Source organism: Halodurantibacterium daqingense, assembly GCF_042666235.1.
Classification (GTDB): Bacteria; Pseudomonadota; Alphaproteobacteria; order Rhodobacterales; family Rhodobacteraceae; genus Halodurantibacterium; species Halodurantibacterium daqingensis.
The window spans coordinates 1-47328 of the sequence record NZ_JBHTFQ010000017.1; the positions used below are offsets into that span (position 1 = coordinate 1).

The window sequence follows — 47328 nt, forward strand, 5'->3', positions numbered from 1 at the left end:
CGCTCGCGCACCTCAGGGGAATACTTGTTCGTGGTCTTGCTCATGATGCTCCATCCTACTCAAGAGTTGGAGCCTCCGGCAAACCCGGCGCGGTTCAGCTCGTCGAGAAGCTCTCACCTTGCTTCCCGAGATTGAAGCTTCATTGGGTTCTGAAGAACCACTTGCCATTGGCACGCGATCGATCGCCCTTGGAAAGCGCAGTCGTGTCGGCGCTAAGACTTCACACGTAACGAAATACGGGTCGTTTGCGGTTCAGGACCAAGGTAACATCAATGCCCCGGCTCGGATCGAAAACAAAGGTATGCGTCTTGAGCCAATCGGACCAAGCCGAAACGACCCGTGTCCATGCGGATCCGGGAAAAAATTCAAGCACTGTCACGGCCGCTTAGCCTGATTTTTCGGCCTTGCCGAGGCGCTGATTGGCTGGCCAACGGGTGGATTGGCTTCGGCTTTGTGGCAACGGAGTGGTCCCGCGGGTCGCGGCGCATGCGCTCCGAAGTCTCGCAGTTGAACTGCGGGCCGATGGTTGAGGGTGGGCGATGAAGCAGAGCCGGGCCATGTCGCTGGTCGAGGCCGTTGTCAATGTCGCGATAGGCTACGGCTTCGCTGTCGTTACGCAGATCCTCGTCTTCCCAATCTTCGGGCTGCACACGACGCTGGCGCAGAACCTGAAAATGGGCGCGGTGTTCACGGTGGTCAGCATTGCGCGGTCTTACGTCCTGCGGCGGCTGTTCGAGGCAATACGGGTGCGATAGCCCCGAACATCGACCGCGCGGACTGCGATGATGAACGACGCGTCAGTCCATTCGCAGCGGCCCGAACATGCCGGACTCCACCATAGCCATGTAGACGCGCTTCATCGCCATCGCCGTCTCCTGATTGACGAACAGCGATGAGCGCGACCCATGGGGATCACCGAGCAGGTAGGGACGCATCGTATCCCACCGCTCGCCGACTTCAGCGCGGTGCCACATGCGCATCTCTTGCTGAATCATCAGCGGCACGGCGAGCTTCTTGGGCACCATGTGGCGCTCGGGAAAAGCTTCGTGCCAGTCGCAGCGAACGAGGATCGGCTTAGTACCCGAATTGTAAAAGGGAACGTCCAGCCGCTCGGCGGTAATCGTGGCGCAGGGATGGGGCTCCATCGCTTCGACAGACTCGATGATCTTTGAGCCATCTCCGTAGGGGCACGAAACGAACGCGTGTGCGAAATAGATCGTGTGGTCCAGACCTTGATAACCGCAACGGTCGCTGGGGTCCGTCACCGGCATCTGGGGATTTTCCTGAGGCACCAAGGGATGCCACGTTGGATACCCGCGCACAACCGGACCATGCGCGTCGATCAGGTCCTGCAGCGCGCCGTCCGCCTTCTCTCGCTGGTCGGCTTCGACCCCGGGCGTCAGGACCAAGATCCGTCGCGCCCGCTCGAAGCCGTCCTGTGCCGCCTCGTCTGCTCGAAATGCCATAGGTGTCTGCCTTTCATCCCGCTTCACACGAAAGATAGGGGCGGCGCATGAAAATGCAATATCGTGCGTGAAGTATGATTATCACGCGAGAGATATGACTATCGTGCGTGAAGCCCGTCGTTTCACGCTGGCCGGAGGCGACGCTACACAAAGAAGCCGCCGCCCCACGCGGGACGGCGGCATAGAGACCGGCGTTCGGCGCTGCGTCAGTTGCCCAGCAAGCTATAGACCCGCCCGCGCCCCTCGACCTTCTCCGAGGTCACTTCGAGCCCGAGTTTCTTCTTCAGCGCCCCGGCCATCGCGCCGCGCACCGTGTGCGGTCTCCAGTCCAAGGCCGCGACGATCTCCTCGATGGTCGCGCCGTCCGGCGCGCGCAGCATTGCAATCAGCGTGGCCTGCTTCGTTCCCTCGCGCGGTGTGCGCGTCTTGGGCGCGGCCTTCGGTTCGGTGGGGGTGTCCGGCGCGGGCTCCTTGGTCGGCGCGTCGGTCGCGCCCGCAGGCGCGGTGTTCGCGTCCTCGGGCTCGATCCCGATGGCGGAGAGGCCTGCGTCGGTGGCGACCAGCGTGACGCCGTGGCCGTCGCCCGTCTCGCGCCAGAAGGGCTCGCCCTTGCGCGTGTCGGCGTCGACCTCTTCGAGGAAGCCCTTGGCGAGCATCGCGCCGACCACCTTGGCGGCGGCGCCGCCGCGCAGGCTTTCAGGCAGCGGCAGGGCGATGCGGTTCTCGCGCTGTGCGGCGGCGCTGAGAATGATGGCTTGGGTGTCGGAAAGCTTGGTCATGGGGTCGTCTCCGTATTCGGGCCCGCGTCGTGCGGCGCCTTCTACGACCCCGAGCCGCGCAGGGCGCGCGGCAGGAGTTCCGGCTGGGCCGGAGATCAGCGGGCGTGTTCGCCTTCGCCGAAAGCGCTGTCGGTGATGCGCTTCAGGAGGCTGGCGTAGTGTTCGAGAGTGCCGACCATGGCCCAGCCCGCCTCGTCGGGGGCGCAGTTGAAATGGTCGTCGCTGAGCGCCTGCAGGCGCGCGAGCATCTCGTCGATCTCGGCCTTCTTGCCGATAAAAGCGGCGAGCGCGGCTTCCTTGTTTCGGCGCGCCTTCTCGGCGCGGAGTTCGTGGCGCGGGGTGGTGATCGGGTTCAGGCGGGTGGTCATCGTGGTGGCTCCTTGGTGAGTTGCATCGCTTCGTTGAAGTGACGTTCCCTCTGTCCGCCGCGCTTATCAACTCTATAAGCACATGATTTCGAATGATAATCGGAGCCGTCGATGCGGGGCATGAGCGAGCGCCAGTACGCCGCGCATGTCGGGCTGTCGCGGGGCGCGATCCAGAAGGCGAAGACCGCCGGCCGGCTCGTCCTGCACGAAGACGGCAGCATCGACGCCGCAGCCTCCGACAAGCGGCGGGCCGAGACGACGGACCCGTCGAAGAGCAGACCGAAGTCGGCGAGCCGCCCAGCCGGCATGAAGCCGGTCCCGGCGGCGGCCATCGCAGCCGTCGGCGAGACGCTTCGCGAGAACGGCGTCACCGTCCCGGATGTCGGCGACGGCGCAACGTTCATGAAGGCGAAAACCGCCAACGAGGTGATGAAAGCTCAGGAGCGCAAGCTGCGGCTCCAGAAACAGAAGGGCGAGCTCGTCGATCGCAATCGTGCCGAGATGCTCGTGTTCCGCCTCGCGCGCGAGGAACGCGACGCATGGGTGACCTGGCCTGCGCGCGTAGCCGCGCAGATGGCGTCGGAACTCAATACCGCGCTCGAACACCAGGATACCGCCAAGAGCGGCGCCTCAGAACCGGCGGTGACGACCGCGCTGATCCAGAGACTGCTCGAAACCCATGTCCGCGCCCAGCTCGACAGCCTCGCCGATGTCCGGCCGAGGCTCGGATGAGAGTGCGGTCGACTTCGACGGAGCGGAGGGACTTCTTCGGGCATGGCGCAGCGGCATCCGTCCCGATCCGGACCTGACGGTTTCGCAATGGGCGGACCGGCATCGGCGGCTGGGTTCGCGGGCCTCGGCGGAACCCGGCCGCTATCGCTCTGCGCGCACGCCCTACATGCGGGAGATCATGGACCGGCTGAGCCCGGGCGACCCGGCCCAGCGGGTCGTGTTCATGAAAGCCGCGCAGGTCGGCGCGCCGCTCGCGCTCGACACCCCGGTGCCGACGCCCTTCGGCTGGACGACCATGGGCGAGATCGCCGAGGGCGATCTGCTCTACGACGAGCGCGGGCGCATCTGCCGAGTCACCGGCCTGTCGCCGGTGTTCGACGATCGGCCCTGCTTCGAGGTGGCATTCGACGACGGGGAACATATCGTCGCGGACGGCGAGCATCGCTGGCCGGTCTGGGACTTCACGAACGACCGGCCCGCCGCGCGCACGCTCACCACGGCGGAGATGGCCGGGCGGGCGATCATCGGCGCAGGGGCCAGGCGGAGGCGCTATGCCATCGACTGCTGCGATCCGGTCGACATGCCGGACCAGGACCTGATCCTGCACCCCTACGTCCTCGGGCTCTGGCTCGGAGACGGCTCGTCGATCATGAACCACATCTCGCTGCACGAGGAGGACGCCGAGATCGTCGGTCACCTCCGCGCCTGCGGCGTCGAGGCCGAGTTCCGGCTGCCGCACTGGCGCAAGGGCAGGCTTGCCAATGTGGTGATCGACCCGACGTTCCGGATGCGCCGAGAGGACGGCGCCTCGCTCGCGGACTGCTTCCGGTCGCGCTTCGTGACGCGGCTGAGGCAGCTGGACGTGCTCGACAACAAGCACGTGCCGCTCGCCTACATGCGGGCGAGCCGATGGCAGCGGCTCGAACTCGTGCGCGGGCTGATGGACTCCGACGGCACGATCACACCTGACGGCAAGCGCTGCGAGTTCTCGAACGCCGACCGGGGGCTCGTCGATGCGATGGTCGATCTGCTCCGCGGGCTCGGCTACAAGCCCGCGATCTATCATGGGCGGTCGCGCCGGAAGGTCTTCGGGCGGGACGGCCGCGCGACGACGTCCGCCGAGTACTGGCGCGTGTCGTGGACGGCCTATGCCGAGGAGCCGATGTTCCGGCTCTCGCGCAAGCGGGCCCGGATGCGCTCGATCGAGTCCGGGCGGCCGTGGAAAAGCCGTCGCCGGCGTATCGTCGCGATCCGGCCTGTGCCGAGCGTGCCGGTGCGCTGCATCGAAGTGGACTCGCCGAGCCACCTTTTTCTGTGCGGGAAGGGCTGGATCCCGACGCACAACACCGAGGCGGGCAACAACTGGATCGGCTTCGTCATCCACCAGGCGCCGGGGCCGATGCTCGCGGTCCAGCCGACGGTGGAACTGGCCAAGCGGAACTCGCGCCAGCGCATCGACCCGCTGATCGACGAGAGCCCCGAGCTGCGGGAGCGGGTCAAACCGGCCCGGTCCCGCGACGCGGGCAACACGATGCTTTCGAAGGAGTTCGCGGGCGGCATCCTGATCATGACCGGGGCGAACTCGGCGGTGGGGCTGCGGTCCACCCCGGCGCGTTACATCTTCCTCGACGAGGTCGACGCGTATCCCGCGTCTGCCGACGAGGAAGGCGATCCGGTGACGCTGGCCGAGGCCCGGTCGCTGACCTTCGCCCACCGGCGCAAGGTGCTGCTGGTCTCGACGCCCACCATCCGGGGGCTGAGCCGGATCGAACGGGAATACGAGGCCAGCGACCAGCGTCGGTTCCACGTGCCCTGCCCGCAGTGCGGGGAGATGCAATGGCTCAAGTTCGAGCGGCTGCGCTGGGAGAAGGGCCGGCCGGAGACGGCGGAATACCACTGTGAGGGCTGCGAGCGGTCCATCGCCGAGCACCACAAGACGCGGATGCTCGAGCGCGGCGAGTGGCGCGCGACGGCAACGGCTACCGATCCCACGACGGTCGGCTACCACCTCTCGGCGCTCTACTCGCCGGTGGGCTGGCTCAGCTGGCAGCGGATTGCGCGGGCGCATGAGGCGGCACGGGGCAGCGACGAGGCGATGCGGGCGTTCCGAAACACCATCCTTGGCGAGACGTGGATGGAAACCGGTGAGGCGCCCGACTGGCAGCGGCTGGCGGACCGGCGCGAGGCATGGCCCCCGGGCACGGTGCCCGAGCGAGGGCTGTTCCTGACCGCGGGCGCCGACGTGCAGAAGGACCGGATCGAGGTCGACCTCTGGGCCTGGGGTCGGGGTCTGGAAAGCTGGCTTGTCGATCACCTCTTACTCGAGGGCGGCCCCGGCGATCCGGCCTGCTGGCAGCGGCTGACCGATTTGCTCGGGCGGACATGGACGCATGCTTCGGGTCAGCGGATGACGCTCGCCCGGCTCGCGATCGACACGGGCTACGAGACGAGCGCGGTCTACGCGTGGTCGCGCCAGGTGGGGTTCGCGCAGGTGGCGCCGGTGAAGGGCGTCGAAGGGTTCACCCGCACGAGCCCGGTGACTGGGCCGACCTATGTCGATGCCACCGTCGCCGGCAAGCGGCTCCGGCGCGGGGCCCGGCTCTGGACCGTGGCCACCTCGACCTTCAAGGCCGAGACCTATCGCTTCCTGCGGCAGGACCGGCCGACGAAGGAAGAACAGGCGGCGGGCGCGCTGTGCCCGCCCGGCACGATCCACCTGCCGGACTGGGCGGACGGCGAATGGCTGAAGCAGCTGACTGCCGAGCAGCTGGTGACGGTCCGCACGAAACGCGGCTTCGCGCGGCTCGAATGGCAGAAGCTCCGCGAGCGCAACGAGGCGCTGGACACACGGGTCTATGCCCGCGCGGCGGCGTGGATCGCGGGCGCCGATCGCTGGCCCGAGGCGCGATGGGCCGATCTGGAGGCCCAGCTCGGGGTGGCGAAGCAGGACGGGCCAACGGACGGCGCGGCAACGCCGCCGTCCGTCCCGACACGAACGATGCCGCGCCGGCGCACGGTGCGCTCAAGCTACATGAGGTGATCCATGGCCACGGCCGCTGAACTCCGCGACCGCCGCGACGCGCTGACCGCGCAGCGATCCTCGGGCGTCGCGCGGGTCAGCTATGACGGCAAGACCGTGGACTATCGCAGCGTCGCCGAGATCGATCGGGCCATCGAGGCACTGGACCGCGAGATCGCCGCGGCCGAGGGGCGTCGGATTGTCCGGCAAGTGCGCGTAACGACGGCGAAGGCTCTCTGAACCCATGCGCCTCTTCGACCGTTTCCGCCGCCGCTCGACCGGCGGCCCCGCTGCCGTGCGCGCCCGTCTCGAAGGCGCCATGGCGAAACGCCGGCTCCGTGGCTGGAACCCGCCCTTAGAGAACATCAACACGCTGGTCGCCTCCGGCGGTCCGCGGCTGCTCGCGCGGTCCCGCGAACTGGTCGTGACGAACGGCTATGCCGCCAACGCCTGCGAAGCCTTCGCGGCCAACCTTGTCGGCGATGGCATCAAGCCCTCGTCGCTCATCGGAGACGCCGGCCTGCGCGACCGGGTGCAGCGGCTCTGGCTCGCCTGGACCGACGAGGCGGATGCGGACGGGCTGACCGACTTCTACGGCCTGCAGGCCATGGTCGCGCGGGAGATGTTCGTCGCGGGCGAGTGCTTCGTCCGGCTGCGCCCGCGCCGGACCGAGGACGGTCTGCTGGTCCCGCTCCAGCTGCAGCTTCTCCAGTCGGAAATGCTGCCCTTCGAGAAGACGGAGACCGCGGGAAACGGCAACCGCATCCGCTGCGGGATCGAGTTCGACGGGATCGGACGGCGCGTGGCCTATCACTTCCGCCGACGCCACCCCGGTGACAGCACCGACCAGGGGGCGGTCATCCCGGAGACGGTGCGCTTGCCGGCGGCCGACGTGCTGCACATCTACCGCCCCATCGACGCGGGCCAGATCCGGGGCCTGCCGCACATCGCACCGGCGATGGTGCGGCTGTTCCTGCTCGACCAGTACGACGACGCCGAGCTCGACAGGAAAAAGACCGCGGCGATGTTCGCGGGCTTCATCACCAAGACCGCGCCAGAAGAGCCCATGATGGGAGAGGCCGAGGCGGATCTCGACGGCGCCGCCATCGCGAGCCTCGAGCCCGGCACGATGCAGGTGCTGCTGCCGGGCGAGGACGTGAAGTTCTCGTCTCCTGCCGATGTCGGCGGCGGCTACGAGGCGTTCCAGTACCGCACGCTGCTGGCGGTCTCAGCCTCGCTGGGGCTGCCGTATCACCTCGTCACCGGCGATGTGCGGCAGGCGAACTACTCGTCCCTGCGCGCCGAACTCGTCGAGTTCCGCCGCCGCATCGGCCAACTGCAGCACGGCGTGATCGTGCACCAGCTCTGCCGGGCGGTCTGGCGGCGCTGGCTGGAGACGGCGGTACTGTCGGGCGCGCTCGATGCCGATCATGCGGCGGTGCGGCCGGTGCAATGGATCCCGCCGCGCTGGGACTGGGTCGATCCGCTGAAGGACATCCAGGCGCAGGTGCTGGCGATGGAGGCCGGCATCACCTCGCGGCGCAAGGTGGTCGAGGCGACCGGTTACGACGTCGAGGAAGTGGACCGCGAGAACGCCGCCGACGCCGCGCGCGCGACAGGTCTCGGCCTGCGCTACCGCACCAGCCCGGGCGAGACGCAAGGCGCGCGGGCGACGCCGGCGACGCGGCCCGACGCCGGCGAGGGCGCTGGCAACGACACGGACGACGGCGCCGTGGCGACCGATCCGGCCACCGAACAGGAGTGACGACATGGCAAGCTGGTATGCGATCCGCGCCCAGGGGACGGGTGCGGAAGTGGCGATCTATGACGAGATCGGCGCCTACGGGGTCTCTGCGAAGGGCTTTCTGGCCGAACTCGGCGCGCTGCCCGAGGGCACGCCCGTCGATCTGCGGCTGAACAGCCCGGGCGGCTCGGTCTTCGAGGCGGTCGCGATCCACAACGCGATCAAGCGCCACGAGGGCACGGTCACGGTCTGGATCGACGGCATCGCCGCCTCGGCTGCCTCCTACATTGCCATGGCGGGCGACGAGATCGTCATGCCCGAGAACGCCTTCCTGATGATCCACGATCCGTCCGGTCTCGTGATGGGCACGGCCGAGGACATGCGGTCCATGGCCGAGGCGCTCGACAAGGTGAAGGGCAGCCTCGTCTCCGGCTACGCCGCGAAATCCGGCCGGACGCCGGAGGAGGTCTCCGCGCTCATGGCCGCCGAGACATGGTTCGACGCGTCGGACGCCGTGGCGCAGGGCTTCGCCGACCGGCTGATCGAGCCCGTCCGCATCGCCGCACGCTTCGACATCGGGCGCTTCCGCAACGCGCCGCCTGTCCTGGTCGAAGCGGTCGGGGTCGAGCCGGAGCCCGACAACGAGACCGACGGTGCCGGCACTGAGGTCACCGACGAAACGGATCAGGTCGAGGACGCCGAAGACGAGCAGGCCGCCGCCGCCGACACCGCTCAGCCGCCGGCCGAGACGCCGCCGCCCAGCGGTGCGCCGCCGGACCCCGCCGCGATCCGGGCAGAGGCCTTCGGCCACGCCCGGGCCGTGGTCGATCTCTGCCGCCTCGCGGGTCAGCCGCAGATGGCCGGCCGCTTCCTCGAAGAGGACGCGAGCCTCGACGCGGTGCGCGCGGCACTCCTGGCCGCGAAGGCCGAAGCCGAGGCCGAGATCGCGCCCCATCACCCGCAGCCCGGCCGGTCCTCGGCCGCGCGCCCCTGGGGCGAGATCGTCGCCCGCACCTTCAAGCTGAAAGGATGACACCATGACCACGCTCGTCGAAGGCACGCACCCCGGCGGCTTCCTCGTCTGGGAAGCCTTCCGCGACTACACCCGCGAGACGATCACCGTCGCCGCCGGCACGCTCGAGCCCGGCACCGTGCTGGGCAAGATCACCGCGTCGGGCAAGTACGCCGCCCACGACCCGGCCGCCGTCGACGGCACCGAGACCGCCGTCGCGGTGCTCTGGGGCAAGGCGGATGCGAGCACCGGCGACGCGCCCGCCGTCGCGGTCGTCCGCGGTCCCGCCATCGTCAATCGCCACGACCTCGTCTTCGCAGGCACGCCCAGCGAGGGCGAGATCGCGGCTGCGCACGCCGCGCTCCTCGCCGCCGGCATCCTCGTCCGCTGACCCAATCCCGACAGGAGGCATCCTCATGGCCACCATGGACATCTTCGAAGGCGATGCCTTCACCATCGTCGAACTCACCCGCGCGCTCGAGAACATCCCCTTCAAGCCCGCGCTGCTCTCGGGCTCGGCCCTCTTCAGCCCGCGTGGCGTGCGCTCCCGTACCGTGGTGATCGAGAGTCGCGACGGGACCCTGTCGCTGATCCCGTTCTCCGAGCGCGGTTCGGCCTACGAGCAGCAGGTGCCCGACCGCCGCGAGATGCGCGCCTTCGTCTGCCGCCAGTTCAAGAAGCAGGACGTGCTCTGGGCCTCCGAGATCCAGTCCGTCCGCGACTTCGGCTCGGAGAGCGCGACCCAGCAAGTGCAGACCGAAGTCGCGTACCGGCTGCGTAAGCTCCGCCAGGACGCCGAGACCACCTTCGAATACCACCTCCTGAACGGCATCCAGGGGCTGGTGAAGGACCCGAAGGACCACGCGACGGTGGTGAACTACTTCACCGAGTTCGGCATCACGCCGGCGGCCGAGATCGACTTCGACCTCGACAATGCGAGCCCGGCCTCCGGGGCGTTGCGGAAGCGCTGCCAGGCGCTGATCGAGAGCGTCGAGGACTCCATGGGCGGGCTCTCGGCCGGCGCCGTGCAGGTGCGTGCCGAATGCGGCTCGGCCTTCTTCGCCGATCTCGTGGCCCACAAGGAGGTACGGGAGACCTACCTCAACACTGCCGCCGCGGCCGATCTGCGCGGTCGCGTGGCGGATGAGGTCAGCTTCGGCGGGATCACCTTCCGCCGCTACCGGGGCGGTGTCGGCTTCACGGTCCCGACCGACAAGGCGTTCTTCTATCCCGAAGGCATCGAGGGGCTGTTCGAGATCTACTACGCCCCCGCCGACACCTTCGAGACGGTCAACACGCTGGGCCAGCCGCTCTATGCCCGGACGATCCCCGACCGGGATCGCGACGAATGGGTGCGGCTCGAGATCGAGAGCAACCCGCTGCCGATCTGCACCCGACCGCAGGTGCTGCGCTCGGCGCGGCGGACCTGATGACCGGCCTCAAAGCCGCCCTCGATGCGCTCTTCGCCGATGCGCATCTCGCGCGGGACGTCGTCTACACCGCCGAAGGCGGCGCACCCGCGCCGGTCCGCGCGATCCTGCGCCGGCCCGACGACGTCACCAACTTCGGCGACGCGCGCATCTGGTCGGAGACCACCCGGCTGGATCTGCGCCTCGCCGAGGTGCCGACCCCGCGGCCCGGCGACCGCATCGAGATCGACGGCGAGCCCTTCCTCATCCAGGGCGAGCCCGTCCGCGATCGCGAGCGGCTGGTCTGGACCGTGGACCTGCGCCCGGCCTGACACCGATGAAGCTGAAGCTCGACATCACCCCGGACCTCGTCGCCGCCATGGCCGCCGAGGTGAAGGCCGGTGAGAAGGCCGTCACCGCCGCCATGCGCGAGGCCGGGACGGGATTGAAGGCCGCATGGCGCGGCCAGATCACCGGCGCGGGGCTCGGCCGGCGGCTCGCGAACTCGATCCGGAGCCAGACCTATCCGAAGGCTGGCGAGAGCCTGAACGCCGCTGCGCTCGTCTGGTCCAAGGCGCCGGTCATCGTGGGCGCGCATGACACCGGTCCGCTGATCCGCTCCAAGGACGGGTTCTGGCTCGCGATCCCGACGGCAGCCGCCGGCCGCGGCCTGCGCGGCGGCAAGATCACCCCCGGCGAATGGGAGCGCCGCCGGGGGCTGCGGCTCCGCTTCGTCTATCGCCGCAGCGGGCCGAGCCTGCTGGTGGCGGAGGGTCGGCTGAACACGAAGGGCCAGGCGGTAGTGTCGCGCTCGAAGACCGGGCGCGGCAAGGTCACCGTGCCGATCTTCCTGCTGGTGCCGCAAGTGAAGCTGCCGAAGCGGCTGGACCTCGCGCGGGATGCAGACCGTGCGCTGGACGGTGTGCCGGGGCTGATTGTGGCGAACTGGGTGGGCGGGAGAATGACTTGATCTGTCGATCAGGACGCACCCATCCAAGCACCGAACGCCCATCCCGACAGCATCGAACCAACGACGGCCAAAGCCAGGTAGAGGACAAATGGCCGCAAACGCAGCACCGGCGCGATGGCCATGGCGCCCCAGATGCTGACCACGCCGCCGGAGACAAGAAAGGCCATGGCGGCGCCTGGCGCCATGCCGGCATCCATGAGCGCGCGGGTGAGCGGCAGGGCGGCGTAGCCGTCGATATAGGCTGGCGCACCGACGAGCACGGCGAGCGGCACGGCAAATACGCTTTCAGCTCCGACATAGGCCGTCAGCGCGTCGGGCGCGAGCGCAGCGTTGAGCGCATACTCTGCCGCGAAAGCAGGGATCAGCACGACCAGCATGAGCCGGGTGACCGACCATGCTTCGCGCCCGAAACGGGCGCGGCGGGCAGGTTCCACCCAGATCGCCGCTCGGAAGTTGACGTTTTCCATCCCGCAGGCCCGCCCGAGCGACCCAGTGATACGGTTCTGGCGCAGCGGGCTCGTCGTCCAGCTCGAGCCGTCCAGGATTGCCGTGGTGAAGCCGCCGAGGAGACCCAGCCCTACCGCCGCGATTGTCTTTCCGACGGCAAACGCCCAACCGAGGGTCGCAGCAGTGAGGGACAGCATCGCCGGATCGGTGACAGGCGAGGACAACCAGAACGCCATTACGGGCGCCAGTGGCACACCCGCGGCGAGCAGCCCTGCCATCAGCGGAAGAACGGTCACACCACAAACAGGCGTAACTGCGCCGACTGCTGCCGCGAAGACGACTGTAAGCACCGTGCGGCCTCGCATGACTTCCGCCACGCGATCACTCGCCCCGCTCGCGGTAACCCATGCGGCGAGCAGTATTCCGGGAATTACGATCGGAGTGACATCGATGAGCCCAAAGACAACGAAACGGGCTGCAGCCAGGGCATGACCCGGCACAGCCACAAGGACGGCAACAATGACCGCGACGAGGGCGAGGTATACGAGCCGCAGCCAGAGCGGCGTGATGCGATAGGCATCGATCAAGGTCATGCGCGCTCCTCCAGTCGGGTACTGCGAGCAGAATGGGAACTGGCAAGGAATTTGAGAAACGGGTAGTTTTGAATTCAGCCATCGGAAAAGCATATGCCCCATCTCGACAGCGATCTTCTGAGAACCTTTCTGGCCATAGTGGAGGCCGGCAGCGTCACGCGCGGGGCGGAACGTATCCATCGCTCCCAATCGGCGACGAGCCTCCAGCTCAAGCAGCTCGAGGTCGTGGTCGGCGAGCCCCTCGTCTCTAGACATGGTCGAGGCGTCGTGCCGACGCCGGCCGGAGAGCGGCTCATTCCCGTTGCGCGGCAGGTAACGGGCATGCTCGACGCGGCATTGGCGGGCTTTCGCACTGATGAACTCGCCGGTCGGCTTCGCATCGGGATCTCGGAAGACGTGGCGAGAGAGGCTCTCGCCGACGTCCTCGCCGCCTTCTGTCGCGACCATCCACGGATGGAGCTGGACGTGCACTGTGCGCTCGGGGATGGCTTCGGCATCGCACTTAAGCGGGGCCAGCTCGATCTGGCCGTCTACGAGATGCCGGAGATCGGCCCCGGTCAGGAGCGTATGCGCACGGATCGTCTCGTCTGGATGGCGTCACGCAAACATGACGTGGCTGCTCGTGACCCACTGCCTGTCGCCGTCTTCGACAGATCCTGCTGGTGGCGTGATGTGGCGCTCAGCGATCTTTCGGCTGCAGGTCGTGCGTATCGCACGGTGTTCACAAGCGAGAACGCATCGGGCGTGCGCGCCGCCGTGGCGTCCGGCATGGCTGTCGCGCTCTTGAGCGAGGGTGACCGGGACACGGACCTGATCGCACTGAAGGACATTGCACCGCCGCGGCCTTCCTACCTGGTTCTCGACAAGGCACCGCAGTCGCGCGGTCCAGCCGTGGAGGCGCTTTCCAACGCAATCCGGCGCACCCTGAACGAAAAGCCGAAGAACGCTCATTCCTGAACAGGTGCCCACCTCTCGCGAAACCGCCCTCGCTGCGCGGCACGCAAGGTTTTCGGCGCTGACACCAACTGCAACCGGTTACCATTCCAAGCAAGCTGTTGGTCCCGCAGGTCGAACGTCGAAACGGCCAGACCTCGACCGGGACGCCAAACGGGGGCTCGACAGCGTGTCCGGGCTCTTCGTGGCGAACTGGGTGCCAAAGCGCCGGCGACGGGCGGCGGCACCGTATCGGGATTTGGTAGGTCAATGCGACAGTCCGAGATCGGCCCTTTGCAGCTTCCGATATGTCCCAGTATGTGTTTCGAGTGGAGACGGCAGAGAGGATAATAACTCCATGGAGACAATAACCTTCGAAGAGATGCGCTCAGGCGAGGAACAAGCTGTTTGTGAAGTCGTGGAACTTGTCTTCAATCAACTTGTAGCCCCGGATTACGAGCCGGAGGGAGTTGAGGAGTTCTTCAAATTTGCAAACGCAACCGCGATGGCGGATCGGGTCCGTTCCGGTGGCTTCGTGATTGTCGCCAAACAGTCGGGGAAGCTAGTAGGCATACTCGAATTCGTGCCGCCGGACCGAATAGCGTTGCTGTTCGTCACGCTGCGCGGTCAAGGAATTGGCTAGGAGTTGCTGGCTCGTGCCATCAAGAAGGCTCAATCTGTCAACCCCGGATTGTCAAGAGTTACCGTCCACTCGTCACCTTACGCAGAGTCAGCCTACGAGAAGATGGGATTCCGTCGGACCGGTAACGCGACGACAGAGCATGGAATCCGATACACGCCTATGGAGCTTTGGCTCCGAGACTGGCGAAAGGAATAGGTGCTGAGGTCGCGCTGCATTCCGTTCTGGTAGGAAGCCGAAAAGGCAAATCCCCCAGTGCTGTCATCTGCCACGCAATGACCAGTGGGTGAGAGCTTCGACAACTGTGTCGCGCAATGGCCAACGAACCGTCATGCCCACCCCTCGCGAAACCATCCTCGCCGCGCTGCACGCGCGGCTCTTGACGCTGCCCGCCACCGCCCTGCGCGGCGAGGTGCTGCCCGAGCGCGTCCCGGCCGAAGGCCTGCTGATCCTGCGCGACGGCGAGCCAGGCGACCCGGAGGTCACGCTCTCGCCGCTACGCTATCACTACCAGCACCGCGCCGAGATCGAGGCTGTCGTTCAGGGCGCTGCACGTGACGCCGCCTTCGACACGCTGACCGCCAGCATCGGTACGGCGCTCGCCGCCGACCGGACGCTGGGCGGGCTTTGCGACTGGGTCGAGGCCGAAGCCCCGCGCCCGGTCGATCTGCCCGTCGAGGGCGCGGCGAGCTTGAAGGGCGCCGTGATCCCGGTCGTCCTGCACTATTCCACGGCCGACCCGCTTCTGTGGTTGCCGCCCGAGATGCAAGGAGGAAGTTGAACAGACGAACAGGTGATCGAGCGCGGTCTTCTGTCAGGCCTCTTCATTGCGGCCTTTCCTTCTGCCGCGGGCCGGTATGGTGATCTGCGGACAGGGTCCAAATCTCGGCTAAGAACTCTGTCGGCCCCGAGCGGATCGCTGGTTTTCCCCATCCAGATCTCATCGATCATGTTGCCCATGCTGGTCGTCGCCTTCTCGCACCTCCTTCGTACCGGTTCCGATCCGCGTGCCGCCTGAAATTCTCAGGCGACAGCGGTCGACACCGGATCCCTGTAGTCCTCGCCACGGGTTAGCATGGCCCAGATTGCGCGAGCCATCTTGTTCGCCAACGCGATGGCCACAAGCATCTTCGGCTTTCGCTGTAGCATCCGCGCCAGCCACGATCCCTCCCGGATCGATTTCCGGCCAAGCCAAGTCAAGCGTGACATTGCCCCGACGATCAGGAGGCGCCGGATATCGGCCTGGCCGGCCTTCGTGACTCGTCCGAGGCGCTGCTTACCGCCAGTCGAGTTCTGCCGGGGCACCAGGCCAAGCCACGCAGCGAAGTCCCGCCCGCACCTGAAGCTCTCCAAGGGCGGAGCAAAGGCTTCGACGGCCAAAGCAGTGACGGGGCCGACGCCGGGCATCGTCTGCAGCCGCCGCGCAGTTTCCGTATCCTCAGCCGTGGATTTGATGCGCTTCATGAGCGCGTCGATGCGTGAGGTCTTCTCAACGATCTGCTGGAGTAGGTCGCCGCAGATATCACGGACGAGATCCGGCAGATCACTGTCCGGGTCCGCGATGATCGCCTCGATGCGCCGGAGGCTGGCTATACCGATCGGCAAGACGTGGCCGTATTCGTAGAGGTAGGACCGCAGGGCGTTCACCAGTTCTGTGCGCTGATGGACAAGTTGCTCCCGTGTCCGGAACAGGAGCGCGCGGGCCTGTTTCTCGGCGCTCTTGGGCTCGACGAACCGCATCTCCGGACGTTGTGCCGCTTCGACGATGGCTTCGGCGTCGGCCGCGTCGTTCTTCTGCCGCTTTACGAACGGTTTGACATATACCGGGGCGATCAGGCGGACGTCGTGGCCGAGCGGGGCAAGTTCCCGCGCCCAGTGATGGGCACCACCACAGGCCTCCATCACCACGACGGCCGGCGGCTGCGCGGCCATGAAGGAGAGGAATTGCGGGCGAGTGAGCTTCCGGCGGAACTTCACCTCGCCATTCATTGTCGCCGCGTGAATCTGGAAACTGTTCTTTGCCAGATCGACTCCGATCATTGTATTTCTTGTCACGGTTGCCGTCCTTTCTGCTTCGTGGCTGTAAACACCACCAATCTGGCACATTGCGATGCCGTCGAGAGGGGGCGGCAACCACCCCATCTCGGCTGATCCCGACAACCCGAGGAGAACACCATGGCACGAGCCCAGGGGGCGCGGGCGCTGATGGCGCTTGCGTTCGAGACGACCTATGGAACGCCGCCCGCCAGCGGCTTCACCCGCATGCCCTTCGCCAGCACGTCGCTCGGCGCGGAGCAACCGCTGCTAAACTCGGAGCTGCTGGGGTACGGCCGCGATCCTCTGGCGCCGATCAAGGATGCGGTGACCGTCGATGGCGATGTCGTGGTGCCGCTCGACGCCGAGGCCTTCGGGTTCTGGCTGAAGGCGGCGTTCGGGACACCCACGACCACGGGCGCAGAGGCCCCGTACAGCCACGAGTTCCAGTCGGGATCCTGGACGCTGCCCAGCATGTCGATCGAGACCGGCATGCCGGAGGTCCCGCGCTACGCGATGTATTCCGGCTGCGTGCTCGACCAGATCACCTGGCAGATGCAGCGATCAGGGCTGCTGACCGCCACGGCGCGGTTGGTGGCGCAGGGCGAGGCGGTGGGCGCGACCACCAGCGCCGGGACACCCGCTGCGCTGGAGCTGAAGCGCTTCGGCCATTTCAACGGAGCGATCACCCGGAACGGGACGGCGCTCGGCAACGTGGTCTCGGCCGAGATCACCTACGCCAACAACCTCGACCGCATCGAGACCATCCGCTCGGACGGGCGCATCGACGGCGCCGACCCGTCCATCGCGGCGCTGACCGGCCGGATCGAGGTGCGCTTCGCCGACCAGACGCTGGTGACGCAGGCCATCAACGGCGAGGCCTGCGAGATGGAATTCGCCTACGTTCTGCCCTCTGGCGAGAGCTTCACATTCACCGTGCACGCCGTCTACCTGCCGCGCCCGCGCATCGAGATTTCGGGGCCACAGGGCGTTCAGGCCACCTTCGACTGGCAGGCGGCGCGCGACAGCGTGGTCGGCCGGATGTGCACCGCAACCCTCGTGAATGACGTGGAGACGTATTGATGCTCACGCTCGACCTGACCAATGCCCCGCGCTGGCATGACCTCGTGCCGGGTGTTCGGGTGCAGCTGCGCCCGCTGACCACGGCGCTGATGGTGGCGACGCGCAGCGACCCCGTAGTGGAGGCCGTGCCCGAGGAGGCATCCGACGAGGAGCGTGCGGTCGCCTTCGCCAAGGCGCTGGCGCGCCGTGCGGTGCTCGCCTGGGAGGGCATCGGCGACGCGGACGGCACCTCAATCGACCCGAGCCCGGAGGCCATCGATGCGCTGCTCGATGTCTGGCCGATCTTCGAAGCCTTCCAGCTGACATACGTCTCGAAGGGCCTGCTGCTGGAACAGGAAAAAAACGCCTCCGCGCTCTCGCTGAATGGTCCTTCGGCGGGGGCGACCGATACTGCCAAACCTGCCCACCCTACAAGGGCCGCGAGCAAGCCTGCCCGGACTGCCCGGCGCGGCTGAACCGTCCGGAAACGCCGGAGTGTTGGCAGGTCTGGGACCTGGTCGGCCGTCTCGGCGGTCAGCTTCGGGTGTTGCCGGGCGCGGTGATCGGCTGGGACATGTCGGCGGCGCTGGCCCTCGGTGATGCCCTCGGCGTGCCACCTCTCGCGATGGCCGAACTGTTGCCGGTCATCGAGGCGGTGATGGTGGCCAAGCTCAACGAACAGATGGATCACTCCCATGGCTGAGAAGAGGGTCAGCGTCCGCCTCGCAGCCGTGGGTGGACGGCAGGTGCGCGCCGAACTGGAAGGTGTGGGCGAAGCTGGGTCGCGCGGTTTCGGGCGGCTCAGCCGGGAGATGGAAGCGGCGAACGCTCGGCTCGCCGCCTTCTCGCGGCGTGTCCGGGTCGCAGCTGCTGCCGCCGTAGCTGCGGCGACCGCTGCGGGCGTGGCCATGATCCGCTCTGGGCTGCAAACGGTCGATGCGCAGGCCAAGCTCGCAGCCTCCCTCGACACCACCGTCGCCAGCATTCAGGTGCTCGAGCGTGCGGGCGATCTGGCAGGCGTGTCGATGGGTCAGGTCGAGCAGGCGACCGTCCAGCTGGCGCGACGGCTCAGCCAGGCGGCATCCGGGACCGGCCCGGCGGTGGAGGCGCTGCGTCGCCTGCGGCTGTCGGCCGAGGACCTGCAGCGCCTGCCGCTCGACGCACGCATCGCCGCGATCCAGCAGGCGCTGGGACAATATGTGCCGGAGGCCGAGCGCGCGGCCGTCGCCTCGCAGCTCTTCGGCGACCGGGCGGCTCTGGTGTTCACCCGCATCGACACGGCGACGCTGCGGCAGGCGACAGAGGATGTGCGGGATTTCGGGGTGGTGGTATCCGATCAGGACGCCCGGCAGATCGAGCGTACCAACGATGCCATTTCGCGCCTAGGTCTGATCTGGCGCGGGCTTTCGAACCAGCTTGCGGTCGCCGCTGCCCCGGCGCTGGAAGCGGTCGCGAATGCCATGGCGGCAGTCGCGCGCACGACCGGGCCGCTCGGCATCGCCATCCGCACGCTCTTCGACAATATCGGCCGCCTGACCACCTATGCCGCCACCTTCGCAGCCCTGATGGCCGGGCGCTGGGTCGCCGGACTGGTCGCCGCGGCCGTGTCGGTGCGCGGGCTCGCCACCGCGCTCGTCCTTCTGCGCGGCGCGCTGATCCGCACCGGCATAGGCGCGCTGATCGTCGGCGCGGGCGAACTCGTCTACCAGTTCTCCCGCCTCGTCACCGGCGCGGGCGGGTTCGGCAATGCGCTGGAGCTGATGGGCAACGTGGCCAACGCCGTCTGGGACGGCATCAAGACCACGATGTCGTCCTTCATCGACGACTTCCGCGCGCTGCGGGCCGACGTCGAGAGCATCTGGACGCGGCTCATGGCGTTTCTGTCCGGCAAATGGGCCGAGTTTCTGGGCATAATCGGCCCGACCTTCAACGCCGTCGCCGACCGGATCGGGGCGGATTTCCAGATCGACTGGTTCGGCGCGCAATCCTACGCGTCGATGCTGGATCATGCCGCCAGCAACGCCGGGATCATGGCCGAGCGCTTCCGCCAGCGCGCGGCCGAGACGCGGGCCACGGCCTTCGACGGCGTGCGCGAGGCAATGGCGGAGCTGGTGGACGCGATGCGCGGCGCCAGTGAGGACACCGAAGGCGCGCTGGATGCGGCTGCGGCTGGCGCGCAGCGCGTGACCGAAGCGCTCGATCAGGCCGAAGCGGCTGCGGGCCGCGCGGGCTCGGCCGGGCGGCAAGCAGGGACGGACACTGCCACAGGCTCCGAGGAAGCCTTGACTGGCTGGCAGGCGGTCACGGCGGCCCTCAGCGACTACGCGAGCAAGGCGCGTGAAATCGGCGCCGACATCAGTCAGGCGCTGGTCGGCGCGTTCACCAGCGCCGAGAACGCGGTGGCCGAGTTCGTGAAGACCGGCAAGCTGAACTTCCGCGATCTCGTCACCTCCATGATCGCCGATCTGGCGAGGCTCGCGGCGCGGCGGTTCATCCTCGGGCCGATCGCCAACGCGCTCTCCGGCGCGCTCGGCGGCGCAGGCGGCATCTTCGCCAACATTCTGCATTCGGGCGGCATGGTCGGGTCGGCTGGCCCCTCGCGCATGGTCCCGGCCATGGCCTTCGCCGCTGCGCCCCGGATGCATGGCGGCGGCGTGGCCGGACTTCGCCACGACGAGGTTCCGGCGATCCTGCAACGGGGGGAACGCGTGCTGTCGCGGCGCGAGGCGCAGAGCTACGGCGCGGGCGGCACCGTCAACGTCACCATCATGGCCCGCGATGCCGAGAGCTTCCGGCAGTCCCGCACGCAGGTCGCGGCCGACATCGCCCGTGCGGTCTCGCTCGGGCGGAGGGGCATGTGATGGCGTTTCACGAGGTCCGGTTTCCCGACAATATCAGCCGGGGCGCCCGCGGCGGGCCGGAGCGGCGGACGCAGATCGTCGAGCTCGCTTCGGGCGACGAGGAGCGCAACGCCAGCTGGGCGAACAGCCGCCGCCGCTACGATGTCGCCTACGGCATCCGCCGAGCCGACGATCTGGCGGCGGTGGTCGCGTTCTTCGAGGCGCGGAACGGTCGGCTGCATGGCTTCCGCTTCAAGGACTGGGGCGACCACAAGTCCTGCCTGCCTTCGGGCTCGCCATCGTCCACCGATCAGGTCATCGGCACCGGCGACGGCGCGACGACCGCCTTCCAGCTGGCCAAGCGCTACGCCTCGGGCGCGCAATCCTGGTCGCGCGCCATTGCCAAACCAGTGACCGGAACCGTGCGCATCGCACTGTCGGGCGTCGAGCAGCCCTCCGGCTGGTCCGTCGACACGACAACCGGCGTCGTCACCTTCAGCGCCGCGCCGGGCGCTGGCGTCTCCATCACCGCAGGGTTCGAGTTCGACGTGCCCGTTCGTTTCGATACCGACGTGCTCGACGTGACGCTCGACCTCGAGCGGCTCGGCTCGATCACCTCCATTCCGCTTCTGGAACTGCGCCGATGAAGACCCTCGCTCCCGCCCTGCAGGCCCATCTCGACGAGGGCACGACGACGCTCGCCTGGTGCTGGCGCATCACCCGCGCCGATGACGCGAGTTTTGGCTTTACCGACCACGACCGGACGCTGAGTTTCGACGGCACGGATTTCGAGCCGGAGAGCGGGCTGACCGCCTCCGAGGTGCGCTCGGGGTCGGACCTCTCGGTCGATGCGCAGGACGCCGAGGGCGTGCTGACCTCGGACCGCATCACCGAGACCGACATCCTCGACGGCCGCTGGGACAACGCCGAGGTCGAGGTCTGGCGGGTGAACTGGGCCGACACCGGCCAGCGCGTGCTGATGCGCCGGGGCGTCATCGGCCAGATCCGGCGCGGGCGGCTCGCCTTCGTCGCGGAGGTCCGCTCGCTCGCCCATGTGCTGGGCCAGACGGTCGGGCGGACCTTTCAGGCGACCTGCGATGCCGGGCTCGGCGATGCGCGCTGCGGCGTCGATCTGGAGGACCCCGCCTACAAGGGGACGGGTGCCGTGATCGATCTCCTGCGCGACCGGGCCTTCACTGCTTCGGGGTTGGGCGCATTCACGTCCGGCTGGTTCACCTTCGGCACGCTGGAATTTACGAGCGGCGCGAACGCAGGACGGCGCACCGAGGTGCTGGGCCATGACGTCACGGACGGCATCGCCGTGCTGACCCTGCTGGAGGCGCCTGTACGAATGATCGCGGGAGGTGACGGTTTCATCGTCCGCGCGGGCTGCGACAAGCGCATGGAGACCTGCGGGAGGAAGTTCGCCAACACCGTCAACTTCAGAGGCTTTCCGCATATCCCTGGGCAGGATGCCGTTCTCCGGTACGCGACCAAGGACGGCGGGCACGACGGGAGCGTGCTGTGATCCCGGCCGATCCGGACAGGGTGATCGCGACGGCGCGATCCTGGCTCGGCACGCCCTATCACGACCAGGCCAGCCTGCGCGGCGTCGGCTGCGACTGCCTCGGCCTCGCCCGCGGCGTCTGGCGCGAACTCGTCGGTCCGGAGCCGTTCCCGATCCCGCCCTACAGCCGCGACTGGGGCGAGACCGGCCCGCGCGAGGTGCTGGGCGAAGGCGCGCGGCGCATGATGATCGAGGTGCCTCTCGCCGAGGCCGGTCCCGGCGCTCTGGTCCTCTTCCGCATGAAGCCCCGCGCCATCGCCAAGCATGTCGGGATCCTCACCGGGCCCGCCACCTTTCTCCACGCCTACGAGCGGCTCGGCGTGATCGAGGAGCCGCTCACCTCTGTCTGGCGGCGGCGCATCGCCTTCGCCTTCCTGTTCCCGCGACGCTGAGCATCTGTCATGGCCACCCTCGTTCTCGGCGTCGCCGGCGCCGCTATCGGCGGCAGTATCGGCGGCGCGATCCTCGGTGTCAGCGCCGCGACGATCGGCGGCTTCATCGGCTCCAGCATCGGTTCGGTCGTCGACAGCTGGATCATCTCGTCACTCGCGCCCAGCCAGCGTATCGAGGGCGCGCGTCTCGACACGCTGCGCATCACCTCCTCGACGGAGGGCGCCGTCATCCCGCGCCTCTATGGCCGCATGCGGATGGGCGGCAACATCATCTGGGCGACCGATTTCCGCGAGGAGACCAGGACCACCACGCAGGGCGGCGGCAAGGGGGGCGGAGGTGGCAAGGTCAGGACCACGGAATATCTCTACTATGGGAGCTTCGCGGTCGCGCTCTGCGAGGGGCCGATCACCGGCATCGGCCGCATCTGGGCCGACGGCAAGCCGATGGACCTCTCCGGGGTCACCTGGCGCTGGTATCCGGGCGACGAGGCGCAGACCGCCGATCCCTTCATCGCGGCGAAGATGGGGGCAGCGAACACGCCCGCCTATCGCGGCACGGCCTATGTCGTCTTCGAGGAACTGCCGCTCTCCAGCTATGGCAACCGCCTGCCGCAGCTCTCGTTCGAGGTGTTCCGGCCGCTCGCCGATGCAGATACCGCCGAAGGACTGACCCGCGCGGTCACGATGATCCCGGCATCGGGCGAGTTTACCTATGCCACGCAGGCCATCCGCAAGACAGATGGCGGCGCTACGCAGGTAGAGAACCTGAACGCACTGCCGGACGCCACCGACATGGTGGTGGCACTGGACCGGCTGCAGGCGATGGCGCCTGCCGTCGAGAGCGTCAGCCTCGTCGTGGCGTGGTTCGGCGACGATCTGCGCGCGGGATCCTGCAAGGTGCGGCCCGGCGTCGAGGTGTCGGCCAAGTCGACCACGCCCGCCAACTGGTCGGTCAACGGCGTGAGCCGCGCCAATGCCTTCCTCGTCAGCCGCGACGATCAGGATCGGCCCGTCTATGGCGGTACGCCCTCCGACTTCGCCGTGGTGCAAGCGATCCAGGAGATGAGGGCGCGCGGGCTGCGCGTGACGTTCTATCCTTTCATCCTGATGGACGTGCCGCCCGGCAACACGCTACCGAACCCCTATTCCGACAACGCCGCCGAGACGGGCCAGCCCGCTTTTCCCTGGCGCGGCCGGATCACCTGTTCGCCTGCCGCAGGTTTCGCCGGAACCGTGGACAAGACCGCCACGGCCGCCACGCAGATCGCGGCGCTGTTCGGCGCGGCCACGCCCGCGAGCTTCAGCGTCTCGGGTCAGTCGGTCTCCTGGACCGGGCCCTCCGGCGACTGGGGCCTGCGGCGGATGGTGCTGCACTACGCCCATCTCTGCGCGGCCGCAGGCGGGGTGGACGCCTTCCTGATCGGGACCGAGATGCCGGGGCTGACCACCATCCGCTCGGGCGCATCCACCTATCCGGCGGTGCAGGCCTACCGAGACCTGCTCGGCGATGTGCGCTCGATCCTCGGGTCGGGGACGAAGATCGGCTATGCTGCCGACTGGTCGGAGTATTTCGGGCATCAGCCGGTCGATGGAAGCGGCGACGTGTTCTTTCACCTCGACCCGCTCTGGGCCGATCCGGAGATCGATTTCGTTGGGATCGACAACTACATGCCACTGTCGGACTGGCGGGACGGCTTCGAGCATCTCGACGCGGCCGAGGGCTGGCCCGCGATCTACGACCGGCCCTACCTGCAGGGGAACATCGCGGGCGGCGAAGGCTTCGACTGGTTCTATGCCAGCGCGGCCGACCGAACCGCGCAGGTGCGGACCGCGATCACAGACGGCGCGGCGGGCAAGCCGTGGGTCTTCCGCTACAAGGATCTGCGCGCCTGGTGGTCGAACGCGCACTATGACCGCCCGGGCGGGGTGGAGAGCGGGACGCCGACGGCTTGGGCGGCCGAGTCCAAGCCGATCTGGTTCACCGAGCTGGGTTGTCCCGCCATCGACCGGGGCACCAACCAGCCCAACGTGTTCTTCGACCCAAAGTCGTCGGAGAGCTTCACGCCGCATTTCTCGCGGGGCTGGCGCGACGACGCCATCCAGCGCGCCTATCTCGAGGCGAGCTATCTCTGGTGGGGCGAGGCTGCGAACAATCCGGTGTCCTCAGTCTATGGCGACCGGATGGTTCATGTCCCGGAATGCGCCGCCTGGACCTGGGACGCGCGGCCGTATCCGTTCTTTCCGGCGCTGACCGACGTCTGGACGGACGGGGCGAACTGGCGGCTCGGGCACTGGCTGACGGGGCGGCTCGGGGCGGTGTCGCTGGCCGCGCTGGTTCGGCATCTTTGCCTGCGCGCCGGGCTGCCCGAGGATCGCATCGACGTCACCGGGCTCTGGGGCGCGGTCGAAGGCTACGCCATCACCGCGCTGGAAAGCCCGCGCGCTTCGATCACCACGCTGTCGCGCCATTTCGGCTTCGATGCCGTGGAGACCGAGGGCGTGATCCGGTTCGTCATGCGCGGCCGGGCCTCCGTCGCCACCCTCGCGCCCGACGATCTGGTGGCACCCCGCGAAAGCGACGTGCTGGAACTGACGCGCGGCCAGGAGACGGAACTTCCGCAGGCGCTGAAATGGCAGGTCGCCCGTGCCGACGAAGATTACGACGCGGCCCTCGTCGAGGCGCGGCGCATCACCGTGGACACCACGCGCATCGCGTCCGAGTCCTTCCCCATGGCCGTGCCGCCCGAGGAAGCCGAGAGGCGCTGCCGCCGCGCGTTGATGGAGGCGTGGGTGGGGCGCGAGACGGCGGCGTTCCGTCTGCCGCCCTCGCGCCTCGCCCTCGATCCGGCCGACGCGATCCAGCTCGCCCATGACGGGCGGCTGGTCGATCTGCGGCTTGTCTCCATCGCCGACGCCGAGGCGCGCGGGATCGAGGCGGTCCGCCAGGACCGGGCGACCTATGACCTGCCGCCCGGCGATCCGCGCGCGGCATCGCTGACGCGGGCCGTGGTGTTCGGCGCGCCGGATGCGGTGCCGCTGGACCTGCCGCAGCTGACCGAGGACCAGCCGGCGCATCGACCGTTTGTGGCGGCACACGCTCTTCCCTGGCCGGGCGAGATGGCCGTGTTCCGCAGCCCCTCGACCGATGGCTTCGAGTTGCTGACCACCTTCGGCAGTCGCGCCCGGATCGGGACGCTGGTCTCGGACCTCTACGCGGGGCCGACGTCGCGCTTTGATCTCGGCAATGCGCTGGTCGTCGATCTGCTGACCGGGACGCTGGAGAGCGTCACCGACCTGACCCTGTTCGGCGGGGCGAACGCGCTGGCCATCGAGAGCGCGCCCGGCACCTGGGAAATCGTGCAGGCGGGCGCGGCGGAGCTGCTGGCGCCCGGTCGGTATCGGCTGACCCGGCTCCTGCGCGGACAGCGCGGCACTGAGGGCGCCATGGGCAATCCGGCGCCCGCCGGCGCGCGCGTCGTTGTGCTCGATGACAGCCTCGCATCGCTGCCGATCGCCGAGGCCGATCTCGGGCTTCCGTGGAACTGGCGCACCGGTCCGGCGAGCCGCCCAGTCAGCGACGAGACCTATGTGGCGCAGGCCTTCATGCCGGTGGGCGTCGGGCTGCGGCCGTTCTCCGTCGCGCATGTCCAGCAGCCATGGCGCGCGCCGCGCTCGCCCGGCGATCTCACCATCCGCTGGACGCGCCGGTCCCGGGCACTCGCGGCCGACAGCTGGGGCGGGCTCGAGGTGCCTCTGACCGAGGAACTGGAAGCCTACGAGGTGGAGATCCTCGACGGTCCTACTGTGAAGCGCGTGTTGAGCGCGTCCACGACCAGCGCAGTTTACACCGCCGCTCAGCAGACCGCCGACTGGGGCGCGCTGCTCGGCCCCGGCGGCACACTCGACATCCGCATCTTCCAGCTCTCCGCCCTCGTCGGGCGGGGCGCGCCGAAAACCGTCACGCTCACGTTCTGAAGGCCATCCGATGTCCGACGCCACGACCCACCTCCTGCTGCCCTACATCCTGGCGGCGCAGGCCCAGAAGCACGTCACCCACAACGAGGCGCTGAGGATCCTCGACGGACTCGTGCAGCTCTCCGTCCTCGACCGGGACCTGACCGCGCCACCCGGAAGCCCCGCCGACGGCGACCGATACATCGTCGCCTCCGGCGCAACGGGCGACTGGGCAGGCTGGGACCTGAACGTCGCGCTCTGGACCGATGGTGCCTGGCTCCGACTGCCGCCGCGCAACGGCTGGCGGGCATGGGTCGAGGACGAGGACCTGCTGCTGATCTACGACGGCGCAGGCTGGGTCGGGACCACGCCGGACGCGCTGCAGAACCTCGCACTGCTGGGGCTCGGGACCACCGCGGATGCGTCGAACCCGTTCTCGGCCAAGCTGAACGCCGCGCTCTGGACGGCGAAGACCGTCGCCGAGGGCGGCACCGGCGATCTGTTCTATACCATGAACAAGGAGGCCGCCGGAGACGACCTCGGCCTGACCCTGCAGACCGGCTTCGTCACCAAGGCGCTGGTGGGGCTGTTCGGTTCCGACCGCTTCCGCCTAGCGGTCTCCGCCGACGGCAGCACCTTCTTCGACGGGCTCAGCGTCGACAACGCGAACGGCATCGTCGATCAGCCCCGGCTCCCACGGTTCAAGGCGTACACGAACTACGACAACTACGTGGGCATCGGAACCTGGACGACGATCGGCCTTAACAACACCGACTACAACGACCAGGGGGCCTTCGACACCGTGAACAACCACTTCGTGGCGCCCGTGGACGGCACCTACCTCCTCGGCGCAACGCTGCTCTACAAGATCAACGCCAGCGCCACGGCGCGGATGCGCGGGCGGCTGGTCCTGAACGGCACGACGGAAATCCGCGGCTCCCTCGGCGAAATCTCCGCCACCCACGTCTCGCTCGCCACCGCGATCTGGCTGCAGACCATGGTGCCGCTCACCGCGGGCGATACCGTGGAGCTGCAGGGATATTTCCGGGTCGCGGACGGGTATTTCGCCGCCGACCACACGTCCTTCTGGGGCTGCAAGGTCGGATAGCGCGCGGTGGAGAAGGGCGGCTATTTCAGGGATTGACCTAGTCGCACGCTGGGCGCGCGTAACTCTGCCTACATGGCGAGTGGCGGGAGAAGCCGGTGCCTGGGACAGGCGCGCGTAGCGCTTTATCGCCTCATCACCGAACCGGGTCCATCTCGCGCGTGCGCTGGCCGACGCAGACCCGGAGCAACCGGTTGCCGGGACCCCCAGGCGAAATCATATAATTCATTTGACAGGGCTTCGCCGGTCTCGTAACTTCCTCGCGGATGGACCGGCTGCTAGCTACCATGGCCAATGCACCCGCCGCTGATCGAGACATCCGGCGGGTTTCGACTGACGTTACACTGCAAGAAATATTGGAAGTTACCGTCGGAGAATCCTCGGCTAAGGTGTGACGGAAGGTGCCCGATCAGCATTTTGAGCAATGCGGGGAACGGTAATGAGGCTAGATCGGACCGAACTGTTGTCGGGCTTACTCATCCTCGGAGTGGGCACCTACTTCTTCCTTGGCGCGCAGGAGTACCGGATGGGTACAATGCAAAGGATGGGGCCGGGATTCATTCCGTACTGGCTCGGCCTCATTGAGATGACGCTTGGCGCCCTGATCCTAATCTCAGGCGTCAATCGCTCTTCCGAACTACCGCGCGTTGATCCTCGGGTTGTCATTGCCGTTCTTGGAGCGATTGCCGCGTTCGCGTTACTGTTGCCCCGCGTTGGGCTCGTTGCCGCCACCTTCGTCGTCAGTATCACGGCAATGCTAGGCGACAGGCAGGCCCGCTGGCCCCTCATGCTTATAACCGCCGCAACGATCTCCTTGATCTGCTGGGTGCTCTTCATCCTGCTTCTCGGCCTGCCGATTCCCGACTTCCGCTTGAGGTTCTGATGGACATCTGGTCGAACATCCTACTGGGCTTCGAGACGGCGCTCGATCCGACAAACTTGATCTACTGCTTCTTTGGAGTGCTCCTCGGGACCTTCTTTGGGGTGCTGCCGGGGATAGGTTCACTTGCCGCTGTCTCCATGCTCCTGCCTCTCAGCTACTACCTCGATCCCACCACAGCGCTGGTGATGCTTGCAGGGGTTTATTACGGAGCGGAATACGGCGGCTCCACCGCCTCGATCCTGCTGAATCTCCCTGGAACGCCGTCTAATGCCGTCACCTGCATCGACGGTTACCCCATGACGCAGCAGGGAAGAGCCGGTGTCGCGCTCTTTTCGACAACCATCGCTTCTTTCCTCGGGGGAACGATCGGCATCCTCGCCCTCTACGCCTTCGCGCCGCTTATCGTGCAATGGGCGCTGGCGTTCGGCGCCGGGGAGTACTTCGCGATCTTGTTGCTCGGCCTCGTGGCGGCCGCTACGGTAACGCAGGATGCACCTGCCAAGGGATTGGCGATGGTGGTGCTGGGTGTGCTTCTGGGCAGCATCGGGCCGGACATTCAAAGCGGCGTACCACGGTTCACCCTAGGATATATGGAGCTTTGGGACGGCATCAGCATGATTGCCCTCGCAATGGGCCTATTTGGGGTGTCTGAGATCATGCTTTCGATCACGGGCGCATCGCGCCGAGGGTTCATTCAGAAGGTGACCCTCCGCTCCATGATCCCTACGCGCGATGAAACCTTGCGCTCCGGAATGCCGATCGCTCGCGGGGCGGGGATAGGCTTGTTCTTCGGCGCCCTGCCGGGCACCGGCCCAAGCATTGCGACCTTCATCGGCTATGCGGTGGAGAAGCGCCTCGCAAAGGATCCCTCGCGTTTCGGCAAGGGTGCGATCGAGGGCATCACCTCGCCTGAGTCCGCAAATAATGCAGCGGTGCAAGCAGCCTTTATCCCCACGCTTACCCTAGGCATTCCCGGCAGCGCCACCATGGCCGTGATGATGGGGGCGCTGCTGATCCACGGCATAACGCCCGGACCGCAATTGATGAACAACGAGCCCGAGATCTTTTGGGGCTTTGCGGCGAGCTTCTGGATCGGCAACGTGCTGCTGCTAATCCTGAACATTCCGTTGATCGGCTTGTGGGTCCGGCTGCTGAAGGTCCCCTACGGCATTCTCTACCCGGCCGTCCTCTGCTTTATCTGCATTGGCGTATATACCATCCGGACCAGCGTGTTCGACGTGTCCCTGGTGCTGCTGTTCGGGCTCATGGGATACGTGCTCCGCCTCCTACGCTTTGAGCTGGCCCCTATCTTGATTGGGTTCATCCTCGGGCCGATGGTCGAGGAGAACTTCAAGCGTGCAATGGTGCTCGCTGAGGGTGATTTCCTGCGTATAATCCAACAACCTATCACGGGCACCTTGCTCGGGTTGACCCTGCTTCTGCTTCTCTGGACCGTCTGGCAAGCGTTCAGAGCGAAGGCTCGAGCAAGCGCGCTCGTCAGGAATCCTCCAGGATGACAAGAGGAGGCTGGTCGACGTCACATCAGAGAAATCGCCGAACCGTACTCGTTGCCTGCAGGAGCAGGTGCTGGCTGGAGGCTGCCGACCATCAAGTTACGGATGGCATGTTCTTCGGCGCAATCTCAGGGAGGAGACCCAATGAAGGCTACCTATAAGCTCGCACTTGCGACAATAGCACTGGCGGTCCCAGGGGCCGTGTCAGCGCAAAATTTTCCGTCCGACACGGTCCACGTCGTGATCCCGTTCACTCCGGGTGGGTCTAATGACACGATCGGCCGATATCTTGCGGACGGCCTCTCCAGGCACTGGGAAAACCCTGTGATCGTCGAGAACAGACCCGGAGCGGGTTCGTCAATTGGTGCCGCCTACGTTGCCCGGTCGGAGCCGGACGGCCACACCCTGCTTTTCGTTTCCGGCACTTACACCACAAACGCCGTGACCCAGCCCGACCTGCCCTTCGATCCCGTGGAGGATCTGCAGCCGGTGGGCATGGGCGCGCTCGGCCAGTTCGTTGTGGTGACGGGCAATCACATGGAGGTGGACACGATCGAGGAGCTGTTCGAGAAGGCCAGGAACGAAACGGTCTTCTATGGGACCACCGGCGTTGGCAGCTCCACGCACTTCGCTGCGGCGCTGCTGAGTAGTGTCGCCGACGTCGAGATGGAGCCGGTGCACTATCCAGGTGGCACTGATGCACTACTGGATATAGCGGGAGGCCGCCTCGGGCTCTACGTCGGGTCCGTGCCGCAGGTGCTCTCCACCGTCGAGGCCGGCAATGCAAAGCCGCTCGTCGTCACCAGTGCGAACCGCTCGCAGGCTCTCCCAGACGTTCCCACCATCGTGGAAGAGGGATACGAGGATGCAGTTTTCGACATCTGGTGGGGCGTTTTCGCTCCCGGGGGTACTCCGGACGAGATCATCGAGGAGATCAACGGTGCCATCAACGAGGTGATGGGATCCCCTGAGGCTGCGGCGTTTCTCGAGCAGCAAGGAGCCGCTCCTAGCCCCATGAGCGTGGAGGAATTCACTAATCGCGTGCACAGCGAGGTTGCTATGTGGCGGGAGCTGGCTGAGCAGCACAACATCCAGGCCGAATGACCTGTTCTTCCACCGTACCGAAACGGTCGCCGGCAGCTCGCCGGCGGCTCATTTCATGGCGCAGACTCGTTTATTGATATAGCGCGGAGCCTGCAAAGAGGAGCCTTACGGCTGCCAACAGAACTCGCTTCGCGCGCCCCGTCAGCGTCATGCGCCGATCGTATCGGCGCGGGCGCCGGCCTCAAGGGCTCCTAGCGTCGCGGCGGCTAGGGTCACGTCGCCGAGGGCGTCCACACATAGCTCCGGCGGCACCAGCCCCGGATCGACGACGATCTTCCCAGTCTTAGCTGTTGCGTAGATCCTGTCGGTGCCCCGCAACACGAAGTCGACGCGGTCGAGCGTTGTGCAGCAGCGACGCACAAAGGCCATGGCCTCATAGTCCGACGGCTGCCGCGCGATCACCTGCGTCTCATCCGATGCCTCCACATTGACGTGGCGGAACCGCTCGATGTCGCAGAATGTCCGGATGTCCTGGATGACCAGCCTTCCGTCTCGGCCGAACGCAATCGTTCGCGGCGTCTGCCCGCGGGCGACCGAGTTGTCGAGAAACTCGTAGTGCACGGATTTCCGCCTCCTTAGTGCCCAATAGAAGAACAATCCCGGCATGCCTGAGTACGCCTCAATATTGTGGAACAGCAGATCGTCGACAGCCTTGAAGCGACCAGTTTCAAGCCCCCGCCTCCAAGCTCGGACGACGGTTTCCTGGGGCGGGGTCACTAAGAAGAACAGGTAGACGCGCGAGCCGAACCGGGCCAGCAACTTGCCCGCGCTCTGGTGCCGCGGATCCGACTGAAAGCTATCGAAGCGAAAACGGTCCACCAGCAGGTGCGGAAAATCGCCTCTTGCTGCGTTCTCGGCCAGCAACCTGTCGAGCTTCTGGTCGATGATCTCGAGCTCCTGCCCCGTAAGCATGGCGGCATACTTGCAATCTTTCCCAAGGCTAAAATAGTCTATTAGTTTCTTTCGCCAGTAGTCAGGACTTATAATTGCGAAGTCTCTCCAGTCTAGACCCAGATTTTTAGCGATCCGGCGCTGTTGGGGGCGGATCGAGCTCTTGCCCGCCGCCGAGGCTCCCTTGGTGTTCAGCACCACCGGATCGTCTTGTGGGGGCAGGCGGTGATAGCCGAGCGCCGCGGCGCCCTGATCGAAGAGAGGCGCGACGAGGCGGCCGACAAGATCGGAGCCGGCCGAATTGGCGACAAGGTTCGTCGCCACCCGGATGATGATGTCCTCGTCGACCAGAAGCGCGCCGCGCCGGGACAGGATTGCGCCCAGAGTGCGGGCGAGCGCGTGGCGGCACTGCGAGTGCAGATCGTCGGCCGTGTCCTCGCCGGACCAGCGGCCGGCGTAATCGACCGCTTGCTCGTTACGCGACCTTCCGGGGCGTTCTGACGATTTTCCGACCAACCACTCCAGAAGCCGACTGCGCTGCGCGCGACCAGCGGAGCGGGCCAGCACAATGTCGCGCAGCTCGCCCGTGATTATCGCTTCGGCCTCTCGGCATAGCCGCGCATGGGCGGCCGCGATGGCGTCGAGGGCCGGGGCAACGTAGCCGGAATCGATCGCGGTAACCATGTTGCGCAGGTTGATCCCGAGGTCGGAATAGCTGGGGCCGTCGGGCACGTGCAATCCGCCCGTTACCCGGATCAGAAGGTGGTGCAGCACCAGCCGACTTGGCTTGAAGGTCGCCAGCAACTGCGGCGGAAGACCAACTACCTCCGAAAGACCGCGCGCATCTTCCCAGCCGAGCGAACCGTTCCGCGGGTCGAAAAGCGTCGCGCGTGGCATCAGGCGGTCGGGAATGGTCGACGTCAGCCCCGGATTCCATGGACCTTCCGCGGCCGCCATTGCTTCAGACAGCCTCACTGTCGGGGCGAGTCAAGGGTCAGAACATCCCTGTTCCCAGAAAACCATCATGCGGGAAGTCCGCCATGATCTTCTTGCCCACCAGCTCCTTCAGGGTCTCGGTGGTACCACCGCCAAGCGTCCCGTACCGTGCACCGCGATAGAAGCGCGAGACCGGGTACTCATCCGTAAATCCGTAGCCGCCGTGAACCTGAATCGCTTCGGAAGTCACGCGAATCGCCATCTCGTTGCAATACATCTTTGCAAGCGCCGCGAGCTGCGGATTCGGATAAGGGTTCGCCGATGCGGCAGCCCGGTAGAGCATCGACCTGCCAACTTCGATGTCCCGATACATCTCCGCCAGCTTCCAGCGCATGCCTTGGAAGTTGCCGATCGGTCGATTGAACGCCGTGCGGTCCCGACAGTAGTTCACCGACTCCTCGAAGGCACCTTCCGCAAGCCCCAGCGAAATCGAAGGATTGAGGCACCGCTGGGTGTTGAAGGCGTTCATCAGCTTCTTGAGGCCGTCGCCCTTGATCACGAGGTTCTCGAGCGGCACCTCCACGTTCTCGAAGCTGACTTCGTAGAGGTACTCGCCGCCCATCGTGTGGAAGCGGCCGGTGCGCATCATCCCGGGCGTGTCACGCTCAATCAGGACGCAGCCGATGCCCTCGCGGCCGGGAACCTTGTTGACCCGGGTGAAGACGACGAAGAGCTGCGCCTCGTCGACCTTGGAGATCAGCGTCTTGGTGCCATTGATGACGACGCGGTCGTCCTTGATCTCAGCGTTCGTCCGGATGGCGGCGACGTCGGTGCCGGCGTGGGGCTCGGTCATGCAGACCGAGAGGACATACTCGCCCCTGATGACGCCATCGAAGGTCCGGCGCTTGATGTCCTCGGGTGCGTATTGCGCCAGGATTCGGGTCTGTACGCCGAGTTGCGGCATCAAGGACATCGCGGTGGTGTAGCAACCCTTGGCAACCTCCTCGACCACCAGGGCGGTATCGAGAACGCTCAGACCCAGCCCGCCGTACTCTTCCGGAATTGCCATGCCGGTGATGCCGATGTCGGCGAGATCCTTCAGGTTCTCCCAAGGGAAAGTGCCGTCGAGATACTTCATCGCGCGCGGCTTGATCCGCTCTTGGGTGACGGCGCGTACGGTTGCGACCATCTCCTTCTGTTCCTGGCTTAGCTCGAAGTCCATTTGATGCTCCTGGTGGATTGCGGGCTCCGCCGAAGGGACCGCCCGCGATTAAGAGGTGCCTTGCAGGGCGGTTGGTCCTTATCGTCTGAAGGCGTCCAGGATGCTCGCTGCGCGCGGCGCGGACTCGAGCCCCTCGACCTTCGCTCGGAACGCGGCGACGGTGCCGTCGGGCCAGTCGAGGCCGCTCGCCTCGAGGCACCCCGCCATCTTGGCGTCGAAATCGGCGCTGCTCATCGGGTTCTCGTGATTGCCCTTGGGAGCGTCGACTCGCCGCGAGAAGGTGCCGCGCGCGGTGACGATGTCGACCTGCGCCGGCGTGACCGTCCGGCCCCATTCCGCCTCGATGCCGGCGTCGACCGCGCACTCCGTCCTGCCGGCAATCGCCAGGACGTCTGGGCGCGACAGGGCATCGTCGGAGAGGTCGGTCAGGCGGACGCCGCCGGTGACGAGCGCGCAGGCGACCGTGTAGGGGATCGAGAACTGTGCCTGCACGATCGTCTTCGGCGCCCGGCGCATTGCCGGCGGAGTGCAGACCGCCTCGTAGGCCTGGTTGTTCACGCCGACGCGGATGGCCTGGATGTCGGCGAGATCGCCGCCGAGCTCGTCGCGCAATGCGAGGGCGGCGTCGATGGCGGTGTGATTGAACCGGCAGCAGGGATAGGGCTTGTAGCTGAGCTCGGTGAAGTCGAAGGTCCGGCCGAGGCCCTGCCTCAGCCGTTCCGGGTCGTAGCGGTTGTGCAGGTAGGTCCGGAACAGGCCGTCGACGCCTTCGAAGCTGTTCTGCGCCCCGCGGATACCGAGCTTGCTCATCGCGACCGAGATGAGGCCGGTCTTGGCGGCGAACCCCGGCTGGATCCGCTTGGTGAGCGCCGCGTCGCGGGTGACCTGGTGGTTGCCCGCCGCCTGGCTGTAGGCGATGCCGAGGGCGTTCTGCGTCTGTGCCGCGTCCAGCCGCATCACCCGAGCGGCAGTGGCGGTGGCGGCGAAATGGCCGAAGAGCGAGGTGTACATGTAGCCGCTCTCGATGATCCCTACCGTGGTGGCGAGGCCGAGGCGCGAGATCAGCTCCAGCCCGACGACGACGCCGGCGAGGAGATCCGCGCCGGTCGCTTCGGGGGTCGCCTCGGCGGCGGCGACGGCTGCCGGGATCACCGAAACGCCGGCATGGAGGACGGCCGCGTCGTGGGTGTCGTCGAAGTCACGAGCATGGGACATCATGCCGTTGACCCAGGCCGCCATCGGCGCGGGAACGCGGATCTCTGTGCACCAGACGGAAGCCTCGGGTTTGCCGCCCCAGTCGGCGACGAGGCCGGCAAGATCCCGGACGCCGACGGCGGAGATCCCGGCCGTCGCGCAGGCCATCGTGTCGAAGATGTTCGCCTTGGCTGCGTCGAGCACCTCCGGAGCGAGATCCTTCATGTCCAGCCCGGCCGCGAAAGCGGAGAACTCCGCGGCGAAATCCGCGCGGGTGTCGGTGTCCGCGGTCGTGTCCTTGGCAGCCATGGCGTTCTCCTCTCAAACCTCGGTTCTTTGTGCGCCGCCCGAGGGGCGCGATCAGGCGACCTTCATCCAGACGCCGGTCGCCGTGGCGACCAGCTTGTCGGCGACCCAGGCTTCGGCATCCGCGAAGTAGGCCTTGCGGCCCTTCTTCCGAAGCCGGCAGCGGAACTCGATGAAGTCGCCGACGCGGACCTGCCGCATCAGGTTGATGGTGATGGTAGCGGTCGCCATCCGCTCGTTCGGGCTGGCGTCGCGGCAGTTCACGCCTATCGCCCGATCGAAGAGCGCCATGACGACGCCGCCATGGACGACGCCGCTGAGGTTCTTGTGCCGCTCCGTTGTGGGCAGGGCTATCTCGACCAGGCCGTCGCGACGCCGCTCCAGCACCTCGCCCATGCCGCCGATGAAGGTATCGTCGGCGAGCGGCTGCCAGCCGTCCTTCTCGAATGACTGCACGTCCACCCCCATGATCAGCGTCCGAGCGCGGCAGCTCGGGTCAGCAGCCGCTCGGCGATGCGCTTGTGCGCGAGGTCAACCATCTTGCTCCCGATCCGCGCCACGGCCCGGTCTTGCAGCAGCGTCGTGACCTGCCTTGCCCAGTCGAGCTGTTCCGGCGTCGGGGTCATCACCTCGTTGATCATCTCGACCTGGGCCGGATGGATCGCTGCCTTGGCGCTGAAGCCGTCGCGCAGGCCCTGGCGGGTCTCGGCCGCCAGCCCTTCGGGGTCGCGAAAATCGACGTAGACCGAGTCGACCGCCACCACGCCCAAGGCGTTGGCGGCGAAAAGGCACTGCGATCGCGCGAACTGGTAGGGAAAAGTGTAGCTGCCGGCGTCGTCGCGGTTGGTCTGCGCGCCGAGGGTCGCAGACAGGTCCTCGCCTCCCCAGAGCATGCCCCAGAGCCGCCCCGTCGGGTCCGCCTCCGCCGCGCCGAGGCGCAGGGTGGCTGCCGCCGTCTCGGTCGCGACAGTCATGATCCGGGTGGCGCCGGTCTCTGCGCCCTCGCGCGCCTCGAGCGCCTCGAGCTGGTGCGACAGCCGGGCGATCTCGGCCATGCTCTCGCACTTGGGCAGCACGACTCCCCAGGGCGACACGCCGACCACCGCCGCCAGGTCGTGGCAGGTCATCCCGGTATCAAAGGCATTCACTCGGACGAAGACCGGCTTGCCCCCGGGTTCGCGCCCGCCGAGGACCTCGGCCGTCACGTCGCGGGCGCGCCCCTTGTTCTCGGGCGCGACCGAGTCCTCCAGGTCGACGATGACGGCGTCCGCCTGCGAGGCGAGCGCCTTGGCTATCAGCTTCTCGCTGTCACCCGGCACGAACAGCAGCGACCTGATCGCAGGTTCCGTCATCACATCAACCCGAAGCTGAGGAAGCCGTCGGCCGGGAAGTGCTCGTAGACCCGTCGGCCCACCAGATCCTTGAGCGTCTCGGTCGCGCCGCCACCGAGCGTGCCGTAGCGCGCGCCGCGGTAGAAATGCGACACTGGGTACTCGTCGGTGAAGCCGTAGCCGCCATGCACCTGCAGCGCGTCGCTCGTCACCCTGATCGCCATCTCGTTCACCTGCATCTTGGCGATCGCCGCGAGGTAGGGGTCGGGGAAGGGGTCGGCCGAGGCCGCCGCGCGGTAGAGCATCGAGCGGCTGACCTCGATCTCGCGCGCCATGTCGGCGAGCTTCCAGCGGATGCCCTGCATGGTGCCGGTCGGGCGGCCGAAGATCTCGCGCTCGCGCACGTACTTGACCGCCTCCTCGTAGGCGCCCTCGGCGAGGCCGAGCGAAACGGAGGGGTTCATGCAGCGCTGGGTGTTGAAGGCGGTCAGGAGCTTCTTCATCCCGTCGCCCTCGATGATCAGGTTCTCGCGGGGGAGCTCCATGTCCTTGAACTGGATCTCGGCCAGGTTCTCGCCGCCCATCGTGTGATAGCGGGCGGTCACCTCGAAGCCGGCAACCGCCGGATCGACGAGAACGCAGCCGATCCCCTCGCGGCCGGGTCGCCCGTCGACGCGGGTGAAGACGATGAAACAGTGCGCCTCGTCGGCCCGCGAGATCAGCGTCTTGGTGCCGTTCAGCACCACAGTATCGCCCTTGATGACCGTGTTGGTCTTGTAGTTGGCAACGTCGGTGCCGGCATGCGGCTCGGTCATGCAGATCGCGAGGATCACCTCGCCGGTGGCCACGCCGGGCAGGAACTTCTCCTGGATGTGCTTGGGCGCGTAGTTGGCGATGATCCGGTTCTGGGCGCCCATCGCGGCCATCGCGGCCATCGAGGTCACGTAGCAGACCTTGGCCACCTCCTCGAGCACCAGCACACAGTCGAGGACCGGCAGCCCGAGGCCGCCGAACTCCTCGGGCACCGCCATGCCGAGCACGCCAATGTCGGCGAGCTCCTTGAGGTTCTCGTGCGGGAAGGTGCCGTCCTGCCAGCGGTGGACGCGGCCCTTGAATTTCTCCTGGGCGAGCTGGCGGACGCTATCCACCATGGCCCGTTGTTCGTCGGTGAGCGCAAGCTTCATGAACGTCCCCTCCTTAGCTGAAGACCGGCTGGCGACGTTCGGCAAAGGCGGCGAGCCCTTCCCTATAGTCGTCAGATGCGAGAATCTCGGCGATGGCCGCCCGCTCGATCTCGAGACCGTCCTGAAGCGGACGCTCGACCCCGCGGTAGACCGCGTCCTTGAGCAGCGCGCCGCTGCGGCGCGAACGGCTGGCCGCGACGGTGGCGAAGGTCATCACGTGGTCCATCAACTCCGCCGACGCGACCGCGGCGTTGACGAGGCCCCATTCGGCCGCCCGTTCCGACGTGATGGGCTCGCCGGTGATCATCATCTCGAGGGCCCGGGCGGTGCCGATCAGCCGCGGCAGGCGCTGGGTGCCGCCCGCCCCCGGGATCGCGCCGATGCGCGCCTCGGTAAGGCCGATCTTGATGCCGGCGGCGGCGAAGCGCAGGTCGCAAGCCAGGGAAATCTCCATGCCGCCGCCGAGCGCCGTTCCCTGGATCGCCACGACCGTGGGAATCGGCAGCGCGGCGATCTCGTTGGCGAGCGCGTTGATGGCGCGGTTGTGCGCATACTTCTCGGAGTCGCTCATGCCTTTGCGCTCCTTGAGGTCGGCGCCGGCGCAGAAACCGGGACCGTTGGCGGCGAGGATCATGACCCGCGCCTCTGTGGCCGTAAGGCCCGCGACCGCCTCGCGCAACGCGTCGGTCAGCGCCCGGCTGAGCGCGTTGTAGACCCCGGGACGGTTCAGCCGCAGGACGCAAACCTTCTTGGTCGGCCATTCGACAATCAGTTGGTCAATCATCCCACCACTCCGGTATTTCGATCTGTCTTGGCCACATCGCCGGCGGCCCCGCGCTCGAGATCCTCGCGGAAGTCGGGGTGCGCGATCGCAATCAGAGCCTCGACGCGGGCGCGCAGGTCGAGCCCCCAGAGGTCCGCCACTCCGTACTCCGTTACCACCAGATCGACGTCGGACCGTGCGGTCGTGACCGGCCTGTCGCCGAGGCTGACGACGATCTTCGAGTGGCGTCCATCGGGGGTGGTCGAGGCCATAGCGATGATCGAGCGCCCACCGGGGGAGAGCCGACCCCCGCGCACATAGTCGATCTGCCCGCCGACTGCTCCGACGTAGCGGCCTCCAGCCATTTCGGAGTTGACCTGCCCGCTGAGGTCGATCTCGATCGAGGAATTTATCGTGTACAGCCGTTCGAGGCCGGCCATCGTCCTCGGCGAATGGGTGTATGTCGCCCGGCGGAGCGCGATCGCGTCGTTCTCGTGGGCAAAGGCGTTAAGGCGCGTGGCTCCGAACAGGCCTCCGGTCACGGTCACGCCGGGGTCGAGCCCCTTGTGCGCGTTGGTGACGACGCCGGCCTCGATCAGGTCCAGGGCGCATTCGGGTATGACCCCGCTGTGCAGCCCGAGGTCCTTGTGGTCCTTGAGCGCCGCACAGACCGCGACCGGCAGGCCGCCGACCCCGAACTGCACGGTCGCGCGGTCGGGGATCAGCGCGGCGACCCGGCGGGCGACCGCGATGTCGGTCGGCGAGGGCTCGGGATCGGGCAGCAGCGGCTCAACGCCGTCGGCGGTAGTGAAATGGGTGATCCTCGACGCCTCGATCAGGGCGTCGGCGCGCGTGAGCGGCATCCGCTCGTCGATCTCGGCTACGACGACCCGCGCCGCCTCCACCATCTCGTGGACGAAATCAGCCATCACGCCGAGCGAAAGGACGTGGGGGTTAGCTGTGGGACGCACGCGGATCAGCACCACGTCGACGGGGATCCGCCGCGACAGGATCAGTCCCGGCAGGGAGGAAACGTGCGCCGGCACGACCCGCCCGCCGCTCAGGGCCACCGCCTTGCGCGCACCGCCGGCACCGTTCAGGCAGAGAAAGCTCGGGTTCTTTCCATCCGCATCAGCCAGGGTCTGGGTCGTCACCATCCCGACCACGAGCGTGAACGGCGGCAGGCCGGCAGCGCCGGCGATCAGCTTGCCCGAGAGCCCGGTTGGCTCGCCGGTGCCCTGCGGCCAGATGACGCTGTCCCCGGCGCGAATGACCTGAGCGAAATCAAACTCTGACGACGGTGGTGGCAACGGCTTCAGCTCCCGTCCTGCGCAAGGGTTGGAACGCATAACGCTAGATGACGCCTTCGCCCTCCAGGCGCTCGAGATCCTCCCGAGAATGCCCGAGCCACTTGACGAAGACCTCCTCGTTGGCGTCCCCGAGCGGCCGGCTCGGCTCGATCGGGATGCGCGGCACGCCCCTGATGTTCAGCGGCGTGTGCGGAAGGTTCACGTGACCGAGATCGGGGTGATCGATCGCCTGCAGCGCGCCGCGGGCGAGCATGTTGCGGTCGTTCATCACCTCGCCGAGGTTGCGCACGGGCGCGCAGGGAACCGACTGCTCCAGCATGGCGGCGGCCGCATCGTCCTTGGTGCGGGTCCGGATCCAGGTCTCGAGCAACTCGTCGACCTGCTCGTGGTTGATGACGCGGGCGGCCCTAGTCTTCAGCCGCTCATCGTCCTTCAGGTCCTCGCGCCCGATGACCCTGAGGATGGACTGCCAGTGGTGGTCCGCCGGCGCGTTGACGACGACGTAGCCGTCCCTGGCCGGGTAGGCGTTGTAGGGCGCCACGCCCAGCCCACCATGCCGATTGCCCGTGCGTTCGGGCGCGGCATCTCCCAGCGCATGATACATTCCATAGTTCGACGCCAGGGAACAGTAGGTGGCGTCCTGCATGCTGACCTCGACGATCTTTCCGGTACCAGTTCGCTCGCGGTGGTAAAGCGCCATCATGATGGCTGAGTGCAGGTGGATGCCCGCGAAAAAGTCGCAGAGAGCGGCACCGGACTTCACGGGCGGGCCATCCTGAAACCCCGTGGAGTTGATCACCCCGCACATCGCCTGCATCACCAGATCCATAGCGGGGTAGTTCCGATAGGGACCGTCGCTACCATAGCCGGAGCTAGACCCGTAGATCAGCCGCGGATTGATCTTGAGCAGCGACTCTGCCCCAAGTCCGAGCCGCTCCATCACCCCAGGGGAGAAGTTTTCTACCAGCACGTCGGCCTTGCTCGCCATCTGCCGGAGCAAGTCCTTGCCGCGCTCAGACTTCAGGTTTAGCGTCACCGGCTTCTTGTTCGAGTTCAGCATTGCGAAGGGATAGGCAACCCCGCCCAGATCACCCCGGCTGCGCAGATTTTCTCCGGCTCTTGGCTCGACCTTGATCACCTTGGCTCCACCCAGCGCCATCAAGAAGGTTGCGTAGGGCCCGTTGTAAATTTGCGTGAGGTCGAGAACCGTCAGCCCCTCAAGTGGATAGCCCTGCGCCGCCTCTTGCTCTGCGTGTTCCAATGCGCGCTCCAGCATCCTTACCTCCGCGGGCAGTTCAAAACTGCCACGACCCAGCGATCATCCTCGTCCGATAAATCATATAGATTATTACGCGGGATCGTCAACCCCCCTGTGCGATTCTCGCGGCCGTGGTGACGTCGCTGGCCACAATCGACTTGCCTCTCTAAACAGTTATATCATATGGTTCGATGTGGCACTGCAGAAGGGCATTGACGGGAGAGGCCGCTTACGTTGGCTGAGTAATCGAGGTGGAGAATGAATGAGATTTTTTCGCCAGTTTCATTGAATAAGACGGAACAGGTAGCGCGGATGCTGCTTAGCCGCATAATTAACAGCGATCTCAGGCCCGGCAGCTCATTCGGCACGGAGGCCGAACTTCTAGCGCAGATGAACGTTTCGCGCCCAACACTACGCGAAGGTCTGCGTATACTGGAATCCCAAGGCGTCCTGACCCTGCGCCCCGGACCTGGCGGGGGAATTATCGTGACAAGACCTAAGGTGGACGTAATTGCTCATGCGATGTCCGTCTACCTTCGGCTCAACAACGTCCCGTTCGCTGAGGTCCTCAAGGCTCGGATAGCAATCGAACCCGCGTTGGTTCGTGATGCCGCATCGAATGGGACTGAAGCGCATTTCAGTGAGATGGAGCAGACAATTCTCGCGATGGAATCAACTGATTGCTCGGATCAGACGATCTACAACGAGAACAGAAAGTTCCATTCGGCCATCGCGAAAGCATCCCTCAATCCAGTTCTTGAAGCTTTTTGGCTGACCATAAGCATCATGGCGAGTGGAGAAACTGCGAATATTAGGTATAGCAGGAGAAATCGGTCCCACATCATCCAGGCTCACAGGCGCATCCTTGAGGCATGCCGGCAGCGGGATCCCGATGCCGCACAACGGGCCATGTCTGATCACCTGGGTGAGTTGGACGATCTACTGCGAGCGCGCTTTGGAGCGCGCTTGGCCGAGCCTACGCGCATCACCTACAAGGCCGCAAACTCTATCGAGTGAGTTGAGGACTCTGCCGGCGACGCGGCATCAGCTCGCCGACCGTTTGGTCTCCCCGGGTCCTCCTCAGAGATCGCTCCACATAGTCGACCACTGGTCCAACTGCGCACGACAGAGATGCCGATCGCGCTAGCGTGAGGCTGCTATGGCTAGGTCCGCTCTCGCTCCCGCAAGGGCATCTGGACTGCGACCCTGAACAGTCTCCCGCTCGCGTCATCCAGAGAGGCGCCAAACGATCTAATCCAGCATGCGGTACGACGGCTAGGTCACAGCTTCTTCTCGAGCTCGGGCACGATCTGGAACAGGTCGCCGACGAGGCCGTAGTCGGCGACCTGGAAGATAGGCGCCTCTTCGTCCTTGTTGATCGCGACGATGATCTTGCTGTCCTTCATGCCCGCGAGATGCTGGATCGCGCCCGAGATGCCGATGGCGATGTAGAGATCCGGCGCCACCACCTTGCCGGTCTGGCCGACCTGCCAGTCGTTGGGGGCGTAGCCGGAGTCGACGGCCGCGCGCGAGGCGCCCACCGCGGCGCCGAGCTTGTCGGCGAGGTTCTCGACGATGCGGAAGTTCTCCTCGGAGCCAATGCCGCGGCCGCCCGAGACCACGATCTTCGCCGAGGCGAGCTCGGGCCGGTCCGAGGCCGCGACCTTGTCCTCGACCCAGGTCGAGAGCGCAGGGTCATCGGCCGCCTCTGCGACTTCAATGGGAGCGGGCGGCTGGCTGCCTGTCGCAGCGAAGGCCGAGCCGCGCACCGTGATCACCTTCTTCGCGTCGGCCGACTGCACCGTCTGGAGAGCATTGCCGGCGTAGATCGGCCGCACGAAGGTGTCCGGCGCCTCGATCGCCACCACGTCCGAGATCACCATCACGTCGAGGAGCGCCGCAACGCGGGGTGCGACGTTCTTGCCGGTGGTCGTCGCCGGAAACACGATGTGTTCGTAGGGCGGGGCGAGGCGCTCCACGAGCACGGCGAGCGGCTCGGCGAGGCGGTGGGCATATTGCGCCCCCTCGACGTGGAGCACCTTCGTCACGCCGTCGAGTGCGGCCGCGGCCTCGGCGACGCCGGCGCAGTTCTCGCCCGCGACGAGCAGGTGCACCTCGCCGAGCGTGCGCGCCGCGGTCACGGTCTTCGGCACGACGTCGTTCAGGGCGTGGTTGTCGTGCTTGGCGTAGACGAGCACTGTCATCAGAGCACCCCCGCTTCGTTCTTGAGCCGGTCGACGAGCTCGTCAACCGAGGCGACCTTGACCCCCGCCTTGCGCGTGGGCGGCTCGACGGTCTTCAGCACCTTCAGCCGCGGCGCGACGTCGACGCCGTAGTCGGCGGCGGTCTTCTCCTCAAGCGGCTTCTTCTTCGCCTTCATGATGTTCGGCAGGCTCGCGTAGCGCGGCTCGTTGAGGCGCAGGTCGGTGGTCACGATGGCGGGGAGCCTGACGCGGATCGTCTGGAGCCCGCCGTCGACCTCGCGGGTCACGACGGCCTCCTCGCCCTCGACCGCGACCTCAGAGGCGAAGGTCGCCTGCGGCCAGCCGAGCAGGGCGGCGAGCATCTGGCCCGTCGCGTTCATGTCGTTGTCGATTGCCTGCTTGCCCGCGATCACGAGGCCGGGCTGCTCGGCCTCGACGACGGCGCGGAGCAGCTTGGCGACCGCGAGCGGTTCGATGTCGGTCGAGACGTCCTCGGCGGCCTGGATCAGAATGGCACGGTCGGCGCCCATGGCGAGCGCGGTCCGGAGCGTCTCCTGGGCCTGCTTCACGCCGATCGAGACCGCTACGATCTCGGAGGCGGCGCCCTTCTCCCTGAGCCGGATCGCCTCCTCGACGGCGATCTCGTCGAACGGGTTCATCGACATCTTGACGTTGGCGAGGTCGACGCCCGAGCCGTCGCCCCGCACCCGCACCTTGACGTTGTAGTCGATCACCCGCTTGACAGTTACCAAAATCTTCATCGTGCCTCTCTAGATTGCGTCATTAGCCTTGAGACCGTGAGCAGCGCCGGTCTCGGCAGCTTGTTCGATCAGCTACTTCAAGAGCTGGTCACAACAGCGCCTCGTCGAAGGCGAACACCGCTGCGGCGCCCTCGGTGACGGCTGTCAGCCGCGCAGCTACCTGAGGGAGAACGTGGGTGGAATAGAACCGGGCGAGCCCGATCCGCGCCGTCCACCAGGGATCGTCGTTGCCACTGTCGGCCTCGGCGTTTGCGGCAGCGGCTCCCCGGATGAGGGCATGTCCGCCTACCAAGGTCCCCATCAGGTGCAGGAAGGGCACGGCGCCGGCATAAGGCAGGCGTGGATCCGTCGTCCCTCCTTCGAGCAGCACGCGGACCGCTTGGAGGGCGGCGTCGGCGGCGCGGACCAGCGCCGTGCCTTCCATTGCGAGGGGCCCGCCTGCAAGCGCTCGACCCTCTCCAGCGATGGAGCCGATCAGGTCGGAGGCCACTGCGCCCCCGTCCCGGATCACTTTTCTGCCGACCAGGTCGTTGGCCTGGATTCCGGTCGTGCCCTCGTAGATCGTGGTTATTCGGCTGTCGCGCCAGTGCTGGGCGGCGCCAGTCTCTTCGATGTAGCCCATGCCACCGTGGATCTGCATGCCGAGCGAAGCGATCTCGATGCCGCTCTCGGTGCACCAGCCCTTGGCGATCGGGGTGAGCAAGCCGACTCTGCGCCGCGCCGCGGCGCGGGCCTCCGGGTCCGGGTGGGCGCGGGCCACATCGTGAGCCGCAGCGACCTGGTAGAGCAGGCCTCGCATCGCCTCGATCCGCGACTTCATCTCCATCAGCATCCGCCGCACGTCCGGGTGCTCAACGATGCCGACGCCGTCGCCGGTCCAGCCAACGGGGCGGCCCTGTTTCCGTGCGCGTGCGTAGGATCGGGCCTGTTGATAGGCGCGCTCGGCAATGGCGAGGCCCTGTAGCCCGACGTCCAGCCGGGCATGGTTCATCATTGCGAACATGTATTCTAGCCCGCGGCCCCTGTCGCCGACGAGCTCGCCGATGGCGCCTCCGGCTTCGCCAAAGGCCAGAACGGCGGTGGGACTGCCGTGGATCCCGAGCTTGTGCTCGAGCGAGACGCATTTGACGTCGTTTGCCGTTCCGTCCGAAAGCACCTTTGGTACGATGAAGAGCGAAATGCCCTTTACGCCCGCCGGAGCGCCTGGAACCCGAGCAAGTACCATGTGGATGATGTTGTCGGTCAGGTCGTGATCACCGTAGGTGATAAAGATCTTCTGCCCCGAGACCCGAAAGTGATTGCCCTCGGGCACGGCGCGTGTACGAACCGCGGCTAGGTCGGAGCCGGCGAGCGACTCCGTGAGGTTCATGGTTCCTGTCCATTCGCCCGAGACCATCTTCGGCAGGAAGCGCGACCTTTGGTCCTCGGAACCGTAGAGGGCGATCGCATTGGCGGCACCTTGCGTCAGCATGGGACAGAGAGCGAAAGCCATGTTGGCCGAATGCCACATCTCCTGGACAGCCAGGTTCAGCACCTGCGGCAGGTTCATCCCGCCCAGCTCTTCAGGAAAGGAAAGGCCGTTCCAGCCGCCCTCGATGAGCGTGGACCAGGCCTCCGACCAGCCGGGAGTGGTGCGCACGCCTCTTTCGGTCAGCTTGGCGCCGTCCAGGTCGCCCGTGTGATTCAAAGGCGCAAGCACGCCGGCCGCGATCTTTGCCGCCTCAGCCAGTATGCTGTCGATCAGGTCAGGCGTCGCTGCCTCGTAGCCCGGCAGCGCAGCGATCCGCGGCAGTTCTCCGAAGAAATCGAGAGCGAATTTAATTTCCCGAAGGGGCGGATTATAGTCATTCATGTTCCACCCTGATCAGCCCGGACCAGCTGCCTCTTTACCGGCCACACGGAGGCGAGCAGATCATGCACTCCAAGGTGGGCGTGTTCCATTGCGCAGCTCCTCCTTAGGTTCGTCTTAGGCAACGCGCGTCGGTCTGTCAAATCATTTATATCATATCGTGGGCGGGATCAGGCTTCTTCCGCTGTAGAAGACTGCTCCCATATGGGGCGGATCCCGCTCTCCCTGACGCGTCACGACGAGCCAGGCCGAAAGTCGTCTTACCTAGTAAAACAATAGCTTATACCAGCGCCTCCTGAGGCTGACTCACGAGGGGGATTCCCAGCGGCCGGCCGAGCTGATTCAACATGGAGAACGGGGGAGGTTCTTCATGGCGGCGGCGATTGAGCTGAGGTCGGATTACGGCGCGGACGACTTGCGGCGGCTCGCGAGAGCAAGCCGGGATGCGCGGCAGACGCGGCGGCTCCTGGCTCTGGCGGCGATCTACGACGGGGGCTCGCGGACGGGGGCGGCGCGGATCGGTGGCGTCACCTTGCAGATCGTGCGGGACTGGGTGCTGCGGTTCAACGCGGAAGGCCCGTCGGGGCTGGTCGACCGCAAGGCGCCTGGCAAGACGCCGCTCCTGCAGGCGGAGCATCGCGCGGCGCTCGGCGCCGCGGTCGAAGCGGGGCCGAAGCCTTATCTCGACGGGGTGGTGCGATGGCGCCTCGTCGACCTCGTGCAGTGGCTCTGGGAGCGGTTCGGCCTGTCGGTCAGCCGGCAGACGCTCGGCCGGGAGCTGCGGGCGATGGGTTATGCGAAGCTCTCCGCCCGGCCGCGGCACTACGCGCAGGATCCGGAGGCAGCGGACCAGTTCAAAAAAGCCTTCCGGACTCGATCTCGGCGATCCAGTGCGGCTTGCCCGCCGGCACGCCCATAGAGATCTGGTTCCAGGACGAGGCGCGGATCGGGCAGAAAAACAAGATCACCCGCCGCTGGGCCCGCCGCGGCACCCGGCCCCGGGCGCCCCACGACCAGCGCACCCAGTGGGCCTACATCTTCGGCGCGATCTGCCCCGAAGCGGGCAAGGGGGCCGGCCTCGTTATGCCCTATTGCGACACGCCCGCAATGCAGGCGCATCTCCACGAGATCAGCGCCGCGGTCGCGCCGGGCGCCCATGCCATCCTCATCCTGGATCAGGCCGGGTGGCATTTCTCGAGCAGACTGGTCGTGCCGGACAACATCACCCTCCTGCCGCTGCCGCCCCGCTCCCCCGAGCTCAACCCGGTCGAGAACGTCTGGCAGTTCCTGCGCGACAACTGGCTCTCGAACCGGGTCTTCCGCGGCTACGACGACATCGTCGCCCACTGCTGCGATGCCTGGAACGAGCTCATGGACCAGCCCTGGAGGATCAGGTCGATCGGCCTCCGCACCTGGGCCCATGGGTTCTGATCAGCAGGCGCTGGTATTATGCGCTGGAGATGGGGTGGATGCCGCTCTCTCCCCAACGGCGTCGAAGTGCGCCAAGCTTGTGATGCTGAAGTCACAAGAGAAACGAGAGGGCATCCATGAA

General features: G+C 66.6%; 43 protein-coding genes and 2 pseudogenes. 28 read left to right on the forward strand and 17 right to left on the reverse strand.

The genetic code is table 11. The features are described from left to right. Nucleotides 1-322 precede the first annotated feature (322 nt). Together ACFQXB_RS19115 and ACFQXB_RS19120 are read left to right on the forward strand one after the other, a co-directional pair. Nucleotides 323-394, forward strand: a pseudogene (locus ACFQXB_RS19115) (SEC-C metal-binding domain-containing protein); the annotation flags it as partial. Between the two features lie 145 nt (nt 395-539). Next, nucleotides 540-755: a DUF7220 family protein gene (locus ACFQXB_RS19120; protein ID WP_377406825.1), complete on the forward strand. Its 216-nt coding sequence runs from the start codon at nt 540-542 to the stop codon at nt 753-755. Between the two features lie 42 nt (nt 756-797). Here the strand turns inward: ACFQXB_RS19120 and ACFQXB_RS19125 are convergent, their stop codons facing one another. The 3 genes from ACFQXB_RS19125 to ACFQXB_RS19135 all read right to left on the reverse strand — a co-directional run bounded on the left by ACFQXB_RS19125 (nt 798) and on the right by ACFQXB_RS19135 (nt 2613). Next, nucleotides 798-1466 (reverse strand): hypothetical protein, encoded by a 669-nt coding sequence (locus ACFQXB_RS19125; protein WP_377406826.1) that lies wholly within the window; start codon nt 1464-1466, stop codon nt 798-800. Nucleotides 1467-1672: 206 nt separating this feature from the next. After that, nucleotides 1673-2245, reverse strand: a complete 573-nt coding sequence (locus tag ACFQXB_RS19130) for a DUF3489 domain-containing protein (protein WP_377406827.1) — start codon at nt 2243-2245, stop codon at nt 1673-1675. 95 nt (nt 2246-2340) lie between these two features. Next, complete coding sequence (locus ACFQXB_RS19135; RefSeq protein WP_036751164.1) at nt 2341-2613, reverse strand: hypothetical protein; 273 nt, start codon at nt 2611-2613, stop codon at nt 2341-2343. Nucleotides 2614-2724: 111 nt separating this feature from the next. Here ACFQXB_RS19135 and ACFQXB_RS19140 point away from each other — a divergent pair, with 111 nt between their 5' ends. The 9 genes from ACFQXB_RS19140 to ACFQXB_RS19180 are packed head-to-tail and all read left to right on the forward strand — an operon-like array spanning nt 2725 to nt 11499. Next, the gene (locus ACFQXB_RS19140; protein ID WP_149077423.1) at nt 2725-3345 is read left to right on the forward strand and encodes a hypothetical protein; all 621 of its coding nucleotides are present in this window, start codon (nt 2725-2727) and stop codon (nt 3343-3345) included. Continuing rightward, nucleotides 3323-6385 (forward strand): terminase gpA endonuclease subunit, encoded by a 3063-nt coding sequence (locus ACFQXB_RS19145; protein WP_377406864.1) that lies wholly within the window; start codon nt 3323-3325, stop codon nt 6383-6385. Before ACFQXB_RS19140 ends, ACFQXB_RS19145 begins: the two co-directional genes overlap by 23 nt. 3 nt (nt 6386-6388) lie before the next feature. After that, nucleotides 6389-6604, forward strand: coding sequence for a phage head-tail joining protein (locus ACFQXB_RS19150; protein WP_377406828.1), 216 nt, complete (start codon nt 6389-6391; stop codon nt 6602-6604). 4 nt (nt 6605-6608) lie between these two features. Further along, nucleotides 6609-8129: a phage portal protein gene (locus tag ACFQXB_RS19155; protein ID WP_377406829.1), complete on the forward strand. Its 1521-nt coding sequence runs from the start codon at nt 6609-6611 to the stop codon at nt 8127-8129. A gap of 49 nt (nt 8130-8178) precedes the next feature. After that, nucleotides 8179-9141, forward strand: coding sequence for a head maturation protease, ClpP-related (locus ACFQXB_RS19160; protein ID WP_377406830.1), 963 nt, complete (start codon nt 8179-8181; stop codon nt 9139-9141). A 4-nt stretch (nt 9142-9145) separates the two neighbouring features. Beyond that, a complete protein-coding gene (locus ACFQXB_RS19165) occupies nt 9146-9511 on the forward strand; it encodes a head decoration protein (protein ID WP_377406831.1) in 366 nt (121 codons plus the stop codon). Nucleotides 9512-9536: 25 nt separating this feature from the next. Continuing rightward, complete coding sequence (locus ACFQXB_RS19170; protein ID WP_377406832.1) at nt 9537-10550, forward strand: major capsid protein; 1014 nt, start codon at nt 9537-9539, stop codon at nt 10548-10550. After that, entirely contained in the window at nt 10550-10861 is a 312-nt protein-coding gene (locus ACFQXB_RS19175) for a head-tail joining protein (RefSeq protein WP_377406833.1), read from the forward strand. Before ACFQXB_RS19170 ends, ACFQXB_RS19175 begins: the two co-directional genes overlap by 1 nt. A 5-nt stretch (nt 10862-10866) precedes the next feature. Then, nucleotides 10867-11499 carry a DUF6441 family protein gene (locus tag ACFQXB_RS19180; protein ID WP_377406834.1) on the forward strand — a complete coding sequence of 211 codons (633 nt, stop codon included), beginning with the start codon at nt 10867-10869 and terminating at the stop codon, nt 11497-11499. 8 nt (nt 11500-11507) lie between these two features. Here ACFQXB_RS19180 and ACFQXB_RS19185 read toward each other — a convergent pair whose 3' ends face one another. Then, nucleotides 11508-12539 (reverse strand): permease, encoded by a 1032-nt coding sequence (locus tag ACFQXB_RS19185; protein WP_377406835.1) that lies wholly within the window; start codon nt 12537-12539, stop codon nt 11508-11510. Nucleotides 12540-12632: 93 nt separating this feature from the next. On the opposite strand from ACFQXB_RS19185, the gene ACFQXB_RS19190 reads away from it, so the two are divergent. From ACFQXB_RS19190 to ACFQXB_RS19200, 3 genes and pseudogenes are all read left to right on the forward strand, one after another. Continuing rightward, nucleotides 12633-13496: a LysR family transcriptional regulator gene (locus ACFQXB_RS19190; protein ID WP_377406836.1), complete on the forward strand. Its 864-nt coding sequence runs from the start codon at nt 12633-12635 to the stop codon at nt 13494-13496. 358 nt (nt 13497-13854) lie between these two features. Next, nucleotides 13855-14310, forward strand: a pseudogene (locus ACFQXB_RS19195) (GNAT family N-acetyltransferase). A gap of 133 nt (nt 14311-14443) precedes the next feature. Continuing rightward, the gene (locus ACFQXB_RS19200; RefSeq protein WP_377406837.1) at nt 14444-14893 is read left to right on the forward strand and encodes an acyl-CoA transferase; all 450 of its coding nucleotides are present in this window, start codon (nt 14444-14446) and stop codon (nt 14891-14893) included. Between the two features lie 242 nt (nt 14894-15135). Here ACFQXB_RS19200 and ACFQXB_RS19205 read toward each other — a convergent pair whose 3' ends face one another. After that, nucleotides 15136-16167, reverse strand: a complete 1032-nt coding sequence (locus tag ACFQXB_RS19205; protein WP_377406838.1) for an IS110 family transposase — start codon at nt 16165-16167, stop codon at nt 15136-15138. 120 nt (nt 16168-16287) lie between these two features. On the opposite strand from ACFQXB_RS19205, the gene ACFQXB_RS19210 reads away from it, so the two are divergent. From ACFQXB_RS19210 to ACFQXB_RS19265, 12 genes are all read left to right on the forward strand, one after another. Beyond that, nucleotides 16288-17229 carry a phage tail tube protein gene (locus tag ACFQXB_RS19210; RefSeq protein ID WP_377406839.1) on the forward strand — a complete coding sequence of 314 codons (942 nt, stop codon included), beginning with the start codon at nt 16288-16290 and terminating at the stop codon, nt 17227-17229. Beyond that, nucleotides 17229-17684, forward strand: a complete 456-nt coding sequence (locus tag ACFQXB_RS19215) for a hypothetical protein (protein ID WP_377406840.1) — start codon at nt 17229-17231, stop codon at nt 17682-17684. Before ACFQXB_RS19210 ends, ACFQXB_RS19215 begins: the two co-directional genes overlap by 1 nt. 83 nt (nt 17685-17767) lie before the next feature. Then, nucleotides 17768-17911, forward strand: a complete 144-nt coding sequence (locus tag ACFQXB_RS19220) for a DUF7697 family protein (protein ID WP_165093516.1) — start codon at nt 17768-17770, stop codon at nt 17909-17911. Next, a complete protein-coding gene (locus tag ACFQXB_RS19225; protein WP_377406841.1) occupies nt 17904-20069 on the forward strand; it encodes a phage tail tape measure C-terminal domain-containing protein in 2166 nt (721 codons plus the stop codon). The genes ACFQXB_RS19220 and ACFQXB_RS19225 overlap by 8 nt, the downstream gene beginning before the upstream one ends. Then, nucleotides 20069-20695, forward strand: a complete 627-nt coding sequence (locus ACFQXB_RS19230) for a phage distal tail protein, Rcc01695 family (protein WP_377406842.1) — start codon at nt 20069-20071, stop codon at nt 20693-20695. Before ACFQXB_RS19225 ends, ACFQXB_RS19230 begins: the two co-directional genes overlap by 1 nt. Next, the gene (locus tag ACFQXB_RS19235; protein ID WP_377406843.1) at nt 20692-21576 is read left to right on the forward strand and encodes a DUF2163 domain-containing protein; all 885 of its coding nucleotides are present in this window, start codon (nt 20692-20694) and stop codon (nt 21574-21576) included. The genes ACFQXB_RS19230 and ACFQXB_RS19235 overlap by 4 nt, the downstream gene beginning before the upstream one ends. Continuing rightward, nucleotides 21573-22007 (forward strand): NlpC/P60 family protein, encoded by a 435-nt coding sequence (locus ACFQXB_RS19240; RefSeq protein WP_377406844.1) that lies wholly within the window; start codon nt 21573-21575, stop codon nt 22005-22007. The genes ACFQXB_RS19235 and ACFQXB_RS19240 overlap by 4 nt, the downstream gene beginning before the upstream one ends. Nucleotides 22008-22016: 9 nt before the next feature. Continuing rightward, nucleotides 22017-25982 (forward strand): baseplate multidomain protein megatron, encoded by a 3966-nt coding sequence (locus tag ACFQXB_RS19245; protein WP_377406845.1) that lies wholly within the window; start codon nt 22017-22019, stop codon nt 25980-25982. 10 nt (nt 25983-25992) lie between these two features. Continuing rightward, nucleotides 25993-27069 carry a DUF2793 domain-containing protein gene (locus ACFQXB_RS19250; protein ID WP_377406846.1) on the forward strand — a complete coding sequence of 359 codons (1077 nt, stop codon included), beginning with the start codon at nt 25993-25995 and terminating at the stop codon, nt 27067-27069. A gap of 436 nt (nt 27070-27505) precedes the next feature. Further along, nucleotides 27506-27949 carry a tripartite tricarboxylate transporter TctB family protein gene (locus tag ACFQXB_RS19255; protein WP_377406847.1) on the forward strand — a complete coding sequence of 148 codons (444 nt, stop codon included), beginning with the start codon at nt 27506-27508 and terminating at the stop codon, nt 27947-27949. After that, a complete protein-coding gene (locus tag ACFQXB_RS19260) occupies nt 27949-29466 on the forward strand; it encodes a tripartite tricarboxylate transporter permease (RefSeq protein ID WP_377406848.1) in 1518 nt (505 codons plus the stop codon). The genes ACFQXB_RS19255 and ACFQXB_RS19260 overlap by 1 nt, the downstream gene beginning before the upstream one ends. Nucleotides 29467-29607: 141 nt before the next feature. Continuing rightward, the gene (locus tag ACFQXB_RS19265) at nt 29608-30567 is read left to right on the forward strand and encodes a Bug family tripartite tricarboxylate transporter substrate binding protein (RefSeq protein WP_377406849.1); all 960 of its coding nucleotides are present in this window, start codon (nt 29608-29610) and stop codon (nt 30565-30567) included. 147 nt (nt 30568-30714) lie between these two features. Here ACFQXB_RS19265 and ACFQXB_RS19270 read toward each other — a convergent pair whose 3' ends face one another. The 9 genes from ACFQXB_RS19270 to ACFQXB_RS19310 all read right to left on the reverse strand — a co-directional run bounded on the left by ACFQXB_RS19270 (nt 30715) and on the right by ACFQXB_RS19310 (nt 40980). Then, complete coding sequence (locus ACFQXB_RS19270) at nt 30715-32415, reverse strand: hypothetical protein (RefSeq protein WP_377406850.1); 1701 nt, start codon at nt 32413-32415, stop codon at nt 30715-30717. Nucleotides 32416-32452: 37 nt separating this feature from the next. Next, nucleotides 32453-33616, reverse strand: coding sequence for an acyl-CoA dehydrogenase family protein (locus ACFQXB_RS19275; protein WP_377406851.1), 1164 nt, complete (start codon nt 33614-33616; stop codon nt 32453-32455). Between the two features lie 78 nt (nt 33617-33694). Then, nucleotides 33695-35119, reverse strand: a complete 1425-nt coding sequence (locus ACFQXB_RS19280) for an MmgE/PrpD family protein (protein ID WP_377406852.1) — start codon at nt 35117-35119, stop codon at nt 33695-33697. Nucleotides 35120-35170: 51 nt separating this feature from the next. Beyond that, a complete protein-coding gene (locus tag ACFQXB_RS19285; protein WP_377406853.1) occupies nt 35171-35584 on the reverse strand; it encodes a PaaI family thioesterase in 414 nt (137 codons plus the stop codon). A 2-nt stretch (nt 35585-35586) separates the two neighbouring features. Beyond that, nucleotides 35587-36468, reverse strand: coding sequence for an HpcH/HpaI aldolase/citrate lyase family protein (locus tag ACFQXB_RS19290; RefSeq protein ID WP_377406854.1), 882 nt, complete (start codon nt 36466-36468; stop codon nt 35587-35589). Further along, nucleotides 36468-37631, reverse strand: a complete 1164-nt coding sequence (locus ACFQXB_RS19295) for an acyl-CoA dehydrogenase family protein (protein WP_377406855.1) — start codon at nt 37629-37631, stop codon at nt 36468-36470. Before ACFQXB_RS19295 ends, ACFQXB_RS19290 begins: the two co-directional genes overlap by 1 nt. A 13-nt stretch (nt 37632-37644) precedes the next feature. After that, nucleotides 37645-38415: an enoyl-CoA hydratase/isomerase family protein gene (locus ACFQXB_RS19300; RefSeq protein ID WP_377406856.1), complete on the reverse strand. Its 771-nt coding sequence runs from the start codon at nt 38413-38415 to the stop codon at nt 37645-37647. After that, entirely contained in the window at nt 38412-39704 is a 1293-nt protein-coding gene (locus ACFQXB_RS19305; protein ID WP_377406857.1) for an acetyl-CoA hydrolase/transferase family protein, read from the reverse strand. The genes ACFQXB_RS19300 and ACFQXB_RS19305 overlap by 4 nt, the downstream gene beginning before the upstream one ends. A gap of 43 nt (nt 39705-39747) precedes the next feature. After that, on the reverse strand, nt 39748-40980 hold the full coding sequence (locus ACFQXB_RS19310; RefSeq protein WP_377406858.1) for a CaiB/BaiF CoA transferase family protein: 1233 nt from the start codon (nt 40978-40980) through the stop codon (nt 39748-39750). 240 nt (nt 40981-41220) lie between these two features. On the opposite strand from ACFQXB_RS19310, the gene ACFQXB_RS19315 reads away from it, so the two are divergent. Beyond that, the gene (locus ACFQXB_RS19315) at nt 41221-41979 is read left to right on the forward strand and encodes a FadR/GntR family transcriptional regulator (protein WP_377406859.1); all 759 of its coding nucleotides are present in this window, start codon (nt 41221-41223) and stop codon (nt 41977-41979) included. Nucleotides 41980-42242: 263 nt separating this feature from the next. On the opposite strand, the gene ACFQXB_RS19320 is transcribed toward ACFQXB_RS19315, so the two are convergent. The 3 genes from ACFQXB_RS19320 to ACFQXB_RS19330 form a co-directional block, all read right to left on the reverse strand. Next, nucleotides 42243-43166, reverse strand: coding sequence for an electron transfer flavoprotein subunit alpha/FixB family protein (locus ACFQXB_RS19320; protein ID WP_377406860.1), 924 nt, complete (start codon nt 43164-43166; stop codon nt 42243-42245). Next, nucleotides 43166-43927 (reverse strand): electron transfer flavoprotein subunit beta/FixA family protein, encoded by a 762-nt coding sequence (locus ACFQXB_RS19325; protein ID WP_377406861.1) that lies wholly within the window; start codon nt 43925-43927, stop codon nt 43166-43168. The genes ACFQXB_RS19320 and ACFQXB_RS19325 overlap by 1 nt, the downstream gene beginning before the upstream one ends. Nucleotides 43928-44015: 88 nt before the next feature. After that, the gene (locus tag ACFQXB_RS19330; RefSeq protein WP_377406862.1) at nt 44016-45779 is read right to left on the reverse strand and encodes an acyl-CoA dehydrogenase; all 1764 of its coding nucleotides are present in this window, start codon (nt 45777-45779) and stop codon (nt 44016-44018) included. A 367-nt stretch (nt 45780-46146) separates the two neighbouring features. On the opposite strand from ACFQXB_RS19330, the gene ACFQXB_RS19335 reads away from it, so the two are divergent. Further along, nucleotides 46147-47207, forward strand: a protein-coding gene (locus tag ACFQXB_RS19335; RefSeq protein WP_377406863.1) for an IS630 family transposase whose coding sequence is annotated in 2 segments (ribosomal slippage) — nt 46147-46642 and nt 46642-47207 — 1062 coding nt in all. Because the reading frame shifts where the segments join, the coding sequence is not laid out codon by codon here. Nucleotides 47208-47328 lie beyond the last annotated feature (121 nt).

Coding starts and splice junctions, on each gene's coding strand:
- ACFQXB_RS19120 (WP_377406825.1), top strand. CDS start 540: ATGAAGCAGAGCCGGGCCATGTCGCTGGTCGAGGCCGTTGTCAATGTC.
- ACFQXB_RS19125 (WP_377406826.1), bottom strand. CDS start 1,466: ATGGCATTTCGAGCAGACGAGGCGGCACAGGACGGCTTCGAGCGGGCG.
- ACFQXB_RS19130 (WP_377406827.1), bottom strand. CDS start 2,245: ATGACCAAGCTTTCCGACACCCAAGCCATCATTCTCAGCGCCGCCGCA.
- ACFQXB_RS19135 (WP_036751164.1), bottom strand. CDS start 2,613: ATGACCACCCGCCTGAACCCGATCACCACCCCGCGCCACGAACTCCGC.
- ACFQXB_RS19140 (WP_149077423.1), top strand. CDS start 2,725: ATGCGGGGCATGAGCGAGCGCCAGTACGCCGCGCATGTCGGGCTGTCG.
- ACFQXB_RS19145 (WP_377406864.1), top strand. CDS start 3,323: ATGTCCGGCCGAGGCTCGGATGAGAGTGCGGTCGACTTCGACGGAGCG.
- ACFQXB_RS19150 (WP_377406828.1), top strand. CDS start 6,389: ATGGCCACGGCCGCTGAACTCCGCGACCGCCGCGACGCGCTGACCGCG.
- ACFQXB_RS19155 (WP_377406829.1), top strand. CDS start 6,609: ATGCGCCTCTTCGACCGTTTCCGCCGCCGCTCGACCGGCGGCCCCGCT.
- ACFQXB_RS19165 (WP_377406831.1), top strand. CDS start 9,146: ATGACCACGCTCGTCGAAGGCACGCACCCCGGCGGCTTCCTCGTCTGG.
- ACFQXB_RS19170 (WP_377406832.1), top strand. CDS start 9,537: ATGGCCACCATGGACATCTTCGAAGGCGATGCCTTCACCATCGTCGAA.
- ACFQXB_RS19175 (WP_377406833.1), top strand. CDS start 10,550: ATGACCGGCCTCAAAGCCGCCCTCGATGCGCTCTTCGCCGATGCGCAT.
- ACFQXB_RS19180 (WP_377406834.1), top strand. CDS start 10,867: ATGAAGCTGAAGCTCGACATCACCCCGGACCTCGTCGCCGCCATGGCC.
- ACFQXB_RS19185 (WP_377406835.1), bottom strand. CDS start 12,539: ATGACCTTGATCGATGCCTATCGCATCACGCCGCTCTGGCTGCGGCTC.
- ACFQXB_RS19190 (WP_377406836.1), top strand. CDS start 12,633: ATGCCCCATCTCGACAGCGATCTTCTGAGAACCTTTCTGGCCATAGTG.
- ACFQXB_RS19200 (WP_377406837.1), top strand. CDS start 14,444: ATGCCCACCCCTCGCGAAACCATCCTCGCCGCGCTGCACGCGCGGCTC.
- ACFQXB_RS19210 (WP_377406839.1), top strand. CDS start 16,288: ATGGCACGAGCCCAGGGGGCGCGGGCGCTGATGGCGCTTGCGTTCGAG.
- ACFQXB_RS19215 (WP_377406840.1), top strand. CDS start 17,229: ATGCTCACGCTCGACCTGACCAATGCCCCGCGCTGGCATGACCTCGTG.
- ACFQXB_RS19225 (WP_377406841.1), top strand. CDS start 17,904: ATGGCTGAGAAGAGGGTCAGCGTCCGCCTCGCAGCCGTGGGTGGACGG.
- ACFQXB_RS19230 (WP_377406842.1), top strand. CDS start 20,069: ATGGCGTTTCACGAGGTCCGGTTTCCCGACAATATCAGCCGGGGCGCC.
- ACFQXB_RS19235 (WP_377406843.1), top strand. CDS start 20,692: ATGAAGACCCTCGCTCCCGCCCTGCAGGCCCATCTCGACGAGGGCACG.
- ACFQXB_RS19245 (WP_377406845.1), top strand. CDS start 22,017: ATGGCCACCCTCGTTCTCGGCGTCGCCGGCGCCGCTATCGGCGGCAGT.
- ACFQXB_RS19250 (WP_377406846.1), top strand. CDS start 25,993: ATGTCCGACGCCACGACCCACCTCCTGCTGCCCTACATCCTGGCGGCG.
- ACFQXB_RS19255 (WP_377406847.1), top strand. CDS start 27,506: ATGAGGCTAGATCGGACCGAACTGTTGTCGGGCTTACTCATCCTCGGA.
- ACFQXB_RS19260 (WP_377406848.1), top strand. CDS start 27,949: ATGGACATCTGGTCGAACATCCTACTGGGCTTCGAGACGGCGCTCGAT.
- ACFQXB_RS19265 (WP_377406849.1), top strand. CDS start 29,608: ATGAAGGCTACCTATAAGCTCGCACTTGCGACAATAGCACTGGCGGTC.
- ACFQXB_RS19270 (WP_377406850.1), bottom strand. CDS start 32,415: ATGGCGGCCGCGGAAGGTCCATGGAATCCGGGGCTGACGTCGACCATT.
- ACFQXB_RS19275 (WP_377406851.1), bottom strand. CDS start 33,616: ATGGACTTCGAGCTAAGCCAGGAACAGAAGGAGATGGTCGCAACCGTA.
- ACFQXB_RS19280 (WP_377406852.1), bottom strand. CDS start 35,119: ATGGCTGCCAAGGACACGACCGCGGACACCGACACCCGCGCGGATTTC.
- ACFQXB_RS19285 (WP_377406853.1), bottom strand. CDS start 35,584: ATGGGGGTGGACGTGCAGTCATTCGAGAAGGACGGCTGGCAGCCGCTC.
- ACFQXB_RS19290 (WP_377406854.1), bottom strand. CDS start 36,468: ATGACGGAACCTGCGATCAGGTCGCTGCTGTTCGTGCCGGGTGACAGC.
- ACFQXB_RS19295 (WP_377406855.1), bottom strand. CDS start 37,631: ATGAAGCTTGCGCTCACCGACGAACAACGGGCCATGGTGGATAGCGTC.
- ACFQXB_RS19300 (WP_377406856.1), bottom strand. CDS start 38,415: ATGATTGACCAACTGATTGTCGAATGGCCGACCAAGAAGGTTTGCGTC.
- ACFQXB_RS19310 (WP_377406858.1), bottom strand. CDS start 40,980: ATGCTGGAGCGCGCATTGGAACACGCAGAGCAAGAGGCGGCGCAGGGC.
- ACFQXB_RS19315 (WP_377406859.1), top strand. CDS start 41,221: ATGAATGAGATTTTTTCGCCAGTTTCATTGAATAAGACGGAACAGGTA.
- ACFQXB_RS19320 (WP_377406860.1), bottom strand. CDS start 43,166: ATGACAGTGCTCGTCTACGCCAAGCACGACAACCACGCCCTGAACGAC.
- ACFQXB_RS19325 (WP_377406861.1), bottom strand. CDS start 43,927: ATGAAGATTTTGGTAACTGTCAAGCGGGTGATCGACTACAACGTCAAG.
- ACFQXB_RS19330 (WP_377406862.1), bottom strand. CDS start 45,779: ATGAATGACTATAATCCGCCCCTTCGGGAAATTAAATTCGCTCTCGAT.